This is a genomic window from Caulobacter sp. FWC2 (assembly GCF_002742625.1).
Taxonomy (GTDB): domain Bacteria; phylum Pseudomonadota; class Alphaproteobacteria; order Caulobacterales; family Caulobacteraceae; genus Caulobacter.
In genome coordinates, this window is the sequence record NZ_PEBF01000001.1 from 3,987,783 (window position 1) to 4,045,453 (window position 57,671).

40 protein-coding genes and 1 tRNA gene (2 of these 41 cut by a window edge) are annotated in these 57,671 nt (G+C 66.8%); 17 read left to right on the top strand and 24 right to left on the bottom strand.

What is annotated here, in order from left to right; all coding sequences use genetic code 11:
- The 6 genes from CSW62_RS18965 to CSW62_RS18990 all read right to left on the bottom strand — a co-directional run.
- Positions 1 to 1,014, bottom strand: the 5' portion of a protein-coding gene (locus CSW62_RS18965) for an acetyl-CoA C-acyltransferase (RefSeq protein ID WP_099580490.1). Its footprint begins 195 nt before the window's first position; the window shows 1,014 of its 1,209 coding nt (coding positions 1–1,014); it begins with the start codon at positions 1,012 to 1,014; its stop codon lies beyond the left edge, outside the window.
- Positions 1,015 to 1,111: 97 nt separating this feature from the next.
- Positions 1,112 to 1,996 carry an alpha/beta hydrolase gene (locus tag CSW62_RS18970; RefSeq protein WP_158235468.1) on the bottom strand — a complete coding sequence of 295 codons (885 nt, stop codon included), beginning with the start codon at positions 1,994 to 1,996 and terminating at the stop codon, positions 1,112 to 1,114.
- A 14-nt stretch (positions 1,997 to 2,010) separates the two neighbouring features.
- On the bottom strand, positions 2,011 to 2,763 hold the full coding sequence (locus tag CSW62_RS18975; RefSeq protein WP_099580494.1) for an SDR family NAD(P)-dependent oxidoreductase: 753 nt from the start codon (positions 2,761 to 2,763) through the stop codon (positions 2,011 to 2,013).
- A complete protein-coding gene (locus CSW62_RS18980; RefSeq protein WP_099580496.1) occupies positions 2,763 to 4,076 on the bottom strand; it encodes an MFS transporter in 1,314 nt (437 codons plus the stop codon). The genes CSW62_RS18975 and CSW62_RS18980 overlap by 1 nt, the downstream gene beginning before the upstream one ends.
- Entirely contained in the window at positions 4,073 to 6,235 is a 2,163-nt protein-coding gene (locus tag CSW62_RS18985; protein WP_099580498.1) for an alginate lyase family protein, read from the bottom strand. The genes CSW62_RS18980 and CSW62_RS18985 overlap by 4 nt, the downstream gene beginning before the upstream one ends.
- 5 nt (positions 6,236 to 6,240) lie before the next feature.
- Positions 6,241 to 8,427, bottom strand: coding sequence for a polysaccharide lyase 6 family protein (locus CSW62_RS18990; RefSeq protein WP_158235469.1), 2,187 nt, complete (start codon positions 8,425 to 8,427; stop codon positions 6,241 to 6,243).
- Between the two features lie 383 nt (positions 8,428 to 8,810).
- On the opposite strand from CSW62_RS18990, the gene CSW62_RS18995 reads away from it, so the two are divergent.
- The 5 genes from CSW62_RS18995 to CSW62_RS19015 all read left to right on the top strand — a co-directional run bounded on the left by CSW62_RS18995 (position 8,811) and on the right by CSW62_RS19015 (position 16,190).
- Positions 8,811 to 12,149: a TonB-dependent receptor domain-containing protein gene (locus tag CSW62_RS18995; RefSeq protein ID WP_099580503.1), complete on the top strand. Its 3,339-nt coding sequence runs from the start codon at positions 8,811 to 8,813 to the stop codon at positions 12,147 to 12,149.
- A gap of 127 nt (positions 12,150 to 12,276) precedes the next feature.
- A complete protein-coding gene (locus tag CSW62_RS19000; RefSeq protein WP_099580505.1) occupies positions 12,277 to 13,020 on the top strand; it encodes a FadR/GntR family transcriptional regulator in 744 nt (247 codons plus the stop codon).
- A 68-nt stretch (positions 13,021 to 13,088) separates the two neighbouring features.
- Positions 13,089 to 15,038 (top strand): sialate O-acetylesterase, encoded by a 1,950-nt coding sequence (locus CSW62_RS19005; protein ID WP_099580507.1) that lies wholly within the window; start codon positions 13,089 to 13,091, stop codon positions 15,036 to 15,038.
- A gap of 136 nt (positions 15,039 to 15,174) precedes the next feature.
- Positions 15,175 to 15,537 carry a CZB domain-containing protein gene (locus CSW62_RS19010; RefSeq protein ID WP_099580509.1) on the top strand — a complete coding sequence of 121 codons (363 nt, stop codon included), beginning with the start codon at positions 15,175 to 15,177 and terminating at the stop codon, positions 15,535 to 15,537.
- Positions 15,538 to 15,638: 101 nt separating this feature from the next.
- Entirely contained in the window at positions 15,639 to 16,190 is a 552-nt protein-coding gene (locus CSW62_RS19015) for a type 1 glutamine amidotransferase domain-containing protein (RefSeq protein WP_099580511.1), read from the top strand.
- Positions 16,191 to 16,331: 141 nt separating this feature from the next.
- On the opposite strand, the gene CSW62_RS19020 is transcribed toward CSW62_RS19015, so the two are convergent.
- A tRNA-Ser gene (locus CSW62_RS19020) sits at positions 16,332 to 16,421 on the bottom strand.
- Positions 16,422 to 16,574: 153 nt separating this feature from the next.
- Between CSW62_RS19020 and msrA the strand changes: the two genes are divergently transcribed.
- Positions 16,575 to 17,252: a peptide-methionine (S)-S-oxide reductase MsrA gene (msrA, locus tag CSW62_RS19025; RefSeq protein ID WP_099580512.1), complete on the top strand. Its 678-nt coding sequence runs from the start codon at positions 16,575 to 16,577 to the stop codon at positions 17,250 to 17,252.
- Entirely contained in the window at positions 17,252 to 17,602 is a 351-nt protein-coding gene (locus CSW62_RS19030; RefSeq protein WP_099580514.1) for an MmcQ/YjbR family DNA-binding protein, read from the top strand. The genes msrA and CSW62_RS19030 overlap by 1 nt, the downstream gene beginning before the upstream one ends.
- Here the strand turns inward: CSW62_RS19030 and CSW62_RS19035 are convergent.
- The gene (locus CSW62_RS19035) at positions 17,568 to 18,242 is read right to left on the bottom strand and encodes a TetR/AcrR family transcriptional regulator (protein WP_099580516.1); all 675 of its coding nucleotides are present in this window, start codon (positions 18,240 to 18,242) and stop codon (positions 17,568 to 17,570) included. The genes CSW62_RS19030 and CSW62_RS19035 overlap by 35 nt on opposite strands.
- Positions 18,243 to 18,610: 368 nt before the next feature.
- Between CSW62_RS19035 and CSW62_RS19045 the strand changes: the two genes are divergently transcribed.
- From CSW62_RS19045 to CSW62_RS19055, 3 genes are all read left to right on the top strand, one after another.
- A complete protein-coding gene (locus CSW62_RS19045) occupies positions 18,611 to 21,100 on the top strand; it encodes a TonB-dependent receptor (RefSeq protein ID WP_099580520.1) in 2,490 nt (829 codons plus the stop codon).
- A 158-nt stretch (positions 21,101 to 21,258) separates the two neighbouring features.
- On the top strand, positions 21,259 to 23,133 hold the full coding sequence (locus tag CSW62_RS19050; protein ID WP_099580522.1) for a glycoside hydrolase family 2 protein: 1,875 nt from the start codon (positions 21,259 to 21,261) through the stop codon (positions 23,131 to 23,133).
- A 185-nt stretch (positions 23,134 to 23,318) separates the two neighbouring features.
- Positions 23,319 to 23,900: an AraC family transcriptional regulator gene (locus tag CSW62_RS19055; protein WP_099580524.1), complete on the top strand. Its 582-nt coding sequence runs from the start codon at positions 23,319 to 23,321 to the stop codon at positions 23,898 to 23,900.
- Between the two features lie 236 nt (positions 23,901 to 24,136).
- On the opposite strand, the gene CSW62_RS19060 is transcribed toward CSW62_RS19055, so the two are convergent.
- Entirely contained in the window at positions 24,137 to 25,747 is a 1,611-nt protein-coding gene (locus tag CSW62_RS19060) for an ATP-binding protein (RefSeq protein ID WP_099580526.1), read from the bottom strand.
- Positions 25,748 to 25,809: 62 nt separating this feature from the next.
- Here CSW62_RS19060 and CSW62_RS19065 point away from each other — a divergent pair, with 62 nt between their 5' ends.
- Together CSW62_RS19065 and CSW62_RS19070 are read left to right on the top strand one after the other, a co-directional pair.
- Complete coding sequence (locus tag CSW62_RS19065; RefSeq protein WP_099580528.1) at positions 25,810 to 26,433, top strand: response regulator transcription factor; 624 nt, start codon at positions 25,810 to 25,812, stop codon at positions 26,431 to 26,433.
- 119 nt (positions 26,434 to 26,552) lie between these two features.
- Positions 26,553 to 26,960, top strand: coding sequence for a response regulator (locus CSW62_RS19070; protein WP_099580530.1), 408 nt, complete (start codon positions 26,553 to 26,555; stop codon positions 26,958 to 26,960).
- Here the strand turns inward: CSW62_RS19070 and CSW62_RS19075 are convergent.
- The 6 genes from CSW62_RS19075 to manD all read right to left on the bottom strand — a co-directional run bounded on the left by CSW62_RS19075 (position 26,938) and on the right by manD (position 33,569).
- On the bottom strand, positions 26,938 to 27,825 hold the full coding sequence (locus tag CSW62_RS19075) for a TauD/TfdA family dioxygenase (RefSeq protein WP_099580532.1): 888 nt from the start codon (positions 27,823 to 27,825) through the stop codon (positions 26,938 to 26,940). The two genes, CSW62_RS19070 and CSW62_RS19075, sit on opposite strands and share 23 nt — an antisense overlap.
- Positions 27,826 to 27,903: 78 nt before the next feature.
- On the bottom strand, positions 27,904 to 29,526 hold the full coding sequence (locus CSW62_RS19080) for a glycoside hydrolase family 43 protein (protein WP_099580534.1): 1,623 nt from the start codon (positions 29,524 to 29,526) through the stop codon (positions 27,904 to 27,906).
- Positions 29,523 to 30,737: an MFS transporter gene (locus tag CSW62_RS19085; protein WP_099582368.1), complete on the bottom strand. Its 1,215-nt coding sequence runs from the start codon at positions 30,735 to 30,737 to the stop codon at positions 29,523 to 29,525. The genes CSW62_RS19080 and CSW62_RS19085 overlap by 4 nt, the downstream gene beginning before the upstream one ends.
- Before the next feature lie 153 nt (positions 30,738 to 30,890).
- Positions 30,891 to 31,415 carry a low affinity iron permease family protein gene (locus tag CSW62_RS19090; RefSeq protein ID WP_099580536.1) on the bottom strand — a complete coding sequence of 175 codons (525 nt, stop codon included), beginning with the start codon at positions 31,413 to 31,415 and terminating at the stop codon, positions 30,891 to 30,893.
- 86 nt (positions 31,416 to 31,501) lie between these two features.
- Positions 31,502 to 31,759 (bottom strand): hypothetical protein, encoded by a 258-nt coding sequence (locus CSW62_RS19095; RefSeq protein ID WP_199170641.1) that lies wholly within the window; start codon positions 31,757 to 31,759, stop codon positions 31,502 to 31,504.
- Between the two features lie 598 nt (positions 31,760 to 32,357).
- Entirely contained in the window at positions 32,358 to 33,569 is a 1,212-nt protein-coding gene (gene manD, locus CSW62_RS19105) for a D-mannonate dehydratase ManD (protein ID WP_099580540.1), read from the bottom strand.
- 174 nt (positions 33,570 to 33,743) lie between these two features.
- Between manD and CSW62_RS19110 the strand changes: the two genes are divergently transcribed.
- On the top strand, positions 33,744 to 34,508 hold the full coding sequence (locus CSW62_RS19110) for a FadR/GntR family transcriptional regulator (RefSeq protein WP_099580542.1): 765 nt from the start codon (positions 33,744 to 33,746) through the stop codon (positions 34,506 to 34,508).
- 16 nt (positions 34,509 to 34,524) lie between these two features.
- Here the strand turns inward: CSW62_RS19110 and CSW62_RS19115 are convergent, their stop codons facing one another.
- Positions 34,525 to 35,802, bottom strand: a complete 1,278-nt coding sequence (locus CSW62_RS19115) for an alginate lyase family protein (RefSeq protein ID WP_099580544.1) — start codon at positions 35,800 to 35,802, stop codon at positions 34,525 to 34,527.
- A gap of 261 nt (positions 35,803 to 36,063) precedes the next feature.
- Between CSW62_RS19115 and CSW62_RS19120 the strand changes: the two genes are divergently transcribed.
- The 3 genes from CSW62_RS19120 (at position 36,064) to CSW62_RS19130 (ending at position 43,543) form a co-directional block, all read left to right on the top strand.
- The gene (locus tag CSW62_RS19120) at positions 36,064 to 37,227 is read left to right on the top strand and encodes a glycoside hydrolase family 105 protein (RefSeq protein WP_099580546.1); all 1,164 of its coding nucleotides are present in this window, start codon (positions 36,064 to 36,066) and stop codon (positions 37,225 to 37,227) included.
- Positions 37,228 to 37,678: 451 nt separating this feature from the next.
- Positions 37,679 to 40,522, top strand: coding sequence for a TonB-dependent receptor (locus CSW62_RS19125; protein WP_099580548.1), 2,844 nt, complete (start codon positions 37,679 to 37,681; stop codon positions 40,520 to 40,522).
- Between the two features lie 264 nt (positions 40,523 to 40,786).
- Positions 40,787 to 43,543 carry a M14 metallopeptidase family protein gene (locus CSW62_RS19130; RefSeq protein WP_099580550.1) on the top strand — a complete coding sequence of 919 codons (2,757 nt, stop codon included), beginning with the start codon at positions 40,787 to 40,789 and terminating at the stop codon, positions 43,541 to 43,543.
- Positions 43,544 to 43,765: 222 nt separating this feature from the next.
- On the opposite strand, the gene ggt is transcribed toward CSW62_RS19130, so the two are convergent.
- The 5 genes from ggt to CSW62_RS19155 all read right to left on the bottom strand — a co-directional run bounded on the left by ggt (position 43,766) and on the right by CSW62_RS19155 (position 52,271).
- On the bottom strand, positions 43,766 to 45,502 hold the full coding sequence (ggt, locus tag CSW62_RS19135; RefSeq protein WP_099580553.1) for a gamma-glutamyltransferase: 1,737 nt from the start codon (positions 45,500 to 45,502) through the stop codon (positions 43,766 to 43,768).
- Between the two features lie 73 nt (positions 45,503 to 45,575).
- Positions 45,576 to 48,833, bottom strand: a complete 3,258-nt coding sequence (locus tag CSW62_RS19140) for a TonB-dependent receptor (protein ID WP_099580555.1) — start codon at positions 48,831 to 48,833, stop codon at positions 45,576 to 45,578.
- Between the two features lie 118 nt (positions 48,834 to 48,951).
- Positions 48,952 to 49,962, bottom strand: coding sequence for a FecR family protein (locus CSW62_RS19145; RefSeq protein ID WP_099580557.1), 1,011 nt, complete (start codon positions 49,960 to 49,962; stop codon positions 48,952 to 48,954).
- Complete coding sequence (locus tag CSW62_RS19150) at positions 49,926 to 50,516, bottom strand: RNA polymerase sigma factor (RefSeq protein ID WP_099580559.1); 591 nt, start codon at positions 50,514 to 50,516, stop codon at positions 49,926 to 49,928. The genes CSW62_RS19145 and CSW62_RS19150 overlap by 37 nt, the downstream gene beginning before the upstream one ends.
- A gap of 90 nt (positions 50,517 to 50,606) precedes the next feature.
- The gene (locus CSW62_RS19155; RefSeq protein WP_099580561.1) at positions 50,607 to 52,271 is read right to left on the bottom strand and encodes an MFS transporter; all 1,665 of its coding nucleotides are present in this window, start codon (positions 52,269 to 52,271) and stop codon (positions 50,607 to 50,609) included.
- Between the two features lie 203 nt (positions 52,272 to 52,474).
- Between CSW62_RS19155 and CSW62_RS19160 the strand changes: the two genes are divergently transcribed.
- Positions 52,475 to 53,092: a peptidylprolyl isomerase gene (locus tag CSW62_RS19160; RefSeq protein WP_369827498.1), complete on the top strand. Its 618-nt coding sequence runs from the start codon at positions 52,475 to 52,477 to the stop codon at positions 53,090 to 53,092.
- Here CSW62_RS19160 and CSW62_RS19165 read toward each other — a convergent pair.
- The 3 genes from CSW62_RS19165 to CSW62_RS19175 all read right to left on the bottom strand — a co-directional run.
- Positions 53,089 to 54,639: a tryptophan halogenase family protein gene (locus tag CSW62_RS19165; protein ID WP_099580565.1), complete on the bottom strand. Its 1,551-nt coding sequence runs from the start codon at positions 54,637 to 54,639 to the stop codon at positions 53,089 to 53,091. The genes CSW62_RS19160 and CSW62_RS19165 overlap by 4 nt on opposite strands.
- Positions 54,640 to 54,649: 10 nt before the next feature.
- Positions 54,650 to 56,203 carry a tryptophan halogenase family protein gene (locus CSW62_RS19170; protein WP_099580567.1) on the bottom strand — a complete coding sequence of 518 codons (1,554 nt, stop codon included), beginning with the start codon at positions 56,201 to 56,203 and terminating at the stop codon, positions 54,650 to 54,652.
- Positions 56,204 to 56,319: 116 nt separating this feature from the next.
- A protein-coding gene (locus CSW62_RS19175) for a TonB-dependent receptor (protein ID WP_199170642.1) crosses the window boundary here: on the bottom strand, positions 56,320 to 57,671 show its 3' portion. It continues 1,765 nt past the right edge of the window; 1,352 of the gene's 3,117 nt are visible here — the last part of the coding sequence; its start codon lies off the right edge, out of view — the gene reads right to left on this strand; the stop codon is at positions 56,320 to 56,322.

Genomic DNA, 57,671 nt, shown 5'->3' on the forward strand with positions numbered 1-57,671 from the left:
GTCGCGCTCGAACAGCACCGGCACGGCAGCGAAGGCTTCCATATATTCGACGACCCCGACCTCGCCGAGCGCCATGCCCGCCCGTTCCAGCGCCTTGCCCATCGCCACCGGACCCGCCGTCAGCTGTAGGACGTGATCGGCGGCCGCCTCGCCCAGGGCGCGGATCCGGGCGACCGGCGTCAGGCCCAGCCGTCGCCCCGCCTCTTTCGAGCCCAGCAGCACCAGCGCCGCGCCGTCCGAGATCGGCGGGCAGTGGGCGATGGTGTGCAGATGCTCAACCTTCCCAAGCTCCGGGAAGCTCTCCAGCAGGATGTCGTCATAGCCTTCCGCGCCCGTGACGGCGAACACCGGGCCGAAGCGCTCTAGGGACTTGCCGTCGCCGAAGTCGCGGATGTTCTCGTCGCGATCCAGGGCCACCGTCTGGTCCGCGTTGAGGATCGGCACGACCCGATTGGCATAGCGGCCCTCGCGCCAGGCGGAGGCGGCGCGCTGGTGGGACTTGAGCACGGCGGCGTCCAGCGCGGCCCGCGTCAGGCCCTCGCGCGTCGCCAGCATATCCGCCGCCAGCCCGACCGGCGCCCAGGCCATCCGCCTGGCCAGAGCCATGTCGGTATAGAAGTCGGCCTGGTCGGCCAGGAACGGCGTCTGGGACATCGACTCCGCGCCCCCCGCCAGGGCCAGATCGACCTCGCCGGCAGCGATGCGCCGCGCCGCGTCCGCGATCGCCGACAGGCCCGAGACGCAGAAATTGTTGATCGTCAGGCTCGACACCGCGTCAGGCAGGCCGGCCTGGATCCGCGACGCCAGCGCCAGATGGCCGCCCTGCACGCCGAACTGCGTCACGCACCCCAGGGTGAAATGCGCGGCCGCATGGACCGCCTCGCGACCGTTCCTGACCTCCAGCGCTCGCACGAGCTGCGCGATCAGCCCCGCCGGCGTCACCCCAGCCAGCGAACCATCCGGACGCCCCTTGCCGCGCGGCGTGCGCACCGCGTCGAAGATGTAGACGTTCATCCAGCCCTCCCCGGAAGTGAGTATTCGTTTAAAAGTCTTTTTAACGAAGTGACCCAGATTCCGGAAGAAAGCAATCCTGCCGCGAGGGGACGTTGGCCTACCGCGCGCCGACCAGGCCGTTGGCGGCCAGGAACGCCAAGGCCTCGCGCTCGATCCTGTCCTGCTCCTCCTTGGGGAACTTGCCGTGCACGCCGCCCGGCACGGTGTGGAGGCGGTTCACAACGCCGGCCTTGTCCAGGTCGGCCTTCAGCGAGGTCGAGGCCTCGTAGGGCACGGTTGGGTCCGCATCGCCGTGGACGATGAACACCGGTGGCTGGCTCTTGCGGACATAGGTCGCCGGCGACATCGTCGTCCACAGCGCCTCCGACCCCGCGCCGATCCACCGCGCGGTCGACGGACTCTTGAACGCACCCGGAAGGTCGGCGCGCAGGTGGAAGGGTCCGTAGAAATCTAGGATGGCCGGCACGGTGGGCTGGTCGCGGCAGGCCAGCAGATCGATGTCGTTGGCCTTGGGCAGCATCCCCGCCATCAAGGCCAGGTGGCCGCCGGCCGAGGTGCCGTAGGGCACGACCCGCCTGGCGTCGAAGCCGTAGGTCTTGGCGTTGGCCTTCACCCACGACAGGGCGCAGCGGACGTCCTGCACCGCCGCCGGCGCCGTTGCGACATCGCTCAGCCGATACTCGACCGTGACCACCGAGAAGCCCGCCGCCAGATAGGCGCGAAAGCCGCCCCAGCCCGCCGGCTTCTCGCCCTTCCACCACGCGCCGCCGTGGATATAGACCAGCACCGGACGCGGTCCCTTGAAGGCGGTGTTGCGATAGACATCGAGATGCAGGTCCTTGCCGCTGGCCTGCAGGTAGACGACGTCCTTGGTCGTCTCCGGCGCCGGGACCGCGACCGGCGGAGCCGGATCGATAGGGGCCTGGGCGGCGACGGGCGCCGCGCTCAGCAGGACGATGGCGGCAAGCGCTTTGGCGATCATCGAGGCCTCTCCCATCAGCTCATCAACAGGCCGCCATTGATATCCAGGCAGACCCCCGTCAGGAAGCTGGACTCGTCGCTGGCCAGATAGGCCACCGCATCGGCGATCTCGGGCGCGCGGCCCTCGCGGCGCAAGGGTGTGCCGGCCGCGACGCGGGCGCGGACCTCGTCCTTGGAGAAGGTATCGTGGAAGGTGGTGCCGATCATGCCGGGGCACAGGGCGTTCACGCGGATGCCGTTGGGACCCAGTTCCTTGGCCATGGCCTTGGTGAAGGTCATGATCGCGCCCTTGGCCGTGGCGTAGGCCGTGGCGCCGGGACCGCCGCCGTCCTTACCGGCTTGCGAGGACAGGTTCACGATCGCCGAGCCGGCGGCCATGTGCGGTACGGCCGCCTTGGTGGTCAGGAACACCGAGTTCAGGTTCAGGTGCATGACATGGTCGAAGAAGGCCTCGTCCATCTCGTCGAGCGTCTTGCGGGCGACCATGCCGCCGGCGACGTTGACGAGCGCGCCGATCGGGCCGCCGAAGGTCGACAGGGCTGCATCTACCAGGGCCTGCACGTCGCTGGCCGAGGTCATGTCGCCCTTCAGGATCAGCGCGCGGCCGCCGGCGGCCTCGATCTGCGCCAAGGTCGCCTTGGCGCCCTCCTCGCTGCCGAAATAGTTGATCGCGACATTGGCCCCTTCGGCCGCCAGCTTCAGCGACACGGCCTTGCCGATATCGCGCGCGCCGCCGGTGACGATGACGGTCTTGTTGGTGAGGCGCATCAGGAATTCACTCCGTTGGTCGTGCGGGCCGCGAGGGCGGGATCGACGAGGCGTTCGCCTCGGCCGCCCAAGAGCCAGATGGAAAGGATGGAAAGGGGAACCAGGCTGGCGCCCATGACGAAGACCGGGGCGTAGCTGACCTTGGTGGCCACCGGGACGATCCAGGTGGTGATCAGGACCCCGGCCACGGCGGCGGTGCCGCTGATCCCAGCCAGGGAACCGACCGACCGGCCGGGCAGGTAGTCGCTGGGCAGGGTCTGGATGTTGTTGATGGCGATCTGGAAGCCGAACAGGATCACGGCGATCAGCAGCACCGCGTGCAGCGGCGTGGACGCGCCGATGGTCAGCAGCAGGGCCGGCAGCATGAAGACGCCGCCCAGGGTCATCGCCCACATGCGGGCCTTGACGGGACGCCAGCCGCGGCCGATCAGCCAGCCGGAGATCCAGCCGCCGAACAGGCTGCCCGCCGCCGCGCCCACATAGGGCACCCAGCCGAACAGGCCGATCTGCTTGATGTCGAAGCCGAAGCGCTCGGCCAGATAGATCGGCAGCCACGAGACGAACAGCCACCAGACCGGATCGATGAAGAAGCGGGCCAGGATCAGACCCCAGGCCTCGCGGTGGCGCAGCAGGCCCAGCCACGTCGGCCGGTAGTCGACCTCGGTCTCGCCCGAGGTCGGGCGCTGGCCGGTCAGGATATGCTCGCGCTCCTCGTCCGACAGCCACGGATGATCTTCAGGCGCGGCTCGGCAGATGATGGCCCACGGCACGACCCAGATCACGCCCAGCAACCCGATGACCAGGAAGGTCGCGCGCCAGCCAAAGCTCAGGAACAGCCAGGCGATCAGCGGCGCCGAGATGATCGCCCCGACCGAGGCGCCGGCGTTGAAAATGCCTTGGGCGAAGGCGCGCTCGCGCACCGGGAACCACTCGGCATTGGCCTTGGCCGCGCCGGGCCAGTTGCCGGCCTCGCTGACGCCGAGGGCCGCGCGCAGCACGCCCAGCGTCAGGATCGACCGCGCGACCGAGTGCAGGGCGATAGAGGCCGACCAGGCCAGGATCGACAGCATGAAGCCGACCCGCGTGCCCAGGGCGTCGAAGATCTTGCCGAAGATCGTCTGGCCGGCCGCGTAGGACAGCATGAAGCAGGTCAGGATGAGCGCGTACTCTTCCTTGCCGACGCCCATGTCCTTGGAGATCTGCGGCCACATCACGGCCAGCGCGTTGCGGTCGATATAGTTGATCACCGTGGCCAGGCCGACCATGCCAACGATCAGCCAGCGAAGGCCCTTGAACGTCCCCGAGCGGCTCATTGTGCAGGCTCCGCCAGACCGGAGAACCCGCTCCAGGCGTAGGCGCCGGCGGAGGTCGTGACCCGGTGCTGCTTGGTGGGATCGGCATCCCAGGAGACCCCGATCGCCAGCGTCTTGCCGGAGTTGAGGCGGATGAGGACGAGGTCGGCGCCGTTCTCCGACACGCGCTCGACCGCCTTGACCGAGGCGATGGTGTCGCGGGCGTATTCCTCGGCGGCGCTATAGGCGCCGTGCGGCTCCAGAACCCCCGCCACCGTGAAGCTGTCGCGATCATCGCCGCGCAGGATGAAGGCCCGCTCGTTGCGGAGATTGTAGTTGGGGTCGTTGGCGCCCAGTTCGGTCAGGACCACCTGATCGACATCGCCGGACGCGAAGACGTAGTCGTAGAACCGGCCCCGGTCGAACCAGGAGACGCGCGCCCCGTCCTTCACCGGCGCGCGGCCGCGATCCCACAGGTGCTGATAGCCGTCGGCCTTGCCCAGCGGCTTCAGCTCGCTGATCCCGCCCTGGACCTTCAGGCCGGAGTCGACGATCTGGCCATCATAGTGCAGCGGCAGGTCGAAGCGGTGCTTGCCCGCCCCCTCTGCGCGGACCAGATCCAGGACGATCGGGCGCCCGACCTCTTTCCGGTCGATCAGCGCCATGGCGCGGCGGTAGCGCACGCCGGGCCAGGCTTCATCAATGCTGGCGGCAGTCATCTGGACGCCGTCCTTGGCCTCGAAGGCCAGCAGCGTCGGCCAGTGGGCCTCGCCGGTATCAGTGTCGCCGCCGAACTGGCTCTTCTCGTCGACCACCAGGGTGTTGTGGGCGACCGTCTGCTGCGCCCAGCTGTCGTTTTCGGGCAGGTAGCGGCCGCCGGCCTTGGCCTCGACGTTGAGGAACCGCGCCGAGCCGTAGTCAGTCACGACCTCCTGGCCGGCGTCGTAGAACATCCAGGACAGCTTGTCGAAATGGCCGTGCCCCATGCCCTGGGACGTCGCCTTGAAGACCAGCGCCTGGTCCTTGGGCTTGGGACCCGAGCGCAGCACGACCAGCGCGCCCTTGTCGCCCTTGGCCCCGTCGCGCAGCTTGATCGAGGCGAAGGGGAACGGCTTGGCCTCGCCGCGCGCGATGGCGGCGGCGACCTCGCGGCCCTCGGGGCTCAGCACCACCGAACCCTGCTGGATGGCGATCGACAGCAGGGCCGGATCCTTGGTCGCGGCATAGGTCACCGCGACGCCGTGGACTAGCTCGGGGGTGTCGATCCCCTTGTCCTTGATGGCGTCGTTGATCGGGAACAGCAGACCGCCGTAGCTCTCCTGAAGAGTGGCGTAGACCGCCTTGCGCAGCACGCCGTCGCGATAGTCGAGGATCTTGCGCGACGGGTCGTGGCGCTGGATCGACTGGGCCAGCAGCAGGAACGGCGACAGGGCGTAGCGCTGATAGTACGGGCCTTCGGCATAGTAGCCGTCGGGCGAGAACAGCTCCTGCAGCTGCTTGTAGAAACCCGACTTGCCCGAACCGTCCAGGCCGTAAAGGGCCTGCTTGACCAGACCCTCATCGCCGATCGCGTAGCCGGTCATTCCGACCGCCGCCAGCGCCCAGGTGCCGTGATTGTGGATGCTGTCGAAGGTCTTGGCCGAGCCGGTCGACAGGAACGCCGCCATCGGCCGGAACACGCCCGCCTCGATGGTCGCCCGGTCGGCGGCCGGGATGGCGTCCATCACCGCCTCATAGCCCTGGATGGAATTGACCAGCCATACGCTGTCGTTCAGCACCTGCCAGAACAGCCTGCCCGCAACCTGGTTGGCGCGCTTGGGATGCAGCGGCAGGGACGGATAGAGCTTGGCGTAATCCAGCAGCACCCGCCGCACCAGGTCGGCATAGGCCTTGTCGCCGGTCTGCCGGTACAGCATCCCCGCCTCGTAGATCAGGCGGTAGTTGTCCTTGTGCCGCTCGTGGGTGTAGCCGCCGCCGGCGTCGGCTGGGACCGGCACGTCGATGGTCTTGCGCAGTTGCGGATCCACGAAGGCCTTGCTCTTGGCCAGGGTGGCGGCGAACAGCGGCGGGACCTGAGCCGAAGCGACGGGCGTGGGCTTGGCCGGCGCGGCGGCCTGGGCCGCTCCAGCCAGGGCCAGGGCCGCGAGGCCAGCGAAGAGATGGACGCGTAACTTGGACATCTGACCTACTTGCGCTGATCGACGATCTCGAGCGCCGCGCCGGTGTTGCCGGCCTCGCTGAGATCGGGCTTGCCGACGTGGAGGGTGACGCGAGCCGGAGCCGCGCGTTCGAAGAGATTGCCGTCGAGGCTCACGAGCTGCACGCCGTTCAGCTTCATCGACGGCTGGCCCGGCGCGACGTCGCGAAACGCCGAGCCCTTGACCCGGACGCGGGGACCGAAGGTGCTCTCGTCGGTCCCGCCCCGCAGGATGTCGAGCACGGGTCCGCCCAGGCGCGTGAATTGACTGCCGGTGATGTCGACCGTCTCGGCGCCGTAGAGGCCCGAACCGCCCGTCTCGCTGGAGAGGTCTAGCACCGTTCCGCTGATGTCCGAAAAGCGCGAACCGCTGATCGTCACATGGTCAGCGAAGGTGTTCTTCTCGCCCTTCAGCACGGCGAAACCCTTGCCGGTTTGCAGGTGCGAGACCTCGGTGTCGACCAGCTCGACCGCGTAATTGCTGAGCGGATAGCTGGCGCTCGCGCGGATCACCGCGGCGCCGATCGCATCCGGCGCGCTGGCGCCCGACAGCCGCAGGCCTTGCAGCTTCAGAGCGCCTCGGCCGACCAGGTTGAAAAGCGTTGCGCGCTCGAAGGTCACCACGGGTTCAGCGCCCTTCGCCGCGCGAAAGGTCAGGGGTCGGCTGATCTCGATAACGCGGCGCTCGGCATAGTCGCCGGTCGCCAGCTCGATAATGTCGCCCGTCTTGGCGCTGATCGCGGCGGCCGACAGCTGGTCCTGCCCGGGCTTGATCTTCAGGATGCGGCCGCTGTCGAACGCGACGGTCCGGTCGCCCTTCGGATACCAGGCCACGCCGGTCTCCTCGCGCGCCAGCAGTCTGACCGGCGCCTTCAGGCCCAGGGCCTTGCGCGCGGCGGCGTCGGGGTAGACGCGGCCGTCCGGCAGGGTCTGGCGACCGATCGCCTTGGCCTCGAAGCCCGAGGCGCCGGTCGGCGGCGCCACCCCGTCGACCCGGTTGTCGGCGAAAGTCAAACCGTCGATCGGCGCTGTGGCCTTGAAGATCGCCTCGCCGCCCGAACCGAGGAAGACGTTGCCGAAGAGCACGCTTCGCGCCGGCGGCAGGGTGCGCTCCTGGTCCGCGCCGGCCCCGAAGACCACCGCCCTCACGTCGACGAAGATGTTGTGCTCGATGCGCGCGTCGAGGACCTGATTGTAGCGATTGAGCGGTGAGTTCGGGACGCCGTTCATCAGCACCAGGGCTCCGGTGAAGCCATCGCCCCGCAGGCCCTGGAAGTAATTGTTACGCACCGTCTGGCCGGCGTTGATCACCCGCACCCCGCCGGTATGGGCCACGCCGCCGCCCAGGAAGACATTGTCCTCGACCAGGTTGCCGTCGCCGTGGCGCAAGACCAGCGAGCCCTGCGAACGAACGAAGACGTTGCGACGATAGATGTTGCCGCCGGACTTGTTCGAGACGATCTCGACCTCGCCGCTACAGCCTTCGAAATAGTTGTCCTCGACCACGGTCAGGGATTGGGTGCGCGAGAACTCGCTGGTCCCGACCCGGATGGTCTCGCCGCCATTGGACCCCAGCGGGGGACGCGGGCCGAAATAGTTGTGGTCGATGCGGTGATGATTTTGCTGGCTCTGGAGCGAGTTCAGCACCACCGCCAGGGTGACGCCGTTGTTCAGCTTGCCTTGCAGGTGATTGTGATCGACGCGGTTGTTCTGGCCGTACAGTCCGATCCAATAGTCCGAGGCGGCGCGGTCGGGCTTGTTGAACCCGTCGATCACCGTCTCGGTGACGCGGGAGTCGAACGCCAGCTCGCTGTCCTGGCGAAACGCGATGACTTCAGACGACGGACTGAAGCCGTCCTTGAAGGTCAGGCCCGAGACGACCAGGTGCCGGCCGGCGATACGCAGGTTCGACTTGCCGGAGATCACCACCTTGCCCGGCGTCTGGGCCCGCAGCGTGATCGGCTTGGCGGGCGCGCCTTGGCCGGTGAACACCATCTCGAAATCGCGCCAGACGCCGTTGGCCAGCACCACCGAGTCGCCGGGGGTCGACGCCCGCACCGCCGCCGTGAACGCTTCTGGGGTGCGCACCAGCCGCTCGGCCGCATAGGCGTGAACGGAACCGGCCAGGGCGCCAAGGCCCAGCAGAGCGGCAAGGCTCGAGCGCAGGTCTGCCAATCGATGTCCTCCCGCCCGAAGCTGTGATCGCTTCCTTCGTCCCGCCAAACCCTCGCCGCGCGAGGTGCGCTTGCAAGGCAACGGGACATCTCCAGCCGACCATCTGAGCGATAAGCTGTCAACCAATTTGTCGACCAATTATGGCACTCAGCCTGCGAGGCCGCCTAAAGACATGGATTTTCAGCTCGCGCGCCCTAGGCGGCGCAAGGGCTTGCGAGCCTTACAACGACGCTCTTCCGGCAGCGGCAAGCCACACCCCATTGGGGCTCAGCAAAGGGAGGCCTCAGGAAAACGGCGTCATGGGGAGTTGACATTCCCGCTCAGGGGGTCAACCAAATAGGTAAGCCAAATTTAGAAAATTGGTATTCGGGGAGGATGAGAACATGAACAGCCATCCAAGGCGCGCCGGTGTGCGCGCCATGCTGCTCGCATCGACGTGCCTGGTCATCGGCTCGGGCTTTGGCCAGGCCTTCGCACAGGAAGCGCCGCCACAGGACCAGAGCGCGGCCAAGGGCGCCGACGAGGTCGAGGCCGTGGTCGTCACCGGCTATCGCGCATCCCTGCAGAGCGCGCTGAACATCAAGCGCCAGTCGGACGTAATGGTCGACGCCATCAACGCCGAGGACATCGCTGACTTCCCCGACGCCAACCTAGCCGAGTCGCTGCAGCGTATCCCCGGCATCTCGATCGACCGCGACAATGGCGAAGGCCGCACGATCACCGTGCGCGGCCTTGGCGGCGACTTCACGCGGGTGCGCATCAACAACCTCGAGGCGCTGTCGACGGCGGGCACCAACGACACCAACTCCACCGCGATCAATTCCACCCGGACCTTCGACTTCAACGTCTTCGCCTCGGAGCTCTTCAACAGCCTGAAGGTCCGCAAGACCGCCTCGGCCGAGACCGACGAAGGCTCGCTGGGCGCCACGGTCGACCTGCAGACGGGTCGACCGTTCGACTATCGCAAGGACCGCTACGCGCTCTCGGTCGAGGACGCCTATTACCAGAACGGCAAGCACCACAATCCACGCCTGGCCGGCCTGTTCTCCAAGCGCTTCGCCGACGGCAAGATGGGCTTCCTGGCCTCCGCCGCCTATTCGGAGAAGGACTCCGAAACCGATCAGTACCGCCGTCAGATCGTGACCGGCGAATATGTCTATCGCTCGGCCACCTGGGCGACGCTTGAGAACCCGCGACGCGCTGGTTTCTCTGCGCCCGTCGGCACGCTGTTCACCAACCGCGTCTCGAACCCGACCGCGACGAATCCCGGCGGCACGGTGTCCGCCACGGCCGCCATCACCAACCCGGCCTATATCGACGCGGTGACCGGCTCGGACCCGACCGCCTACGCCCTGCTCCACCCGTCGCTGGATGGCTCGCAGATCATCTTCCCCGCCCTGGCCGGCCCCGAGCAACAGGACCTGCACCAGAAGCGCCTGGGCCTCACCGCGGCCTATCAGTGGGATATCTCGTCGCGGACGCGCCTCACGATCGATGGGCTGCATTCGAACCAGAAGAGCACCTCGACGCTGAACCAGCTGCTGCCGTTCGGCCTGAACCGCAACAACACCAACGCGACCTACGCCACGGCCAACGCCTCGACCGCGCTGGCCTCCAAGCGCGGGCTCTATCCGGGCACCTGCACCTACACGGCCGGCGGACCCTACGCCTCGCCGATCGATTGCGGCCAAGCCACCTATGGCGGCGCGCTCGTCGCCGGCACCAGCTTCTCGTACAACCCCAACAATCTCGACGTCTACGACTACTACAACGCGCCCGGCTCGCCCGGCTACGTCGCCTCTGCGGACGGCCTGGCCATGCGCGCCCAGCAGATCGGTCGCCCGGCGACGGACGTGCTGGCCGCCCATGTCACCAACGGGGTCGCCGACTATCTGCAGCTGCGAAACCTGGACTGGGCGGCGCGCGCCGATCAGGGCAGCTACAACACCACCTTCGACCAACTCTCGTTCAACCTGACCCACGAGTTCAGCGACCGGTTCAAGGCCGACTTCACCTACGGCGCCTCGCGCTCCAAGCTGAATTCCTACGGCAAGATGGCCGAGTGGGGTCAGTTCGACCAGCCCGCCACCTTCACCTATGACGAGCGCGGCGGCGGCGACATGCCGATGTTCGACGCCGGCTTCAACGCCGCCGATCCCAACCAGTGGACGATCCTCAAGGGGGTCTCCTTCCTCCGCTACCACAAGAAGGTCGTCGAAAACCGCTACAACTCTTGGAAGGCCGACTTCACCTGGGAGCTCAGCGACAACCTGACCCTGAAGTTCGGCGGCACCCAGCGCGACTATCGCTTCTCGACCTCCCAGACCGAGCGCCAGAACGTCCAGATCAACCCGACCGAAAAGGAAGCGGGCGTCTCGATCGCCAGTCTCGGCAAGGTCATCAACTTCGGCCAGGGCCTCGACGTGCCCGCCGGCACGACGACGTCGTGGTTCGGGCCGGACATCGAGAAGTTCGACGCCCTGTTCGGCTTCACCTGCGAGTGCATCAACAAGTGGGGCGACTGGCGCCTGACCCAGTTCCGCCAGCAGGGGCGCGAAACCTTCGCGGTGCAGGAGAAGACCGAGGGCGCCTACGGCCAGGTCAACTTCAACTACGATTTCCTGGACGGCTGGAACACCTTCGGCAATCTCGGCGTGCGCTACGCCAAGACCGACGTCGACTCGACCGGCCGCTCGACCGGCGGCCGGACCGTGCAGGGCGGCAATTCCTATTCCGACATCCTGCCGTCGTTCAACATCGCCATCCGGCCGCGCGACAATCTCTACTTCCGGTTCGGCGCGGCCCAGACCATGTCGCGCCCGACCCTGCAGCAGCTGGCTCCCACCATCACCCAGCTGACGATTCCGGAGGGCGGCATGACCTCCGGCGCCACCCTGACGATCGGCAATCCGAAGCTGTCGCCCTTCCGCGCCAACAATTTCGACGCCGCCGTGGAGTGGTACTACGCCGAGGGCGGCCTGATCTCGGTGGCGCTGTTCAAGAAGAAGATCGGCTCCTATCCGCAGACCGTTCGCTTCTCTGCGCCGCTGTCGACCTTCCTCGACGCCGAGGGGCTTGCGAGCCTGATCGAGCAGTTCGGCGCCAACAGCGACCAGGCGGCCTATATCCGCGGCGACTATGACGCCACCGCGCGCCAGTTCCGCGACGCCCCCGGCGGGGAGCTGAAGGGCTGGGAGATCAACTACCAGCAGGCCTTCACCTTCCTGCCTGGGCTGCTGAAGAACACGGGCATCCAGCTCAACGCCACCCACATCCAGTCCGAGCTCACCTACATTCTGGATCCGGGCACCGACACGACGCCGGCGACCCTGGGCAAGGCCCCCTGGCTCGGCGCGTCGCCCAATGCGCTGAACCTGACGCTCTATTACGAGGACAAGCGCATCAACACGCGCGTCTCCGTGGCCCAGCGCGACGGCTACTACACCACCTATCCGCTGGTGGCCGGCGCCTGCGCGCCCGGCGTCGTCGGCGGGGTGGCGTGCGATACGCCGCTGATCAACGACTTCGGCGGATCCAAGGACACGCTGAATGTCGACTTCTCGTTCAGCTACAAGCTGTCGGACCGCGCCTCGTTCTCGATTGAGGGCCTGAACATGACCAACCAGGCGACGAGCCGGTACTACTACGCCGACAACCCCGTGGCGGCGCTGTACGGCTCGCCCGGGCGGCAGTTCACGATCGGGTTCCGCTTCCGGAACTAGGCCTTGGTCTATCAGGGGTATACCGCTTTGGTTCACCCCTGATAGAACCTTCCCATGGCCTGTCAGCTTGGGCGCGACTCCGAGTCGTCTCGAGTGATCAGGACGTGCTGCAGCGGAGCATCGGCGGATGACCATGGACAGGCCCTACCAACAGGTCGCGAAGCAGATCATCGAGCTCATCGAGTCCGGTGAATTCGCCCCCGGCAGCCGACTGCCCGGCGAGCGCGAACTGGCCGAACGGCTCGGCGTATCGCGCGTCACCGTGCGGGAGGCCGAGATCGCCCTCGAGGCTCAGGGCTACATCGCCGTCAAGACGGGCTCGGGCGTCTATGTCCGCCAGCGCCAGCCGACCGACCTGTCTCCACTGACCGAGGTTGACGCGTTCGAGCTGACGACGGTCCGCGCGGTCGTCGAAGCAGAGTCCGCGGCGCTGGCGGCGCTGAACATGGGTCCCGAAGCGCTTGAGCTGCTGGAAGACACCATGCGGGTGATGGCGGGCAACGACGAGGCGGCCGAAGAGGCCGACGAGCGCTTCCACCTGCTGATCGCCGAGAACAGCGGCAGCCCGATCATCGAGCATTTCGTGCGCACCCTCTGGCGGATGCGCAACGAGGCCCCGCGCGTCGTCCAAGTCTACAGCAACGTCTGCAAGAGCGGGTTCGAGGACCGGATCGAGGAGCACCGAGCCGTCTACGACGCCATCCGCAATCGCGATCCGAACGCGGCGCGTCTGGCGATGCGCGAGCACTTCAGCCGCCTGTTCGAAGCCATGCTGGCGGCCGAGGAGACCGAGGCCATCGTGCAGCTGCGCCGCAAGGCCTTGCAGCATCGCGACCGCTTCAAGCTCTCGGTGCAGCACGGCGCCGCCTGACGCCCAACACCATACGGCCCACCGAGACCTGGCAAACGAACCAGGCCGGCGACGATCGAGGAAACGGAATGAAACGCTTTTCCGCTCTGGCCCTGGCCGGAACCCTGTGGTGCGGCCCGGCCTTGGCCGAGGCGCCGCGCTTCACCAATCTCTTCAGCGATCACGCCGTTCTGCAGCGGGGCGAACCGGTTCGGCTCAGCGGCCGAGCCGACCCCGGCGCCGCCCTGAGCATCGAGATCGCCGGCCAAAGCCTGGCGACGACCGCCGATGCGAGCGGGCGCTGGGCGGTGACGACCAAGCCCATGACCGCCGGCGGCCCCTATGCGCTTTCCGTCTCCGACGGGCGCGCGCGAAGCCAGCTCAACGACGTCATGGTCGGAGAGGTCTGGTTCTGCTCCGGCCAGTCGAACATGGGCCTGAAGCTGCAGGACGCGACCAACGGCGGCAACGAGGTCCGGGACTCTGAAAACCCGCTGCTGCGGTTCACCGACGTCGGCCGCGATATCGCCGCCCGTCCGCTGGAGGAGGCCAAGGCCGTCAGCGGCTGGACCCTGGCGGCGCCGGCGAGCATCGGTCCGGCCTCGGCCGCCTGCTACTTCATGGCCAAGGCGCTGCAGGCCCATTTCGGCGTGACCGTCGGCTTCATCACCTCCACCTGGGGCGGCACCCAGACCCAGGCTTGGATCGGCGAGAGCGGGCTGCGGCCGCTCAAGACCTATGACGACGCGCTCGATCGCCTGGCCCTCTACGCCAAGGACCGGCAGGTCGGCGAGGCGCGGCAGGCGCGCTATTTCGACGACTGGTGGGCGACCCACGAGCCGGACGCCAAGGCCAAGGCCGCCTGGGCCAAACCCGACTTCGACGACACAAGCTGGAAACCGGTCCATCCGACAAAGGTCTGGGAGCGCCTCGGCGACCCTGAACTGACCAGCTTCAACGGCGCGGTCTGGTATCGGACCGCCTTCACCCTGACCAAGGCGCAGGCCGAGGCCGCCACGCGCCTCGCCCTGGGCCTGATCGACGACAGCGACACCACCTTCGTCAACGGCGTGCGGGTCGGCGGGATCGAGGGTCGCACCACGCGCCGGGGATACGCCTTGCCCAAGGGCCTGCTGGTGGCGGGTCGCAACGTCGTCGCGGTGCGGGTGCTGGATTCGGGCGGCTCCGGCGGCCTCTACGACACCGACGACCAGCGCTTCCTGGCCCTGGCGGACGGATCGAAAGTCCCCCTGCCCGAGGCGTGGCGCTATCGCGTCTCGGCGCCCCTGGACGCCCTGGGCGATGTTCCGGTGACGCCGTGGGATCCGACCAAGGGCACCGGCAGCCTATACAATGCCATGGTCGCGCCCGTAACGGCCTACACCGTCAAAGGGGTCGCGTGGTACCAGGGCGAGTCCAATGTCTATGACCCGGCGGCCTTCGGTCGACTTCTGCCAGCGTTGATCCAGCAGTGGCGGACGGCTTTCGGCGTGGCCGATCTGCCCTTCGTGCTCGTGCAGCTTCCGAACTACGGCTCCGTCAGCGACCGCGCGGGCGCCTCGAGAACCGCCGAGGTCCGCGAGCGCCAGCGCCTAACCGCCCAGGCTCTGGACCGTGTCGGCCTGACCTCGATCATCGACATCGGCGACCGATACGACATCCACCCGGGCCAGAAGACCGTCGCGGGCGGCCGGATGGCCTTGACCGCCCGGCGCGTGGCCTATCGCGAGACGGTGGCGCAAAGCCCCTCCCCCATCGCCGCGACGCGCTCGGGCGACGACCTGATCGTGCGTTTCAAGGACACCGCCAGCGGCCTGCGCACCTATAGCAGCGACACCGCCATCGGCTTCGAGCTCTGCGACGCCGATCGACGCTGCCGCTACGCTTCGGCCGTGGCGTCGGGCGACCACGTGACCCTGGCCGGCGCCAACCGGCCCGAGATCCGCGCCATCCGCTATGCCTGGAGCGACTCTCCGTTCGTCAACCTGTTCAACAGCGAGGACCTACCGGTCGGCCCCTTCGAGATCACCGTCGACTAGGGCAGCGTCACGCCGCCCGAGGGGGTCAAAAATTGTGGAAAACGCCTCCCGCCCCGGGATGAACCGCCAGACGAAAACCGTTCGGAAACCATGCCACCGTACAATCGGGGGATGATTGAACCTGAGAGGTTTGGCCATGGATTTTCACGAACAGGCACAAGCACACACCCAGATCCGCGAAACGCTCAGCGCGGCGATCAGCGAGCAGACCCAGCTCGATCCGTCCACCTTCAAAGCCGATCGCCTTTGCCCGACCGGCTGCTGGCTGCATGGGGATGGCGCTCGCCGTTGGGCTGGCAACCACGCCTTCCTTGGCCTGCTGGAGGCCCATCGCGACTTCCACGCCAAGGCGGCGAGCGTGGCTGACCAGATCGCCCGCGCGCAATACGCGGAAGCTCAGCGCGCGCTGCGCAACGGCACGCCTTTCGCCCAGGCGCTGGCGGACCTCAACGCCGCCTTCCGGCGCATGAGAACCGCGGCGACAACGCTCGCGGCCTAGCGCTCATCGCGGCGTGGCGCCTGGGGTCAGTTCGGCGGACGACGGAACCGGCGCGCGCTGCCGCCGGTTTCTAGTCTCCCCGTTCCCCAGGAGGCTTCCTCATGTCCAATCAAACGCTCTCCGGCCGCAAGGTCGCCGTGCTCGCCACCGACGGCTTCGAGCAGTCGGAACTGGAAAAACCCGTCGAGGCCTTGAAGGCCGCCGGGGCCACCGTCGAGGTGGTGTCGCCCAAGGCCGGTGAAATCCAAGGCTGGGAGCACCAGGACAAGGGCCGCACCGTCGCGGTCGACCGCGAACTCTCCGCCGCCAACCCTCAGGACTACGATAGCCTCGTCCTGCCGGGCGGGGTGATCAATCCCGACGCCCTGCGGCTGGAGCACGAGGCCATCGACTTCATCAAGCACTTCGTGACGGCGAAAAAGCCGATCGCGGCGATCTGCCATGGGCCGTGGACCCTGATCAACGCCGGCGCCGTCGAGGGCAAGGAGATGACCTCCTGGCCATCGCTGGAAATCGACCTCAAGAACGCCGGCGCCAAGTGGGTGGACCGTGAGGTGGTCGTCGACGATGGCCTCGTCACCTCGCGCAAGCCCGATGACCTGCCGGCCTTCTGCGCCAAAATGATCGAGGAATTCGCCGAAGGTCGCCACTAGGCCCTTCGACGGATTGCGATCCGAGGCTGGAGAAGGCGGGGCTAGAGGGCTCAGCCTTCTCCAGCCGCCGGTCATCCAGCCTCTGGCGCGGACTCACCAGAGCGACACCTGCAAATAAGCTACTGATTTTATTCAGGGTAGTGGCGGTGAGAGAGGGATTCGAACCCTCGATAGAGTTTCCCCTATACACGCGTTCCAGGCGTGCGCCTTCAACCACTCGGCCACCTCACCAACGCACAACGAGTCGGGGGTGGTTGAGACCCCCGGCGCGGGAAGGCGCGCAATATACTCAGGGACCGGCCGGTAGCAAGCGCGTTCCCGGATGAAACTGGCGAGGCGAGCGTTTATATCGAGGTGCAAGGATTCCCGCCTCGAAAGGCCGCTATGCTGTCGTCGACCAAGACCCCAGAGAAGCTGAGTGAAATGCCCACCGTCGAGACCGCCCTGCCCGGTCGTCCGGAGCCCATTGCGACGGCGGAGACGCACTTCATCAACGGCCATCCGCTGAAGGGTCCCTATCCGGACGGCCTGGAGACGGCGATCCTGGCCATGGGCTGCTTCTGGGGCGTGGAGCGGGTGTTCTGGCAGGTCCCGGGCGTCCATGTGACCGCCGCCGGCTATGCGGCCGGGATCACGCCCAACCCGACCTATGAGGAGGTCTGCACCGGCCGCACCGGGCACACCGAGGTCGTGCTTGTCGTGTTCGACCCGAAGGTCGTGACCTATGAGGCCCTGCTGAAGGCCTTCTGGGAAAACCATGACCCGACACAGGGCATGCGTCAGGGCGGCGACATCGGCACGCAATACCGCTCGGGCCTCTACGTCACCAACGACGCGCAAGGCTCCGCCGCCGTGGCCTCCAGGGAAGCCTATCAGCAGGCCCTGTCCGCCAAGGGCCTGGGCGACATCACCACCGAGATCGCCACTGCCGGCCCGTTCTATTTCGCCGAGGCCTATCACCAGCAGTACCTGGCCAAGAACCCTGACGGCTATTGCGGCATCGGTGGCACGGGCGTGGTCTGCCCCATCGGCCTGGGTGTGGGCGCGAGCGTCGAGGCCTGATGACCCCCGAGGCGTTCGACGAGGCCTGCCTGGCCCTGCCGGGCGCCACGATGTCCGTTCAGTGGGGCGACGACCACGTCTTCAAGGTCTGCGGCAAGATGTTCGCCGTCCGCGGCGAGGGCGTCACCCTGGGCGGCGGAATCTCGTTCAAGGCTTCGGACGTTGCGTTCGAGGTGCTGACGGAGACCGGCCGCGCCAGGCCCGCGCCTTACCTGGCCCGCGCCCGATGGGTGCATTTCGCGGAATTGTCCGAACTGGACGCCGACGAGGTCGCCGACTGGGTCAGGAGCGCCCACGGCCTGGTCGCCGCCAAGCTCACCCGCAAGCTTCGGGCGGCGCTGGGGCTCTAGGGCCGGCCAAGCCCTTCATGGCCAGGGCTTCGATGGCGTCCAGCAGGCGCTGGTTGGTCAGGCCCGGGGTGCCTGGCGCCCACTTGGTCAGCCAGATCAGCATGCCGACCATCAACTGGACCACCAGGGCCGGCTCGCACGGCGCGATGGTGCCGTCGGCCATACCCTCTTCCAGAAATCGCTCCAGCCGCCGGGACAGCCGCGCGGTCCAGGCCTCGATCGCCTGCCGCTGGGCTTGATCGAGATAGGAGCTGTCGCCGAAATAGAGCTGCGGCCCGTTGTCGACGGCGTCATCCAGCAGGGCCTGAAGGAAACGCCGCAGCTTGCACGAACCCGTCCCGCCGTCGGCGTCGACCTTGATCAGGATGGCCTCGAACCGCTCCAGCGACTGCTGGTGGCCGGCATAGGCCAGGGCCTGCTTGTTGGGGAAATAGTAGTAGAGCGCAGCGTCCTTGAGATGGAGGGCGGCGGCGATGTCGGTCATCGTGGCCGCCGCGAAGCCCTTGGCGTTGATGATCTCGATGGCCGCGCGCAGGATCGCTTCGCGCTTCTTCACCGACTTCTGGCTCTGCGCCATCGGCCTGACATCCTCCCCCGGAATCCGGGGAGTCAGGACCAGAGGGTCTCCGCCCTTAGCCAAACGCTGTCTCTCCTCCGCCCGGCGCGCACGATTCTTCCGTCGCGCGATTACCGGTGCTCCTGAGCATCACCTGAACGCGTTCTGCTGCAAACCGAAAATTCTAACTTGCGCTAGAATATCGAGATCATATTAAAATCAGCGTCAGTTGCGGACGGATGCAAGCCGTTCGCGCTGGGGCGGAAACATGACGCAAAGCGTCTCTATCCAAGGCCAAGGGCTCACGACCGCTCTCTGCGGTTCGCGCGGTCGGCCAGGATCGCCCTTCCCTCACGTCAACACATCCGCTCTTCCCCAAAAGAAACCCGCGATTGCTCGAGGCGGGACGGGACGAGTTACGGAAAATAATAAAGAAAAACAGGGAGTTCGTTATGAGAAACGTCCATTTGCTGGGGGTCTCGGCCCTCGCGCTCGCCATCGCCGCGCCCGCCTATGCGCAAACCACCCAGGCTGACGGAAACTCGATCTCGGAAATCGTCGTCACCGCCACCAAGCGGGAACAGACCCTGCAGGACGTGCCGATCTCGGTCGCCGTCACGGGGCAACAGACCATCGAACGCGCCCAGGTCCGCGACCTGATCGACCTGCAGTCGGTCGTTCCGTCGCTGAAGGTCCAGCAGTTCAACGCCGCCGGCCAGACCAACTTCGTCATCCGCGGCTTCGGCAACGGCAACGGCAACGACGGCATCGAAAGCTCAGTCGGCATCTTCATCGACGGCGTCTATCGCTCGCGTTCAGCCGCCGCCCTCGACGACCTTCCGGAAATCGAGCGCGTCGAAGTGCTGCGCGGCCCGCAGTCGACCCTGTTCGGCAAGAACGTCTCGGCCGGCGCGATCAGCATCGTGACCAAGAAGCCGCAGTTCGACTTCGGCGGTAAGGTCGAAGGCACCTACGGCAACTACAACACCCGCCAGATCAAGGGCACGATTACCGGCCCGCTCAGCGAGACCCTGGCGGTGCGCCTGTCGGGCAGCCTGAACAAGCGCGACGGCTACTTCACCAACCTGACCACCGGCGCCGACGTCAACGACCGCGACCGCTGGTCGATCCGCGGCGACATGCTGTGGGAACCGACCGATAAAACCTCGTTCCGCGTCATCGCCGACTACAACAAGATCAACGAGACCTGCTGCGGCGTGACCTCGATCTTCAACGGTCCGGCCACCCTGGCTATCGGCGGCTTGCTGAGGAAGCCGATCAGCGACACCACCAAGATCTTCGACCGCGACGTCATCTTCAACACCGACCCTGAGAACAAGCTGTCGGGCAAGGGCGTCTCGGGCCAACTCGACCATGACCTCGGCTTCGCCAAGCTGACCGCGATCACGGCCTATCGGAACCAGAAGAACGCCTCGTTCCAGGATATCGACTTCACCGGCGCGGACATCTCCAACAACCGCACGGCCAACACCATCAAGACCTTCACCCAGGAAGTGCGCCTGGCGTCGAGCGGCGACGGCCCGTTCAACTGGCTGATCGGCGGCTTCTACCAGAATGAAAAGCTGGATACCGGCCGTACGGTCACCTACGGCGCCGACATCCGCGCGTTCGCCGACGCGCTGTCGGGCGTCGTCAACACGGCCACCCTGCCGGCCGCGATCCGCCCCGCCCTGACGGGCCGATCGAACATTTACACCCTGGAGTTCCTGCAGAGCCTGGTGACGCCGTCGATCAAGCCCGGCTTGACCTACTTCCAGCCCGGCCAAGGCATCAGCGACTACTACAAGATGAAGCAGGAGTCGTACTCGCTGTTCAGCCAGTTCGACTACAAGGTCACCGAGAAGCTGACCCTGACCGGCGGCCTCGCCTACATGAACGACACCAAGAAGGCCCGCTCGAACGTCGTTCTGAACGACCCGTTCTCTTCGCTGAACCTGCAAAACGTTCCGCAGTTCGGCGCTCTCGGCCTTCCGGTGAACGCCTTCGGCGCCCTGGGCGCCCTGCAGTTCTTCTATGGCAACGACCCGACCCACGGCCCGGTCAACTATCCGAACGCCACCGAGTCCGGTCAGCTGAAGGGCGACAAGGTCACCTACGCCGTTCGCGCGGCCTATGACTTCGGCGCGATCAACGCCTATGCCAGCTACTCCACGGGCTGGAAGGCCGGCGCCTTCAACCTGTCGTCGGACAGCCGTCCGCCGAACGCCAACGGCGTGGGCCGCACCGCCCAGCCGGAAAACGTCAACGTCTACGAACTGGGCGTGAAGGCCAGCTTCCCGGGCGGCTACGCCAACATCGCGGCGTTCAAGCAGTCGATCAAAGGCTTCCAGTCGAACGCCTTCACCGGCCTCGGCTACAGCCTGGTCAACGCGGGTGAGGAGTCGGTGAAAGGCTTCGAGGTCGACAGCGCCTGGCGTCCGGTCCAATGGCTGAACCTGGCCGCTTCGGTCACCTATCTCGATCCGAAGTACGACAGCTTCTCCGGCGCGGCCTGCGTGGCCTTCGACACCGTCCGCTGCCCGGTCGACCCTGCCACCGGCCGTCGTCCGAACTTCCGCAACCTGACGGGCGACACCCCGGCGGGCATCTCGAAGTGGTCGTTCTCGACCTCGGCGACGATCAACCACGACATCACCGAGAACTGGAACGGCTATGCGCGCGTGGAATATGACCACAGCAGCAAGGTCCAGCTGACGGAAACGGTGTCGCCGACCCTGGCCAGCTACGGCACCGACGTCGTCAACGCCAGCTTGGGTGTCATCAACACCACCCATCAGCTGGAAATCGGCCTGTGGGCCCGCAACCTGACCAACGACGAAAGCCTGATCTCGGCCTTCCCGACGGTGGCCCAGGACGGCAGCTACAGCGGCTATCCGAACGCGCCGCGCACCTACGGCCTGACGGTTCGCAAGAGCTTCTAAGCTGATCTAAAGAGGGGCGGCCGGGTCTCAGGACTTGGCCGCCCTTTTCTTAGACAAAGTGGCCTGACCACCTTTCCTTGCGCCCTGGCCACTGGCCGTGCTTCAACCTTCTCATAAGGCCGAACGGCCACCCGAATGGGTCAATGGGAGGATGGGCGATGGAAACGCGATTGAAGGCTCTGATCGGCGCGGCGTGCGCCCTGACCCTGCTGGCGCCGCTAGGCGCATCGGCCTCCTCCCCCACCCTGACCCGCGCCGACAATCGCGACGGCCAGGACCTCTCGGGGACCTGGCGCTATTCGGTCGATCCCTATCGCGACGGCCTGGCCGGCTTCCACCGGGGGCCGCCGGGCGAAGGCCACCGCCGCTATGACGACGTCGATGTCGACGCGGTGACCCGGGCCAAGCCCAACGCCCTCTATGAATACGACATGGACCGCTCGCCCACGGCCACCCTGCCCCAGGGCTGGGTCGGGCACGACCCGTCCTTGCGCTACTACCAGGGCCTGATGTGGTACGAGCGGCGCTTCGACGCCCCGGCGCTGAAGCCCGGCCAACGCGCCTTCCTGCGCTTCGAAGCGGTCAACTATACCGCCAAGGTGTTCCTGAACGGCAAGAGCGTCGGCGAACACGAGGGCGGCTTCACCCCCTTCTCGCTGGAAGTCACCGAGACCCTGAGGGCCAGTAACAACCAGATCACGGTCGGCGTCGATTCCACGCCCCAGGCCGACGGCGTGCCGCCGCCAGTGACCGACTGGGAGAACTACGGCGGCGTCACCCGGCCGATGCGCCTGGTCATCACGCCCGGCACCTTCGTCGATGAAGCCTGGGTGCGCCTGACCAAGGACGGCAAGATCGCCGCTACCGTCAAGCTGGACGGCGCGCAGGCCGCCAACCAGGAGGTGCATGTCCGCATCGCCGAATTGGGCCTGGACGTCTCCGGCAAGACCGACGCCGGCGGCGTCCTCAACGCCTCGATCGCTGCGCCCAAAAGCCTGGTCCGCTGGTCGCCCGAGAAGCCCAAGCTTTACGACGTCGTCGTCCAGGCCGGCGAGGACCGGCTGACCGACCGGGTCGGTCTGCGCACCATCGAGACCAGGGGCAGCCAGATCCTGCTCAACGGCAAGCCGATCTTCCTGCGCGGCATCTCGGTCCACGAGGAGGAGTTCGGCGACAACCCCGCCCGCACCATCACCGAGGCCGGAGCCCGCGCCCTGCTGGCCGAGGTCAAGGAGGGCCTGCACGGCAACTTCGTGCGCCTGGCCCACTATCCGCACAGCGAGATCACCACCCGCGTCGCCGACGAGATGGGCCTGCTGGTCTGGAGCGAGATCCCCGTCTACTGGCTGGTCGACTTTGGCAATCCGCGCACCCTTGAGCTGGCGCGCGGGATGCTGGCCGACAACATCCGCCGTGATCGCAACCGCGCCTCGATCATCATGTGGAGCGTCGCCAACGAGACGCCGATCACCGATCCGCGCAACACCTTCCTCTACCAGCTGGTCGACGACGTCCGGGCGCTGGACGACAGCCGCCTGGTCACCGCCGCCCTGCTGACGGCGCGCAAGACCAACAACGGTGTCGTCGAGATGGGCCTCAACGACCCGCTGGCCGACAAGCTCGATGTGCTGGCCGCCAACACCTACAACGGCTGGTATACCGACGACACGCTCGACAGCTTGCCGGCCATGACCTGGAAGGCCACGGACAAGCCGATGGTGTTCTCGGAATTCGGCGCCGACGCCCTGTCCGGCTTCAGCGACCCGGCGCTGATGCGCAAGTTCTCTGAGGACTTCCAGAAGAAGTACTACGAGAAGACCCTGGCCATGGCCGCCAAGGTCCCGACCCTGGCCGGCATGTCGCCCTGGATCCTCAAGGACTTCCGCAGCCCCCGGCGCCAGAACCCGATCTATCAGCAGGGTTGGAATCGCAAGGGCCTGGTTTCGCCGACGGGGCGGCGCAAGCCGGCGTTCTTCGTGCTGCAGGGCTTCTACAAGCAGAAGGAAGCCGGCCAAAAGGTCGACGGGAAATAGGGATCGCGGTCGCCGACTGCCCCAGCGTGGCGGCCGGCGACGCTAACCATACTCTCGTATAGGTGCGACAGACCAACGCAGGTCGCGGCCAAGCCTTCGTTGAATGGTCCCCGAAACGGGGATGGAGAACACTGATCGTCGAAACACTGAGCCCTCTCCCCCGGGGCACAACGGAGATCGACGCCATGTCCTACCAACCCGCCAACCGCGCTTTCGAGACTGCCTCCACCCGCTTCGACGGCGTCATCGCCGGTCAGGTCCTGGGCGACGAGGTCGGCGCCTTCGCGCCGGACCTGAAGGACATCCTGGCCCGCGCCGAACGCGCGATCGGCAACGACCTGGACGCCACCCGCGCCCTGCTGGCCGAGGCCAGCGCCATGGTCGCGCAAGCCGCCGAGACCCACGGCCGAGCCCGCGAGGTCAGCCTGGGCGGCCTCGCCCCCTGGCAGGCCAAGCGGGTCAGCGCCCATATCGACGCCAATCTGGGGGGCGCCATACCGGTCTCGTACCTGGCCGATCTGGTGACGCTAAGCGCCGGCCACTTCAGCCGCGCCTTCAAGCAGACCTTTGGCGACACCCCGCACGGACACGTGATGCGCCGACGGGTCGAGACCGCCAAGGCGATGATGTTGAGGAGCGCCGAGCCGCTGAGCCAGATCGCCTATCTGTGTGGCTTCGCCGACCAGGCCCACTTCTCGCGGACCTTCCGCAAACTGGCCGGCGAGACGCCCCTGGCCTGGCGTCGAGCCCACTACGCGGCGGCCTGAAACATTCGTGCAAACGACTGCGCCGGTTTGTCGCACCCCTAAGGTAACCTAGCCATTGCCATTTTTACGGGACTCGCCGAAAGTTCCCGGACTCGGCGCACCCCACCGCGTCCGACACCTTTCAAGAGCCGGCTGGCCCCGCCTCGTGCGGGACCAGCCGGCTTCATTTAAGGCATAGCGTTTGCCCTGCCCGTGGCGATGACGCCGGGATAGTGGACCTTCGTTGATCTAGGCTTCTAAGCGGCAGGCAGGACCACGCGGAACAAGGCGCCACCGCCCGGCGCGGTCTGCACCGAGATCCCGCCACCGTGAGCCTCCACGATCGACTTGCTGATCGACAGGCCCATGCCCATTCCCGTCGCCTTGGTCGAGTGGAACGCCTTGAACAGGTTCTGCACGTCCTCCGGAGCGACGCCTGGACCCGTGTCGGCCACCTCCAGCACGACATGCTCGCCGGCGCGCCGTGTGGAGAGGGTCAGGTCGCGCACCGTCGTCGCGCCGCCGCCCATCGCCTGGATCCCGTTCATGGCCAGGTTGATGACCACCTGCTGCAACTGCACCCGGTCGCCTCGGATCTCGCCGACGTCCGGCGACAAGGCCATGATCAGTCGAACGTCGTGCGCCGCCAGCTCGCGCTTCAGCAGCAGGGCGGCGTCCTCGATCGCCGCGTTCAGCGCCACCGGCGCGCGCTGCGGATCCTTGTTCGAGGCCAGAGCGCGGATGCGACTGATGATGTCCGAGGCCCGTTGTCCCTCGACGATCATCCGGCTCATGGCGGCGCGGGCCTCCTCAAGGTCGGGCTCGGCGCGATTGATCCAGCGCAGCCCGGCCTCACCGTTGGTGACGATGGCGGCCAGGGGCTGGTTGACCTCGTGGGCGATCGAAGCGGTCAGCTCGCCCAGGGTCGAGACCCGGGCGGCGTGGGCCAGATCGGCCTCGGCCTTGCGCAAGGCGTCCTGGGCCGCCAGCCGATCGCTGATGTCGACAATGCCGATCAGCACCGTGCCCCGCTTGACCCCGTCGCGGGGGTAGCAGGTGGTGAACAGGGCGTCGAACTCGGTCCCGTCGGACTTGTAGAACCGCGCCTCGGCCTCATAGCTATGCCGCCGTTCCAGCGCCGCGAAGACGCTCTCGGCGAACACGCCTTCGCTGGACCGGGGCCAGAACCGCGACACCGACCCCAGCAGCTCTTCGCGCGGCGCGCCGAACAGGGCGACGGACTTGTCGTTGACGTCGACCACCTGCGAGACATCGATCATCCGCCGGACGACCTCCGGATGGGCCGCGACGTGGGCGCGGAGATCGGTCACGCCTTGCCCTTGCAGCTCGGCCAGCATCTGGCTCAAACCGTTGAAGTCCAGCTCCCAGAACGACACCGCCATGGCGCGGAAGACGTTGCTGTAGCGGTACTCGCTGTATTTCAGCGCCAGCGCCGCCCGATGCGCGGCCGTGACGTCGCGACCGGTCTCCAGGACTTCCACCGGCGCGCCATCCGCGTCTCGGCGCAGAGTCCAGCGGCCGTCGATGACCACGGTCTCGCCGGCGGCCGTGGTCCGCGTCAGCTCGCCCTCCCAGTGGCCGGCCTCGATCAGCTGGGCCTTGATCGCCGCGATCTCGGCTGGATAGCGCGTCGCCAGCAGGACGTCGGGATCACGGCCCACGGCGTCCTCGCGCGCATAGCCGTACAGCGCCGACGCGCCGCGATTCCAGAAGGTGATCCGGCCCTCAAGATCGCTGACGAAGATGGCGTCGTGCGCCGCGTCCAGCATCTCGGCCAGGTCCTGGCGCCGGCGTTCGATATCTTCGGAGGCCGCCAAGGCGAACATCGCGGACGAACTGTCGATCATGCGGCCCTGTCTCCCACGGCCTTTATTGACGAGGCTGCGCGTCTGGTCCAGCTAACGAGACAATGACGCCCCAAACGGTCCATATCGTCGATGACGACGGCGCCCTACGCGAGGCGCTGGGCAGCCTGTTCCGGTCCGTGGGACTGGAGACCAGGGCGTTCGGCAACGCGCAGGAGTTCCTGCAATCGGGCCATGCCCACGATGCCGGCTGCCTCGTCCTCGACGTGCGCCTGCCGGGCCTGTCCGGCCTCGACTTCCAGGAGAAGCTGGCCGCCGCCGAGATCCGCATGCCGATCGTGCTGATGACCGGTCATGGCGACATCCCGATGAGCGTGCGCGGCATGAAGGCCGGGGCCGTGGACTTCCTGACCAAGCCCTTCCGCGACCAGGACATGCTGGACGCCGTCGCCGCCGCCCTGGAACGCGATCAGGCGGCGCGCGCCCAGCAGGGCGGTCTCGATGACCTGCGCACGCTCTATGAGACGCTGAGCATGCGCGAGAAGCAGGTCATGGCCCTGGTCGCCAGCGGCCTGATGAACAAGCAGGCCGCCCACCAGCTGGGTCTCTCCGAAATCACCGTGAAGATCCATCGCGGCAACCTGATGCGGAAGATGGAGGCCAAAAGCCTGGCCGACCTGGTCCGCATGGCCGAGACCCTCAAGCTGCGGCCTGAAGACCCTTCGTGACGGGGCGTCTTGGACGATCCTGACGCAAGGCCACACAAACCTCCGTATAATTTCCGCGACCGCGGTTATCGGGCACTGATCATCACGCGGCCCGCCGTCGCGCGTTCAAGGATTCTGTCTTGCCCTCCTCCCCGCTCATCTGTGTCGTCGACGACGACGACTCGGTCCGCGTCTCGCTGGAAGGGCTGCTGCGATCGCTGGGCCACCGCGTCCAGGCGTTCGACAGCGCCACGGCCTTCATGGCCTCGGCCGCTCGGGGCCAGGCCGACTGCGTGATCAGCGACCTTCAGATGCCCGGCATGACGGGCGTCGAGATGAAGGAGGCGATGATCGCGGCGGGCGAGAAGACCCCGGTGATCCTGATCACGGCCTTCGCCGACGACATCCAGAAGCTCCGCGCCGAGAAGGCGGGCGTGACCTGCTTCCTGCCCAAACCGTTCAATGGCGAGAAGCTGATCGACTGCTTGAACCAGGCGCTGCTCCCCCGCGATGCTGGGGAGGATCCTAAAACGGCTTGTCGCCCTTGATCGTCACGCGCTCGACAATCCGCTCCTGGGGCCAGTAGTCGAGGATCGCGTAATGCTGGGTGGCCCGGTTGTCCCAGAAGACGATGGCGTTCGGCGTCCAGCGGAAGCGGACCTGGTATTCGGGCACCTTCACGCGGTCCAGCAGGTCGGCCAGCAGCGCCTTGGCCTCGTCCTCGGGCAAACCGAGGATCCGGGTGGTGAAGACCTTGTTGACGAACAGGTGCTTGTCGCCGGTCTCCGGATGGGTGCGGACCACCGGATGGATCATCGGCGGATAGGCGGCGCGCAGTTCCTGGCGCTTGGCCTCGTCGACGCGATAGCCATAGCTCTGGATGATGTCGTGCTCGGCCGTGAGTGTCGCCAGCTTGTCCTTCAGGGCCTGCGGCAGGTCAGCATAGATCGCGGCGGTGTCGGCGAACAAGGTGTCGCCGCCCAGCGGCGGCATGTGCCGCATCCGCAGCACCCCGCCCATCGACGGCGCCTCGCGGAAGGTGACGTCGGTGTGCCACTTGTTGGCCGCGCGGACGAGCGGGACGATCTCTTCGCGCAGCTTCATGCCGTCGGCCGCCTCGATGTGCAGGATTTCCGGGAAGCCCGGCACGTGGGCGGTTACCGGATGCCCCTCCAGCTCGCCGAAGTATCGGCCAAAGCGGACGTGGTCCTCGTAGGAAATGTCCTGGTCGCGGAAGAACACCACCTTGTGGCGCAACAGCGCCGCGCGTATCGCCGCGACGATCTCGGGTGTGAGCGGCTGGGTCAGGTCGAGACCGGAGATCTCGGCCCCCAGCACTGTGCTGACGGGCGTGACGGTCAAGCCGGCATAGGGGGCGGCGTCGTGTTCGGAGATCGAGACCGGAGCGTTCATGGCGTCCTCCCTGGACTTTCCAGAACCCTACGACCGAACGCCGATCGCTCAATTCACAATTTCTGGGGCCGGCCCCAGTTAGCGAGAATAGTCCCGTTCCTCGTAGTCGAACCAGTCAAAGTCGGCCGGCGCCGCGGTTCCGGACGTGTCCTGGCACGCCATGCCGACGAAGGCGCCGGTGAAGTTCGGCGCGCCGGGCGCGGTGGCCTCGTCCGACAGGATCGAGGCGTCGAACGACTCCGGCAGCCAGGTCCACTCGCCCTGTCCCTGACGGTAGCCGAACCGCAGGCGCTCGAAATCGACCTCGACCCGCAGTTCGATCGGGCCGGCGTCCAGCGGGATCGGGGTCGTGAAACTGTCGGACTGCGGGCTGTCGGGACTGCAGCTCATCACCCTCAGGTGCTTGCCGATCGCCTCATCGTGGCTGACGTGCAGATAGTGCAGCTTGGAGCCGTTGTAGTAGCAGATCAGCCCCGCGGCCTGCTGGAAGTGCTCGGGCTCGAAGTCCAGCACCGTGGCGGCCGAATAGCACTGCGCCTGCTGGCGGCGGGCGACCAGGGCCTGGCGGAAGACGCTGCCCACGCTCTCGCGGCCGTAGAGGCGCAGAGAACCCGGCTTGGCGGTCAGGCTGAACAGCTCTTCCGGATAGGGCGTCCGCAGCCACTGGAAGTCGATCGGCAGGTCGGGACCGTCGAAGTCGGCGCGGACCGGCGTGGCGGGCCAGGGCTGTTCCGGCAGATCCGGCGCGGGCGTTTCCAGCGTCGGGTCGCCGGAGCCGTCCAGGGTGCGCGGCCAGCCGTCCTCGCCCCAGACCAGCTTCTGGATCGCCGTCTCGCGCCCCAGCGGGCAGCGGCCGCGATTGGGCAGGGGGCGGCCCACCAGATAGACGGCGTAGGTCTCACCGTCGGCGGTCTCGACCAGGTCGCCGTGACCGGCGCGCTGGAGGGCCACGTGCGGACGGTCGCGCGACGTCAGGAGATAGGTATCGGGGTGCAGGTCGTAGGGACCATCGAGGCTCCGCGACCGGGCCAGGGTCATGGTGTGCCCCCAACCGGTGCCGCCCTCGGCGGTGACCAGGTAGTACCAGCCGTCGCGCTTATAGAGGTGCGGCGCCTCGGTCAGGCCGATCGACGTGCCTTCGAAGATCACCTTGCGCGGACCGACCAGCCTCCCCCCGGCGACCGAAAATCGCTGCAGCACGATACCGGCGAAGCGGGTCTTGCCGGGCCGGTGGTCCCACAGCTGGTTGACCAGCCACTTGCGGCCATCGTCGTCGTGGAACAGCGACGGGTCGAAGCCGGAGCTGTTCAGATAGATCGGATCCGACCATGGGCCATCGATGCTGTCGGCCGTGACCAGGTAGTTGTGGAAGTCGCGCAGGCTCGCCCCCGACGCGCCGCCGACGGTCGTCCGGCCGTAGCGCTTCACGTCGGTGAAGATCAGCCAGAACTTGCCGTCGGCATGGGTCAGGCAGGGCGCCCAGACGCCGCAGCTGTCGGGATCGCCCCGCATGTCCAGTTGGCTGGCGCGAGTCAGCGGTCGGCTCAGCAGCCGCCAGTTCTTCAGGTCCCGCGAATGGTGGATCTGGACGCCCGGGAACCACTCGAAGGTCGAGGTGGCGACATAGTAGTCCTCGCCCACCCGCACGATCGACGGGTCCGGGTTGAAGCCGCGAAGGATCGGGTTCTGGATCACGCTCATACTTTTACCTCAGGTGCGGCGCGGTCCTTGACCAGCGTCCACAGCAGAACCGCCCCGGCGATGTCGAGCACGCCCAGCGCCACGAAGAACGGGTCGTAGCCGATCGTCGTCACCAGCCCGCCGATCATCAGGGAGAAGATCAGCAAGCCCAGATTGCCCATCATCCCGGCCAGCCCCGCCACGGTGGCGACCTCGTCGCGACGGAACAGATCCGAGGCCATGGTGATGACGGTGACCGACAGGGTCTGGTGGGCGAAGCCGCCCAGGCACAGCAGGGCGATGGCGGCGTAGGCGCTCTCGACCTTGCCGACGAAGATCATGCCGGTCATCAGGACCGCGCCCAGGGTGAAGGCGATGCGGCGGGCGTTGATCAGCGACACCCCGCGCTTCTGCAGGAAATGCGCGATCACTGGCCCGGCAAGGCACCCCAGGTCGGCGGCGACGAACGGCATCCAGGCGAACAGGGCGATCTGCTTGAGATCGAAGCCGCGCGTCTGCGACAGATACAGCGGCACCCAGAACGACAGCGTTCCCCAGGTCGGGTCTGCCAGAAAGCGCGGCAAGGCGATGCCCCAGAACTGGCCCTGCTTGAGGATCGAGAGGATCGACGGTTTGGTCCCGGCGGCGGCAAGGTGCGTCTCCTGGCCGGCGGCGATCTGGGCGCGCTCCTCGTCGGTCATCGACGGGTGCTGCTCGGGCGAGCGGTAGAAGGTCAGCCACAGCACCACCCAGACCAGGCCAAAGGCGCCGGTCAGCACGAAGGCCGCCCGCCAGTTCCAGGCCAGCACGGCCCAGACCACCAGCGGCGGCGCCAGGACCGAACCGATCGAGGCCCCGATGTTGAACACCCCGCCCGCGAAGCCGCGCTCCTTGGCCGGGAACCAGGTCGCCACCGTCTTCATGCCCGCCGGCTGGGCCGAACCCTCGGCCAGCCCCAGGAAGGCGCGCAGGACGGCGAAGCCCTGCCAGTTGTGGACCAGCCCGTGGGCCATGGCGATCAGCGACCACGCGGCCGCGAAGACCGCGAAGCCGGTGCGCAAGCCCAGGGTGTCGAGCACATAGCCGCAGAACGGCTGCAGCATGATCCCCAGCTGGAAGGCGCCGGTGATCCAGGAATACTCCTTCACGGAGATATCCAGGTCCTTCATCACCGTTGGGGCGGCGATGCCCATGGTCGAGCGCGTCAGGTAGTTGACGATCGCGCCCAGCATGACCAGGCCGATGATCCACCAGCGCAGGGCCCTGAGCTTTGGAAAAGAGACTTTCGGCAAGGCGGCTCTCCCCGTCGGGCGCCCTAGACCGGCCCGTTCGATGGTACCGCTATCGTCGTTGAGGTCTGACGTCCACCCTGCCGTGGTCTGATATCACCCGGCCTTCTTGGGCGCGGCGTGACCGGCCGCCGGGGCCTTGGCGTGGCTACGGGCGCGAGCGCTGGCGGACGGGGCCTTCTTGGCGGGCTTTGCGGACGCCTTGCCCTTGGAGCGGGCCTTGATTCGGGCGTCCTTCTCGGCGGCCACCTTCTGGAAGGCCTGCATATGCTTGTCCGCCCGCTGTTTGCAGTGGGCGTGCATGGTCTCGAGTTCCTTGTCGGTCAGCTTTTCGATGCCGATGAACTCGTCCTCAGCCGCGGTGGTGGCGCGGATCAGCTCGTCCAGCTTGGTCTGCAGGGCGACGCCGTCGCGGTTCTGGGTGTTCTGGATCAGGAACACCATCAGAAAGGTGATGATCGTGGTGCCGGTGTTGATCACCAACTGCCAGGTCTCGGAGAACTTGAAGATCGGCCCCGTCACCGCCCACAGCACGACGAAGGCGACGCAGATCAGAAACGCGGGCGGACTGCCCGTGGCGCGGGCCGTGACATTGGCGAACTTGGCGAACAGCTTGTCCACGCGGCGACCTCCGAAGCCTTTCCGCGGAAAGGCGCCATCCTCTGGGGTTCGAGCGCGCTACGCGCTCGCGATCGCCCCGGTAACGCCTAGACGGGCGCGGAAGCTCCGCGTTCCGGCATCGGTCGATGCAGGACCTGGGCGCCGCGTCGCTCGACCTCGCCGACGAAGCGATCCTTGCCGTCGGCGGCAGTAGCCGGTTCCCAGACGAAGACACCTACGCAGTCATGCGCCGCCGCGACGTCGACCGCCAACTGGAGCGCTTCGAGGTCATTCTGGGCGGCATTGGCGATGAAGGTCAGGGACACGCCATCGGCCCGTCGCGGGTAGAAGAGGTACGTAGGCACGACATGGACTCCTGCCTTTCGAGCGGGAGTGAAGCCTAGGCTTCGTCTCTCAGTCACCAGCGCTCGAAAAGGCTGTGCTGGTGATGACTACAGATTAACACTCCGATTTGGGGAGCGCGAATAAATATGGCCAAGTCAGGCCATAATTGTTTGTCGTAAACCCGACATTCACGGGCACGTAAGTGTTATAAACCCTCGTACTACAACATGAATGCGAGGCATTCGCTGCGCAAAGACGACGGGCCGATTGCCGCGTGATCTGTAAATGAGGCCGCCGCGTCAGCTTTCGCTGGGAAGATGGGCTCGTTGTAGATGAGCGTCCAGCTGACCGTGTATGGGCCAGCGACGCAAGCAGCGCCCGTGCAACGGGTCAGGGCCGTCATCGCGCCGGCGGGGCTGCGATAGGCCTTGCCGTCGGCCAGGCCGCATGCCGAGCAGGTCATGCCCTCGACCTTGAAGCGATTGAGGTCTTTGCGGCCGATATGGCCGGCAGCGGTCGCGCGCGCCCCGCCCGTCCAACCGACCTAGGCGACGGCGGACGCGACAAACGCGACCGCTGCCCCGCGTCAGCAAGGCCGGCTTGCGCCGGAAACTGGTCTTACCAGTTGAACATGGTCCCGTCCTGCAGGCGGTTCACCGGCAGGTAGGCGCGCTTGTATTCGTACTTTCCGGCCAGTTCCTCGTCGATGTCGACACCCAGGCCCGGCTTGTCGCCCGGGTGCAGCATGCCGTCGTTGAAGGTGTAGGCGTGCGGGAACACGGCGTCCGTTTCCGGCGTGTGGCGCATATATTCCTGCAGGCCGAAGTTCGGGATCGACATGTCGAAATGCAGGGCCGCCGCCATGGTGATCGGCGATAGGTCCGTGGCGCCGTGGCAGCCGGTCTTGACGTGGTGCAGGTCGGCGAAGGCCGCGATCTTCTTGAGGTTGCTGATGCCGCCCGCGTGCAGCACGGTGGCGCGCAGGTAGTCGATCAGCTGTTCCTCGATCAGCTGCTTGGCGTCCCAGACGTGGGCGAAGATCTCGCCGACGGCCAGCGGCGTGGTGGTGTGCTGACGGATCAGGCGGAACCCGGCCTGGTTCTCGGCGGGGACCGAGTCCTCCAGCCAGAACAGGCGATAGGGCTCGAGATCCTTGCCCAGGCGCGCGGCCTCGATCGGGGTCAGGCGATGGTGGACGTCGTGCAGCAGGTGGACGTCCCAGCCCAGGACCTCACGCGCCTTCTCGAACAGTTTGGGTGCGTGCTTCAGATAGGCGGCCGTCGACCAGACGTTCTCGGTGGGCAGGTTCCCGTCGGCCGGCTCGTAGAACATCTTGTCGCCCGAGACGCCGTAGGTGCTGGCCAGGCCCGGCACGCCGGTCTGCAGGCGGATGGCCTTGTAGCCCATGGCCTTGTACTTCACCGCCTCGGCGATGGTGTCGTCGATGGTCTCCCCATTGGCGTGGCCGTAGACGGTGACGCCGGTGCGGCAGGCGCCGCCCAGCAGTTGGTAGACGGGCAGGCCCGCGACCTTGCCCTTGATGTCCCACAGCGCCATGTCGACGGCGGCCAGGGCGGTCATGGCCACGGGGCCGCCGCGCCAGTACGAGCCGCGATAGAAGAACTGCCAGATGTCCTCGATCTGATGGGCGTCACGGCCGATCAGGCTGGGGACCATGTGGTCCTGCAGGAAGCTCACGACCGACAGTTCGCGGCCGTTCAGGGTGGCGTCGCCGACGCCGGTGATCCCGTCCTCGGTCGTGATCTTGAGCGTCACGAAGTTGCGGCCGGGGCAGGTGACGATGACCTTGGCGTCGATGATCTTCAGCATGGACCTGGAGTAGCTAAGGGCGGAACCGTAAAGTGGCCTGACCACTTCTAGCGAGTTATCCGACAAGAAGCTAGTGGTCTTGCCAGTCCGTCGAGCGCGGGCCTGTAGCGCGCCGATCACTCCTACAATAGGGTGCTTCGACCCCGGCGCAGGGTCGGTTGGATTGACGAGACGATGACCACTTCGACGGCCGAAACCCGCAAGCTCTACCAACAGGTGGCCAATTCGATCGCTGATTCGATTCGCGACGGCACACACCGGCCTGGCCAGCGCCTGCCCTCGGAGCGGGACCTCGCGGAAGACTACAAGGTCAGCCGCCCGACGGTGCGCGAGGCGATGATCGCCCTGGAGATCCGCGGCCTGGTCGAGGCCCGTCACGGCTCGGGCGTCTATGTCACCGAAGCGCCCCGCGCCGAAGTCGCCGCCCCCGAACTGGACATCGGCGCCTTCGAGCTGACCGAAGCCCGCCGACTGATCGAGGGCGAGGTCGCGGCGCTGGCCGCCGCCACTATCACCGACGAGGAACTCGCCGAGCTGGCGACGATCATGGACGACATGGTCGTGGAGAACGACAGCGACCCGCGCGGCGGCGAGCGCGCCGACCGCCGCTTCCACGTCACCATCGCCCAGGCCAGCCGCAATAGCGCCTTCGTCACGGTCGTCGAGAACCTCTGGGACCTGCGCTACAAGTCGCCCCTCTGCCGCGCCATGCTGGAGCGCGCCCGCCAGGTCGGCGTGCGCCCCCTGATCGACGACCACCAGGAGATCCTGCTGGCCCTCAAGGAACGCGACCCCACCGCCGCGCGCAATGCGATGCGCGAGCACCTGGGCCGGGTGATCGACAACCTGCTGACGGCGACGGAGATCGACGCCCTGGAGCGCGCCCGCAACGAGGTCGCCGCGCGACGGACCGAACTGGCGCGCCGTTCGGCGATTTAGCGGGGACGCTGACCGCCTAGTTTCGATAGGCCCCGATCACCAGCCGGCTCGGCGCCGCCGGGTCCTTCCTGGCGATGATGTCGGCCTTCGCAGCGAAGCCCGCATCGCCATAGGCCCAGGACGCCAGGTCGTAGAGCGGCAGAGCTTCGTCCGTGGCGTCTTCCGGCTTCAGCTCCTTGAACGGGAAGGCCGCCTCGTTGCCGACATAGGGCGCCAGATAGTCGAGGGCGGCGCGGATGCCCTGCCCCTTCGAGCCCTTATAGCCCCAAAGGTCGACGCCGACGCAGGGTCCCAGTTCGGCCATGCCGATCAGCGGCTCAAGGGCGAAATAGCTGTAGTGCAGGCCCCGGGTGCGGGCGAGCTCCTTGGGCATCTTGCCGTCAGGCTCGATCTGCGGGTCGATGCGGCTCTTGCCGGCCTCGGCTATCACGGTCCTGGCGAGATCCGCCCGGCGCGCGAACAGCGAGAAGGTCGCCAGCTGATAGTCGTACCAGATGCCGTGGTTGTTCTGGGCGGCGCGTTCTTCCTTCGCCGTCGGCCCGGTCTGGAGCCAGGCGACGTAGCCGCCGAACCAGGCCTCTAGCCCCTTCTGCTCCGCCGGCGCGACCGCCTTGGAGGGGGCCAGCAGGCCGATCGACTCGACCACCCGCAGCAGGCGATAGGTGTCCAGCACGCCCTCGGCGCGGCCCAGGGTGCGGCCCGGCACGCCCTGAGCGTACGTCATGGACGGGTTCATGCGCGTGGTCGGATCCAGGAACCACACGCGCAGCAACTGAGCGGCCTTGGACGCATATCGGGCGTCTTCGGTGAAATAGTAGGCCAGGGACAGGGCCTCGACGGCGCTGGCCATGCTGTCCATGCGCACGGCGTCGAAGGCGTTGGTCGAGCGCTCCGGATTGAACTCGCCGTCCTTGCGGATATAGGGCTCGCCGTTCGGCTTGCTGGGATCCGGCCACCAGTACGGCCCCATCGAGATGTAGTCGTGCTTGTCGCCGCTGGGCGGCGTGCGGGTCTTGTCGGTGACGGCGTAGTCCGGGCCGGCCAGCGCCTTGTCGGCGCGGGCGATCAAGGCCTTGTACGCCGGCGCGACGGACGGGTCGGCGAGGGTGGCCTTGGCGGCCTTCAGCCCCTGCGGCTTCCAGCGAAAGGTGCGGCGGCCGTCGAAGTCCGCGACGTAGCCGTCGGCGGCCTTGCAGACCGGACCAGCGCCAGCCGCCAGGGCCGGCGCGGCGATCGCCAGCGCGCCGGCGGCGACCGCGCAAAGGGCCAGGGATCGGATCGTAAGTCGGATCATCAGGTCTCTCCTCCTCATGCCGCCCGCCGCGTCGAGGCCGCGAGCCGCGCCGGCGTCGCTCCGTTCGCGAGACAGAGGAAACCGGTGTCAGGCCCAACCTAAGCCGAGATTGGGCGACCAGACAAGGAACTGGCATGACAGAGCTGCGTCGGGCGATGCGATTGCCTGAAAGCGATGGCATCGCGTAAAAACAACTTCCAGCGGAGCCACTACGCGCCGCGACGCAGCGTCCGACAGAGACGCGCCCACGGGGAGATTGCGATGCGCGCACGGTTCGCGACGGCCTTGGCCTGCCTGGCCTTGAGCGCCCTTCCCGTCGCCGCGCAACCGCCAAAACGGATCGAGCCCGCCACGGCTTCCGCCGATCTCTCCGCCTCCGGCCTGACCCTGGGCCGCGCCGTCGCCGACTGGCAACTGCGCCACATGGACGGCCAGTTCGCCTATGTGAAGACCCAGCACGCCAAGACCCAGAACCCGCGCGGCTGGATCCAGGGCGCCTTCTATGCCGGCTTGACCGCCTTCGCAGGACGGACCGGCGACCAGGGCTACGCCCAGGCCGTGCGCATCCACGGCGCCCAGGAGGCGTGGGGCCTGGGACCGCGCGCCCTGCACGCCGACGACCACGTCATCGCCCAGACCTGGATCTGGGCGTATGGCCGCGACCACGACCCAGCCCAGATCGCGCCGGTGAAGGCCCGCTTCGACGCCATCCTGGCCGATCCGCCCGAGGCGGACCTGACCTTCATCGACGGCACGGAAGATCAGCCCTGCCAAGCCCGGTGGTGCTGGAGCGACGCCCTGTTCATGGCCCCGCCGACCTGGATCGCCCTGTCGGCCGCCACCAACGACCCCCGCTACGCCGCCTATGGCGACAAGGAGTTCTGGGCGGCTACCGACTGGCTGCTCGACAAGCAGGAAAATCTCTATTTCCGCGACAGCCGCTACTTCGACCGCAAGGACGATCAGGGCCGCAAGATCTTCTGGAGCCGCGGCAACGGCTGGGCCTATGCGGGCGTCGTCAACATCCTCAAGACCTTGCCGGCCGACCACCCGTCGCGCCCGCGCTACTTGGCGCTGTTCAAGCGGATGTCAGCCAGGCTGGCGGCGCTGCAGAAGCCCGACGGCTACTGGTCGGTATCGCTGCTGGCGCCCGAGCACAGCCCGCCCGAGAGCAGCGGAACTGGTTTCTTCGTCTACGGCCTGGCCTGGGGCGTGAACAACGGCCTTTTGAAGGACGCGAAGTACAAAACCGCCGCCCGCCTGGGCTGGCGCGCCCTGACCAAGGCCGTGCAGCCGGACGGCAAGCTCGGCTGGGTGCAGCAAGTGGGCTACGCGCCCGATCACGTCGAGGCTGGCGACACCCAACTTTACGGCGCCGGGGCGTTCCTGCTGGCGGCCTCGGAAGTCTCGCGCGGCCGCTTCTAGCGCCCACCCTACCCTTTCGAACTCAGCCCTGAACCCGACGATCTCGCGGACACAAGCTCGCGTACAGCCCCACGCGACGACGCGCGAAGCTGAATATCGATATTCAACGAACGCCTCGATTATTACCTACACTAAAAACGCTACATAGAGTTCGGCGTTCTGCGAACGATGAGATTTCCCCATTGTTCCCCTAATGGATCTATAAATTTCCGTAATGTTTCGGCGACGATATGGCCTCGTCTCATTCCCGCCCCAATTGGCCAAAGTCGTGCCCTTAAAGATACAGCTTCACGACAATTCGATTACACGAATTGCCTCACGATTGACCACCTGGTTCGGAAGCGCCTAAGGCGCCGACAACCGCCGGATCGCGACGGGAAACACATCTTTGCATCGGGCTGTAAGGACGTCGGCGCTCGCGCTGGCGAGGGCGGCCCGGAAGGATAAAGTCATGAAGTATCAGATTACCCGGGGCCGTTTGCTCGCGACCTCCATGATCGTTGGCGTGGCCACGCTGGCCGGCTTCGCCGCGAACGCCCAGACCGCCCCCGCCGCCCAAGCGGCTCCCGAGGACAACTCGGTCGAGGCCGTCGTCGTCACCGGTTCGCTCCTGCGCCGCACCGACACCGCCACCCCCTCGCCAGTCACGGTCCAGACGACCGAACAGCTGAAGGCCCAGGGCATCACGACCGTGTCGGACGCCATCCGCAGCCTGTCGGCCGACAATTCGGGCTCGATTCCGGCCGCGTTCGGCAACGGCTTCGCCGCCGGCTCGACCGGCGTGTCGCTCCGCGGCCTGTCGGTCAATTCGACCCTGGTCATGATCGACGGCCTGCGTAACGCCAACTATCCGCTGGCCGACGACGGCCAGAAGGCGTTCGTCGACCTGAACTCGATCCCGTTCAACGCGGTCGAGCGCATCGAGACGCTGAAGGACGGCGCCTCGTCGCTGTACGGCGCCGACGCCATCGGCGGCGTCGTCAACATCATCATGAAGTCGAACTACCAGGGCATGAGCGCTGACACCTCGTTCGGCACGTCTCAGCACGGCGGCGGCGACCAGTATCGCTTCAACGGCGACATCGGCTACGGCGACCTGGATACCGACAAGTACAATCTGTATTTCGACGTCGAGTATCAGCTGGACAAGCGCATTCGCGGCAACCAGCGCGGCTTCCCGTACAACACCAATGACCTGTCCTCGATCCCCGGCGGTTCGAACGACAACCCGCAGACTGGCGGCAGCACCTTCTACGGCAACGTCAAGCGCGCCACCCTGGGCACGCCGGGCAACCTGGCCACCGGCATCGCCATCGACAGCCCGGCCAACGTCTGGCAGCCGCTGCGCACCTGCGCCGCCGACGCTCCGCTGACCTCGCAGTACGACGAAGACGGCGTCCTGATGGGCACGTACTGCGCCCAGAACGTCGCCAACTTCGGCGACATCCAGCCCAAGCAGTCGCGCGTCGGCACCTATGGTCGCTTCACGATCAAGCCGAACGACAACCTTGAAGCCTACATCTCGGGCAGCTTCATCCAGTCGAAGACCTCGGTGAACGGCACCCCGGTCAGCGTCTCGTCGAGCACGCCGAACAACCTGACCAACCTGGTTCTGCCGGTCTACATCTGCTCGGCCGGCGTCTCATGCGCCACCGCCGTCGATCGCAAGCTGAACCCGAACAACCCGTTCGCCTCGACCGGCGACTACGCGCTGATCAAGTATCGCTTCAGCGACCTGCCGGCCTCGGCCCGCTACACCAACCGGATGTTCCGTCTGGTCGGCGGCGTGAAGGGCGAGGCCCGGGACTGGAACTACCAGGCCAATGTCGTCATCGCGCACGACACCCTGGAAAGCGCCCAGACCGGCTTCCTCAGCTACAAGCAGCTGATGAGCGACATCAACACGGGCGCTTACAACTTCGTCGATCCGTCGAAGAACAGCCAAGCCGTTCGTGACGCCCTGTCGCCGGTCCTGGCCAAGACCTCGACCACCGACATGGACTCGGTGAACTTCCAGGCCTCGCACGCCCTGTTCAGCCTGCCGGGCGGCGACGCCCAGCTGGGGATCGGCGGCGAGTTCCGCTACGAGGCCACCAACGACCCGGCCCTGAACCCGGTCAACGACGCGCAAGGCCTGGGCAACGCCCGCACCGAGGGCAACCGCACCGTCGCCTCGGCCTTCGCCGAAGTCGGCCTGCCGGTCACCACCCAGATCGAAGTCAACGTGTCGGGTCGCTACGACCACTACTCGGACTTCGGCGGCAACTTCTCGCCGAAGATCGGCGTCAAGTTCACGCCCATCAAGACGGTCGCCCTGCGCGGCACGATCTCGAAGGGCTTCCGCGCGCCGTCGTTCTCGGAAGCCGGCAACTCGGCCAGCCAGGGCTTCACGACGTTCTCGTTCAAGGGCGACACCTACGCCGCCTTCCGCGACGCCCACGGCAACAACGAGTACACCAAGGCCTACTCGCTCTCGTCGATCACCACGGCCAATCCGGACCTGAAGCCGGAGAAGTCGACCAGCTACACCCTCGGCGCCGTGTGGGCTCCCACGCGCAGCTTCAGCGTCTCGCTGGACTACTACCACATCAAGAAGAACAACGTGATCGCGCAAGCCAGCGCGGGCACGGCCCTGGCCGCCTACTACTCGGGCCAGGCCATCCCGGCCGGCTATACCGTGGTCGCCGACGCGATCGATCCGGAACACCCGACGGCCCTGCCACGCGTGCTGTCGGTCGCCTCGCCCTACATCAACGCCGACTCGCTGGTGACCAGCGGTCTGGACCTCAACGTCCAGGCCACGTTCTACCTGCCGGCCGACGTGAAGTGGACGAGCAACCTCGATGCCACGACCATCTTCGACTACAAGTACACCCAAGACGGCACGACCTATAACTACGTGGGCAAGGAAGCCCCGTACGTGCTGTCGTCGGGCGCGGGTACGCCGAAGAACCGCCTGTCGTGGATGAACACCTTCGAGCGCGGTCCCATCCACGTGACGGGCACCATGAGCTACACCAGCGGCATGCGTGAAGTGGACGACAGCTACACCGAGGGCTGCCTCTACGGCGACTCCAGCTTCAACTGCCGCGTGAAGTCGTTCACGACCGTCGACCTGACGGGCGCCTACGACGTCACCGAGAAGGCGACGGTCTATGCCGACGTCATGAACCTGTTCGACACCGGCCCGATGTTCAACCCGGCCAACTACGCCGGCGTGAACTGGAACCCGACCTACTCGCAGTCGGGCATCGTGGGCCGCTACTTCCGCGTCGGCATGCGCCTGAAGTACTAGTCGTCCAAGCGTGATAGCCGAAAGTGGTCGCCGGTTTCGGCGGCCATCATGCGCCACGCCAAAGCGATCTCGCGTACGGACCGCGTGAGTAGGGTCCGATGAGATGGAAGGGGTCGTCCGCGAGGGCGGCCCCTTTCCTTTTATGGCCCCCTAAAAAATGGGCTGGGCCGGCCGTTGCCGCGGGTGCGGAAACGCTCTCCACTTACGTCAGTCTAAAGAGGGGCCGACGCACCGTTGCGTCCGCCGAGGGCAACGGGGTTGGAAATGACGCGAAGCGGAGCAATGGCCGGGGCGGCCCTCGGCGTGGTGCTGGCTTTCACGGGGATGAGCGGCGCGATCGCCGCCGACATCACCCCGCCTGACAAGGCCTTCGCCCAACCGGTCGGCAGCGACTACTTCCTGGCCGACTACACCGCCTACGAGGCGTATCTGAAAACCCTGGCCGGCCAGTCGGACCGCATGAAGCTGGTCGACATCGGCAAGACCGAGGAAGGCCGCACCATGTGGGTGGCGATCGTCTCCTCGCCCGCCAATTTGGCCAAGCTGGACCGCTACAAGGAGATCTCCCGCAAGCTGGCCAAGGCCGAGGGCGTCAAGGAAGACGAGGCCCGCAAGCTGGCCGCCGAGGGCAAGGCCGTGGTCTGGATCGACGCCGGCCTGCACGCCAGCGAGACCATCACCTCGCAAGGCCAGATCCAGGTCCTGTACAGGATGCTGACCCAGACCGATCCCGAAACGCTGCGCCTGCTGGATGACACCGTCATCCTGTTCGGCCAGGACAATCCGGACGGGATGGAGATGGTCTCGGACTGGTACATGCGTAACCAGGATCCGAAAAAGCGCGAGTTCGGCTCGCTGCCGCGCCTCTATCAGAAGTACGTCGGCCACGATAACAACCGCGATAGCTTCATGTCGGCCATGGCCGAGACGACCAACGTCAACAAGCAGCTGTTCCGCGAGTGGTACCCGCAGATCATCTACAACCAGCACCAGACCGGCCCGAACGGCATGGTGGTGTTCGTGCCGCCGTTCCGCGACCCGTTCAACTTCAACTACGACCCGCTGGTCATGACCGAGCTGCAGGAAGTCGGCATGGCCATGCACAGCCGCCTGGTGGCCGAGGACAAGCCGGGCTCGGGCGCGCGCAGCGCCGCCCCCTACTCCACCTGGCACAACGGCATGGAGCGGTCGGTCGCCTATTTCCACAATTCAATCGGCCTGCTGACCGAGATCATCGGCGGCCCGACCCCGACGACGGTCAACCTGGTGCCGGAACTGCAACTGCCGGGCAACGACCGCCCGGCCCCCATCGCGCCGCGCGAATGGCGCCTGCAGGACTCGCTGGACTACCAGTGGACCATGAACATGGCGGTGATCGACTACGCCGCCCGGAACAAAGAACGCCTGCTCTTCAACATCTGGAAGATGGGCGACAACAGCATCAAGCGCGGCAATAAGGACAGCTGGACGATCACCCCGACCCGGGTCGAGGAGTTGCAAGCCGCCGGCAAGGGCAAGCCCGGCCCCTACGGCGCGGCGGTGGATCCGAGCCTCTACAAGACCGTGCTGCAGACCCCCGAAGAGCGTGACCCGCGCGGCTATGTCATCCCCGCCGACCAGGCCGACATGCCCACGGTCGTGGCTTTCCTGAACGCCCTGATCAAGACCGGCGTCGACGTGGACAAGGCCACCAAGCCCTTCACGATCGCCGGCAAGGCCTATCCAGCCGGCTCCTATGTCGTGCGCTCGGCCCAGGCCTATCGCCCGCATATCATGGACATGTTCGAGCCCCAGGATCACCCGCACGACCTGGAATATCCCGGCGGTCCGCCCAAGGCGCCCTATGACGTCACCGGCTACACCCTGGCCTATCAGATGGGCATCAAGTTCGACCGCATCCTGGAGGGCTTCGAGGCCCCCACGACCCGCGTGCCGGACCTGATCACAGTGACGCCTGGCGCGGTGAAGGGTTCGGGCGGCGCGGGCTGGCTGGTCAGCCACGAGACCAACGCCAGCTTCACCCTGACCAACCGCCTGCTGAAGGCTGGGGCCAAGGTCTATTGGCTCAAAGACGGCGCCAAGGCCGGTAAGGTCGCGTTCGGCGCCGGCGCGATCTTCGTCCCCGCCTCGCCCGCCGCCAAGGCGGTGATCGACAAGGGCGTCAAGGACCTGGGCATCGACGCCTATGCCGTCGGCGGCAAGCCCTCGGGCGCGACCATCGCCCTGAAGCCGATCCGCGTCGGCCTGGTCGACGTTTATGGCGGCTCGATGCCGTCAGGCTGGAACCGCTGGATGTTCGAGAAGTTCGAGGCGCCCTTCCAGGTCGTCTATCCGCAGCGCCTGGACGCCGGCGACATCGCCAAGGACTATGACGTGCTGGTCTTCCCGGACGGCGTCGTCCCCGCGCCCGCCGACGGCCCGTTCAAGGCCGGCCGCGGCGGCCAGCAGCCCAAGCCCGAGGACATCCCCGCCGAGTACCGTCCGTGGCTGGGCCGGGTGACCGACGAGAAGACCCTGCCCAAGATCGCCGACTTCGTGAAGGGCGGCGGCACGGTGGTCGCCATCGGCGCCTCGACGCGTCTGGCCACGGCCCTGGGCGCGCCGGTCGAGGTCGCCACCGCCAAGATGGAGAACGGCCAGCTGAAGGCGCTGACCAACCGCGAGCTCTACATCCCGGGCTCGGTGCTGCGCGCCAAGGTCGATCCGAAACAGCCGCTGGCCTATGGGGCTTCGGACCAGGTCGACGTGTTCTTCGACCGCAGCCCGGCCTTCTCCGTGAAGCCCGACGTGAAGGGCGTGTCGCGCGTGGCCTGGTTCGACGCCGACAAGCCGCTCCGCAGCGGCTGGGCCGTCGGCCAGGAGAAGCTGAAGGGCTCGACCGCCATGCTCGACATCGACATCGGCAAGGGCAAGGTCTTCGCCTTCGGCCCCGAGATCACCCAGCGCGCTCAGTCGTACGGGACGTTCAAGTTCCTGTTCAACGGCCTGCTGTACGGGCCGGCGGTGTCGGCAGGTAAGTAATGCCGATAGATCCTCCCCCCGCGCTGCGGGGGAGGTGGCCCAGAGGGCCGGAGGGGGCTAATGCGGCTACATCCAGCTCCCCCTCTCAGTCGCTCCGCGACAGCTCCCCCGCATCGCGGGGGAGCATCTGTTCCCCCACAAACGAAAATCGGCGCCGGGAGGGCAGTCCCGGCGCCGATGGATCGCGTCCCAAGAGGTCTCTCAGGTGGGGGGAGTTGACCCCTAGGGGGCGATCGCCTCGGCTCCTGGGCGGCGCGGATCCGCGCCGCCCAGGAAGAGACCCTTGTCGATCATGATCGACTGGGCGGAGCCCATGGTCTCGTCCGAGGTCAGGGGGTGGCCCATCGCCTTGAGGGCGGCCACCGTGTCGGGATTGAAGTTCGGCTCGACGCGCAGGCTGTCGCTGGCGTCCTGGAAGATGCGCGGCTGGTGGGTGGCCTCGGCCACGTTCAGCTTGAAGTCGACGACATTGACGATGACCTGCAGCACCGTGTCGATGATCGTGCTGCCACCCGGCGTGCCGGTGATCAGCCACGGCTTGCCGTCCTTGAAGATCATGGTCGGCATCATGGTCGACAGCACGCGCTTGCCCGGCTGCAGGGCGTTGGGCGGCAAGGGCTTGCCGGTCTTCTGGGCCCGCCACGCGGCGGCGTGCGCGTAGTTGTTCATCTGGTTGTTCAGCACGAAGCCCGCGCCGGCCACCATCACGCCCGAGCCGAAGTCCGCGCCCAGGGTGAAGGTGTTGGAGACGGCGTTGCCGTCCGCGTCGGCCACCGAGAAGTGGGTGGTGTTGTGGCTCTCGAACGCCCAGGGATCGCCCGCGCCCAGTTCCTTGGCGCTCTTGGCCCTGTCCGGGTCGATCAGCTTGGCGCGCTCGACACCGTAGGCCTTGGAGGTGAAGCCGGTCAGCGGCACCTTGACGAAGTCGGTGTCCCCTAAGAACCGCGAACGGTCGGCGTAGCCCAGCTTCATGGCCTCGGCCATCAGGTGCAGCGACTTGGCCGAGCCCGGACCCGAAGCCTTCAGGTCGAACTGCTCCAGGATGTTCAGCATCTCCAGCAAGGTCGCGCCGCCGGCGCTGGCGGGCGGCGAGGTCCTGACCGTAAGGCCGCGATAGGTGCCCTCCAGCGGCTGGCGGACCACGGCCTTGTAGGACGCCAGGTCCTCGGCGGTGATCAGGCCGCCGTGGGCCTTCATGTCGGCGGCGAAGCGCTGGGCGATCTCGCCACGATAGAAGGCGTCAGCGCCCTTGTCGGCGATCTGGCGCAGCGACCACGCCAGGTCCGGCTGCTTCAGGTTCTCGCCCGCGCGATAGAGCTCGCCGCCGGCCTTGTAGAACGCCGCCTTGCCGGCCGCGCTCTCGGACAGGCGCTCCTTGCCCCAGCTGAACACGAAGGCCTCGTCGGGCGACAGGGCCACCCCGTCGCTGGCCAGCTTGAAGGCCGGCTCGACGACCTGTTTCCACGGCAGCTTGCCGTACTTCTGGTGGGCCAGGTAGAGACCCGCCACCGTGCCCGGCACGGTCGGGGCGCGGTAGCCGCGCGAAGAGACGTCGTCCATCTCCTTGCCGTTCTCGTCGACGAAGGTCTCGAGCTTGGCGGCCTTGGGGGCGATGCCCCGATAGTCGATGAAGACCGTTTCCTGGGTCTTGGCCATGTAGACCATCATGAAGCCGTCGCCGCCGATATTGCCGGCGCGCGGCAGGGTCACGGCCAGGGCGAAGGCGGTGGCGACCGCGGCGTCCACGGCGTTGCCGCCCTGCCGCAGGATCTCCACGCCGACCTTGGTGGCGATGGCGTTCTGGCTGACCACCATCCCCTTCTCGCCCACCACTGGCGAGTGAATGCTGGGATACTCCAGCAGCTGCTTCTTCTGGGCCAGGGCCCCGCTCGAAGCGATCGGCGTGAGGGCGAGCGCCAGGGCCGAGGCGGCCGTCGCGAACAGGCGGAAGGGTTTCAAGGTCGAGCCTCGCAGGACGATACGCGCGAAGAGAAACGGGGCGGCCCCGGAGAGCCGCCCCGTCGTGGGATGCCTAGAACTTCTTGGACAGGTTCATGTACCAGTAGCGGCCCGTGGCGTTGTGCAGGGCGCCCGAGTAGCCGAAGTTGGACGCCGAGATCGGCGGGTCCTTGTCGAACACGTTGCGCGCGCCGATGCGGACCGAGGAACCGCCGAACATGCCGTCCTTGAAGGCGTACTGGCCGTACAGGCTGAGCGTGGTCCAGTCCTTGATCGGGAAGTACTCGCCGTTCACCTGCGCCGGGCCGGTGTCGTAGGCTTCGCCGACATACTGCACGAACGCGCCGGCGCCCCAGCCCTTGTAGCGCCAGGTGAAGCTGGCGGTGCCGCGGAACTCGGGGAAGCCGTCCATCTTGATCTGGTTGCCGGCCGACGAGATCGTCAGGCCCGGCAGTTCGCCAGAGGCGACGGCGCTCTGCAGAAGCGACTCCAGCGGGCTGGCCGACTGGTCGTACTTCAGCAGCTTGGCGACGTTGACCGACAGGCCGAAATCGCCCCAGGGGGTGTCGTCCAGGTCGTAGTCGACGCTGAAGTCGGCGCCCTGGACCATACGCGGCTGCAGGTTCTGATAGGTGTCGTTGATGTAGGCGATGTTGCCGACCGTGGCCGCGCCCACAGGAGCGTCGCGGACGACGTTCGGGTTCGAGGAGCCGTGCAGGCGCAGATAGTAGTCATAGGCGATGGCGTTGTAGCCGCCCACGACGCCGATGACGCCCTTCTCGCGGATCGACCAGAAGTCGGCCGTCAGGGTCAGCTTGCCGAAGTCGCTCGGGATGAAGGTCGGCTGGTAGACGACGCCGACCGTGGCGTTGTCGGCCTCTTCCGGCTTCAGGTTCTTGTTGCCGCTACGCGACTCGATCGTGCTGACGCTGGTGCAGGTCGTGCCGTTGATGCGGCAGGAGCCGTAGTCGATGCGGCTATTCGAGACCGTCGCGCCGTCGCTGTAGAACTGCGGCAGGTTCGGGGCGCGGAAGCTCTGCGAGACCGAACCGCGGAAGGCCAGGCCTTGGCCCACCTTCCAGTAGATCGCGCCCTTGGGCTTATAGACGCTGCCGAAGTCCGAGTAGTCCTCGCCGCGCGCGGCGATCTGCAGGCTGATCTCCTCCACGAACGGGATGTTCATCTCGGGCGAGATGACCGGCACCGCCAGTTCGAAGAAGGCCGACTTCACCGAACGGCTGCCGTGCACGTCCGGCGAGCCCGAGGCCCCCAGGACGTCGGTGTTGTAGGTCACGCCGGTGACGCTGTTGGTGTACTTGATCGTGCCGTCCAGGCGGTTGTCACGGTCGTCGTCATAGGTCTCGCGGCGCCACTCGACACCGGCCGCGAAGCCGACATCGCCGCCCGGCAGGCGGAACAGGTCCTTCTTCGACACCTTGAAGTCGGCCAAGGCCAGCGAGGTCTCGCTGATCCGGTAGACGTTGATCAGGAACGAGTTGATCGTGTCGCGATTGCTCGGCGAGGTGTCGCCCAGCGAATAGTTGTCGAGGTTGCCGCCGTTGAACGGGTTATAGGCCGACGCATCGGTGCGGTTGATCGCCTGCTGGAACAGCGTGTTGCTGATCGCATTGTGCGTCATGTCCTTGGTGCGGGCCTTGGAATACAGCGCCGCCGAATCCCACTTCCACCCGTTCCACGAGCCCTTCAGCCCGCCCAGCAGACGGTAGCTGTCGTCCGTCACCGTGTAGGTGCGCGGGCCGGTGTCGACCACGCGATAGGTGGTGATGTTCATCGCCGCGCCGCCGGTCGGCACGCCGGTCAGGTTGGCCAGGCGGTTGACGCTGCCCACGGGACCGAAGGGGTTCCAGTAGGCGTTGGCCGCGATGGTGATCGGGGCCGTGCTCAGCGGGGCCGACTGCTCGCGGCTGCCGGTGAACAGGGCGTGGTAGTAGCCCGCCTCGCCATAGGCCGTGATGTCGCCGAAGTCGTGCTCGACGGTCGAGAACAGGTTGGTGCGCTCGACACCGCCCTTCAGGGTGCGGTCGGGGTTTTCGTCATAGCGCAGCACGCGGTCCGTCGTGCCCGTGATGGTCCCCGACTTGATGCAGATGCCGCCCGTCAGGACATTGCTGGAGCAGCCGGCCGCCGTGTTGCTGACGGGCTCGATGTGGAAGACGCCCGAGGTCGTCAGGGCGGTCGTTCCCTGGCGCACCGCCGTGGTCGCCGGGATCAGGGTGAACGAACCCCAGGGACTTGAGGTCGAGCGGCTGTCGAAGGTGGTGTTGTCGACCCACGGGGTGTCGGCGACCTGAGCGCGGTGATCTTCGGTAGCGGAATAGTCGCGCTCGCTGGCGTTCAGGCGGCTGCGGCCGGTGTAGTTGCCGAAGAAGGTCAGGCGCGTGCCGTCTTCCAGGCGCGTACCGGCCTTCACGTTGAACGAGCCTTCGCGGTAGCTGGTGCCTTCCGAGCCGCCGTACTGGGCTTCCATCTTCAGGCCGCGGAACTTGGTGTCGAGCACCGTATTGACGACGCCGGCCACGGCGTCGGTGCCGTAGATGGCGGCGGCGCCGTCGCGCAGGACTTCCACCCGCTTGACGCCCGCGACCGGGAACGAGTTGGTGTTGACGGTTTGGACCGGCACCAGGTTCTCGGTCTGGCTGCCCGGCGCCAGCACGGCGCGGCGGCCGTTCAGCAGGGCCAGCGTGTTGCCGGTGCCGAGGCTGCGAAGGTTCAGCGACGAAACGTCGCCGCGCGCGTCGTTCAGGTTGCCCGTGGTGCGGGCTTCCTGGAACGTCACGTCGCCGGCCTGCGGGATGGCGCGGAACAGTTCGTCGCCCGAGACCGCGCCCGTGGCGATGATCTCGTTCTCGCCGACCACCGTCACCGGCAGGGCCGCGTTGGTGCGGGCGCCTTCGATCTGCGAGCCGACGACCACGATCGCTTCGACCGTCTGGGCCTCTTCACTCGCCGCGCCGGCCCGTGCGCTGAAGGACTGGGGGCCTTGGGCCTGCGCCTGGCGCAGGGTGATGGTCTTGCCGTCGTCGGAGGCGACGACCAGGCCGGCAGCCTTGGTCAGGCGCGCCAGGGCGTCGGCGTCGGCGACGTCGCCGGTCACCGCCGGCGTGGTCTTGCCGGAGGCGGCCTCGAACGGGAACAGCACCTGCTTGCCCGATTGCTTGGCGAAGGTCTGCAGCGCGTTGACCGCGTCGCCGGCCGGAATGTTGAAGCTGTGCCGGGCCTCTTGCGCCAGGGCCGGACCGGCCAGGACGAGAACGGCGGCGGACGCCATCAGGAAGCCGCGGACCGTGCGGCGGCGAGTGTCGATCGACATTTTTCTTGGTAACCCCTCGGGGCGTCATCCATCCCCATGGGAAGACGCCTTCAACCTGACCGACGCGAGGGCTCATCGTTTCCGCCACTCGGCCGGAAACTTTTTCAGCCACCTTTTTTCAGCCCGCCTTTTCGGCGACCGCGCGACGCGACAGGCGAATGGCGCCATCGGCGCCCGCGCCGGCGCGCACCGGGAAGGCGCTGGTCACCGCGCTGACGAAGCTGTTGGGCTCGGTGGTCTGGAAATAGCCGGCGAGGCGCAGACCTGAGATCGACGGATCGGCGATACGGATCTGCTGCTTGTTGTAGCGGTTGAACTCGGCCACCGCCTGTTCCAGCGACTGGCCGTTCAGGGCGATCGCGCCCTGTCGCCAGGCCAAGGCCCGGTCGATCTCGCTGTCCGACACCGCATGGGAACGGCTGCCGGCCGAGCTGTAGATGGCGGTGACGCCAGCCTTCAGCCGCAGGTCGTCCTTGCGCTCGGCCGGGGCGGCGTCGAGGTCGACCGCGCCACGCTTGACCGTCACGGCCGCGCCGTCCGAGCGCAGGCGCACGGCCATCTCGGTGGAGCCGTCGGCCTGCATGACCGCATCGGCGGCCTTGATCACGAAGGGGCGGACGTCGCCCTTGGCGGCCTCGAACACCGCCTCGCCCCGGACCAGCTTCACCTCGCGCACGCCCTTGCGATAGCGGACGATGACCTTGCTGTCGGTGTTCAGTTCTATGCGGCTGTTGTCGCTGAGGACAACTACCCGGCGCTCGCCGATGGCGGTGGCGTAGGCCGTGCCGCCGTCGAAGGTCATCGTGCCGGCCACGACCAGGGCGATGGCGGCTGCGGCGGCCATGCCTCGGGCCCACGGCGCGCGCGCCAAGGGCAGAGCCGGGCGGCGCTCGGCCAGCAGGTCGCGATCCGGACGCTCCATGCCCGGACGCATCGCGCGCAGGCGCTCCAGCCGCGACCAGGCGACGGCCTCACGCTCATAGGCGGCTTCATGCTCGTGACTGTCGTCGCGCCAGGCCTCAAAGGCGGCGCGATCGGCGGCCGAGCACGAAGGGTCATCAAGCCTGACCACCCAGAGGGCGGCCGCCTGCCTCACCGCTTCGCGTCGTGATCCCGTTTCGCGCTCCATGAGCGTCCTTCGTCGACCTTACTCTTGCGTCCGATACGACGTCCCAGCTTGTCGGAACAGTACCGAAGGCCCTTCACCAGATGCTTCTCAACAGTAGAGACGGATAGCCCGAGCCGAACCGCTATATCCTCAGGCGAGAGACTGTAAACTTTTCTCAACGTGAAGACGCGTCGGCATTGAGTCGGAAGTTCGGCGATCGCGTCGGCCAGCAGCCGCAACTCCTCGCGTGATTCGAGCATCATTTGCGCGGTGGGCGCTTCATCGATCGGTTCGATGCGGTCGAAGTCGGCGACGGCGGTGATGGTCAGCACCTTGCGGCGACGCAGCGCATCAAGCGCGCAGTTGCGCAGGATGCGGGTGGCGAAAGCGCCCGGATTTCCGATCTCGCGCCAGGTCTTGCAGGCGATAACGCGGGCGAAGGTGTCGTGGACCAGGTCCTCGGGATCGGTCTGGCCGTCGCGGCAGAACCGACGCGCATAGGCCAGCAGGTCCGGCTCCAGCGGCAGGATTTCGCGCCTGAACCAGGCGCGACGGTCTTCGTCTTCTTGCGCCATCGACGCTCCCCTCGACGTCCAGCCAAGCGGATTAAAGGCGCGATGGCAACCCGGCGGCGACACGACCGCCGGGTTGCCAGGTTCCGCTGCCTAATCGTCGATCACGTTGTGGCGCGTGTCCTTCAGGAACAGGCCGCCGATAACCGCGGTCACCGAGGCGATGATCACCGGGTACCAGAGCCCCGAATAGACGTCGCCCGTCGCCGCCACGATCGCGAACGAGGTCGTGGGCAGGAAACCGCCGAACCAGCCGTTGCCCAGGTGGTAGGGCAGCGACATGGCGGTGTAGCGGATCCGCGTCGGGAACAGCTCGACCAGCATGGCCGCGATCGGGCCGTAGACCATGGTCACGTAGAGCACCAGCAGGGCCAGCAGGCCGATGACCTTGGGCTTGTCGACCAGGGCGCTGTCGGCCTTGGCCGGATAGCCGGCGACCTTCAGCTGGTCGCCCAGATCAGCCTCCCAGGCCTTGCGCGCGGTGGCGAAGGCCTTGCCGGTCGCCCCCTTGGCGTCGAAGCCCGACAGCGTCACGCCGCCGACCTGAACGGTGGTCGGCGCGCCCGGGCTGGCCTCTCGCACCGAATAGGTGACGCCGGCCTTGGCCAGATAGGCCTTGGCCACGTCGCAGGGGGTGTTGAACTTGGCCTTGCCGACGGGATCGAACTGGAAGGCGCAGGTGGCCGGATCGGCCGAGACCGTCACCGGCGCCGAGGCTTCCGCCTGGGCCAGCAGCGGGTTGGCGTAGGTGGTGAGCGCCTTGAAGATCGGGAAATAGGTCGCCGCCGCCAGCACGCAGCCGGCGATGATGATCCACTTGCGGCCGATCTTGTCCGACAGCCAGCCGAAGAACACGAAGAACGGCGTACCGATCAGCAGGCCGCTGGCGATCAGCAGGTTGGCCAGGGCCCCGTCCACCTTCAGGGTCTTTTCCAGGAAGAACTGGGCGTAGAACTGGCCGCAGTACCAGACCACCGCCTGGCCCATGGTCAGGCCGAACAGGGCCAGCAGCACGACCTTGAGGTTCTTCCACTGGCCAAAGGCCTCGGCCAGCGGCTTCTTGGTCCCCTTCCCTTCGGCGATCATCTTCTGGAAGGTCGGGCTCTCGTGCAGCTTCAGGCGGATCCACAGCGACACGCCTAGCAGCAGAAGCGAGACCAGGAACGGCACGCGCCAGCCCCAGGCCTTGAACGCCTCCTCGCCCAGCTGGGTGCGGACGACCAGGATGACCAGCAGCGACAGGAACAGGCCCACGGTCGCCGTGGTCTGGATCCAGCTGGTGTAGAAGCCGCGCCGTCCCGGCGGCGCGTGCTCGGCGACGTAGGTCGCGGCCCCGCCATATTCGCCGCCCAGGGCCAGGCCCTGGACCAGGCGCATGACGACCAGGGCGATCGGCGCGGCGATGCCGATCTGCTCGTAGGACGGCAGCAGGCCGACCACGAAGGTCGAGACGCCCATCAGCAGCATGGTGATCAGGAAGGTGTTCTTGCGCCCCCAGATGTCGCCCAGCCGTCCGAAGATCACCGCCCCCAGCGGCCGGATCGCGAAGCCCGCGGCGAAGGCCAGCAGGGCCAGGATGAAGCCGGTCGTCTCGTTGACGCCCGAGAAGAAGTGGCCGGTGATGATCACCGCCAGCGAGCCGTAGAGATAGAAATCGTACCACTCGAACACGGTGCCGAGCGACGACGCCCCGATCACCAGCACGTCGCGCCCCTTGCCCTGCTTCGACGCGGGCGCGGCTTGGCTGTCAGCCCCCATAAGCTTGTCCCTTCCCTCGATCGCGCCGCGTGTCCCCCGCGGTCGCCCCAAAACCTAACGCCAGGAGAGCCTAGCTCAGAGAACGGGATTCTTAGATCAAGCTTTTTCGGTAGCGCTACCATCTATTTGCCTGACTTGGTCCCCCGGTCGACTTCGGCGCACGCCATCGGCTAGGGTCCGCGCGAACCTTTGATGGGATTCCGATGAACCAGATCGTCCGCCGCGCCGTGATCGGCGCCGCCCTCGCCGTGCTGGCCTCGACCTCGGGACTTGTCACGTCTGCTTGGGGCGCCGCCGGCAAGCCGCGCGTGGCGATCGAGACCGACAAGGGGACCATCGTCGTTGAGCTGGAAGACAAGAAGGCCCCGATCACGGCCGCCAACTTCCTGAGCTATGTCGATCGCCACCGCTTCGACGGCGGCCAGTTCTTCCGCGCCAACCGGGCCAAGGGCGCGCCCGGCGCCGGCTCGATCCAGGGCCAGCCCAAGCCCTACTCCCGCCGCGCCCCGCCGATCGCCCACGAGAGCACGCTGAAGACCGGCCTGAAGCACACGGCCGGCGCCATCTCGATGGGCCGCGACGCGCCTGGCTCAGCCACCGCCGACTTCTTCATCTGCGCCAGCGCCCAGCCCTATCTCGACGCCAAGCCGGGCAAGTCCGACGCCGCCCAGGGCTACGCCGTGTTCGGCAAGGTCGTGCAGGGCATGGACGTCGTGAAGAAGATCCTGGCCGGCCGCACCGACGGCGCCACCGACGTGCCGTCGATGAAGGGCCAGATCCTGAACCCGCCGGTGAAGATCATCTCGATGAAGCGGCTCTAAGCCACCGTCTTGAACGGCGCGGCCACGGGTTCCGGGGGTGGCGCGGGGCAGTTCGCGGCCAGGAATTCGCCATGGCTGGGCAGGCCCGCGACCTGGGCGGCCAGCATCGGCTTCGACTGGTCCAGGGTCTGGGTGATGACCTCGTAGGGCGCGGTATCGGCCAGTTGCTGGTAACGCTGGGGCCGCACGCCCATGCCCTCCATGACCGACTGCCAGGACGGATTGCGGAACATCTCGTCGACGCCCTCGCGCAGCACGCCGTGAGCCTTGAACAGCGCCATGCGGGCCTTGAGGGTTTCGGAGATCGGCGCCTGGCGGACATCGCGCCAGAACGGCGTGTCGTCGCGCTGGGTCGTGCAGTAGTGCAGCACAATGAAGTCGCGGATCTCCTCGTAGTCGGCTGTCATGCGCCGGTTGTACTCGGCCGCCAGGGCCGGGCTGAAGTCGCGGTCGGGGAAGAACCGCAGCAGGAAGTCCATGCCGCGATAGATCAGGTGCAGGGCGGTCGATTCCAGCGGTTCGATGAAGCCGCCGGCGAGGCCAACGGCCACCACGTTCTTGTCCCACAGGCGCTGGCGCATGCCGGTCTTGAAGGCGATGAACATCGGATTCATCAGCATCGGACCCTGGACGTTGCGCACCAGGGTGGCGCGCGCCTCGTCGTCGCTGAGATGCCTGGAGCTGAACACATAGCCGTTGCCGGCTCGATGCTGCAGCGGGATGCGCCAGCGCCAGCCGGCGTCTTCGGCCTTGGACAGGGTGTAGGGGTGCGGTTCGCCGATATTCTGCGTCTGCACCACCACCGCGCGGTCGCACAGCAGCATGTCCGACCAGTCGTTGAACGGCACGTCCAGGGTCTTGCCGATCAGCAGGGCGCGGAAGCCCGAGCAGTCGATGAAGAGGTCGCCCTCGACCTCCTGGCCGTTCTTCATGACCACCTTGGCCACCGAGCCATCCGAGTGGGTGACCACGTCGGTGACGATGCCCTCGGTGCGCTTGACGCCCCGCGTCTCGGCGAAGTCGCGCAGGAACTTGGCGATCAGCCGCGCGTCGATGTGCAGGGCGTAGCTGGCCCCGGCGATCAGCGACCGCTGGGCCTTGAACGGCAGCATGAACTTTCCCTGGTCGGCCATCACCGTGCCGGGCGCGAAGTCCTGCAGTTCCGACGGATGGCCGTTGGCCTTGGCGCGCAGCCAGCACTGATAGAACTCGTGCGGACCGATCGGGCCGCCGATGGCGCCGAACGGGTGGTAATAGTGCTGGCCCTTCCGCTTCCAGTCCTCGAACCGGATGCCCAGCTTGAAGCTGGCCTGGGTGGCCTGGATGAACTCCCGCTCGTCGATGCCGAGGCTGGCGATCAGCTGCAGGAACGGCGGGATGGTCGACTCGCCGACGCCGATCGTGCCGATCTCCTCTGACTCGATCAGCTCGACTGCGCAGCCCCCATCCTTGAAGTAGTGGGCCAGCATCGCCGCCGAGATCCAGCCGGCCGAGCCGCCGCCGACGATAACGATCTTCCTGATGGCGTTGGGATGGGTGTTGGTCATCGGTGTGATCCTACTCAGCCGCTACCTCCGAGCGCGCTTGCGCGCTCGGCGGAGATGGGGGCGCGGGTCGGCAATACTGATCGAGGAAGGCTGCGTGCGGCGGGGCGTTGGCCACCACCTCGCGCACGGCCTTGCGCATCTCGGCGAGCGGGGCGCTGAGGGTCTTGGGGTCTATACCGTCCAGCGACGGGTCCACCGCCTCTGGCAAGAGCTCGAAGCCGGCATAGATCGCCATCCAGCTGGGCGGGGCGAACATCTCCCAGCGGTAGCGAACGAAGTGGCCGCGCTGGGTGAAGAGGTCGATCTTGCGCCGCAGGGGCTCGGGCAGCACGATCTGGTTGCAGTCGCGCCAGAAGGCTGTGTCGCCGCGCTTGTTGGCCCAGTAGTGCAGGATGATGAAGTCGCGCACGCGCTCCATCTCGCGCCGGGACCAGTCGTTGAACTCGTCGACGACCTCGGGCGCGAAGTCCTTGTCCGGGAACAGCGTCTTGATCTTCTCGATGCCCGTTTCGATCAGGGCGATCGAGGTGCTTTCCAGCGGCTCCAGGAAGCCCGAGGCCAGGCCCAGGGCGATGACGTTCTTGTTCCAGACCTGCTTGCGGCGGCCGGGATTGAAGCGGATCAGGCGCGGTTCGTGCAGCAGGGGATCGGGGATCGCCGCCTTCAGCTCGGCCAGGGCGTCCTCGTCGCTGATGTGGCGCGAGGAATAGACATAGCCGTTGCCGTAGCGATGCTGCAGCGGGATGCGCCAGCGCCAGCCGGCGCTGTGGGCGGTGACGTCCGTGTACGGCATGGGATCGCCCATACCTTCGCTCTGCACCGCCCAGGCGCGGTCGCAGAACAGCACGTCGTTCCAATGCTCGTAGCCGGTCTGGAGGGCTTCCTCGATCAGCAGGCCACGGAAGCCCGAACAGTCGATGAAGAAGTCGCCCTCGATGGTCTCGCCGGTGTGCAGGTCCAGCGAGGCGACGAAGCTGTCTCCGGGCCGCAGATTGACCTTGGTGACCTTGGCGTCGATGCGGCGCACGCCGTTCTCCTCGGCTACCCGGCGCATCAGCTGGGCGAACAGGCCGGCGTCGAAGTGCAGGGCCCAGTCGAAGATCGACAGGGTCGAGGTGGGGTTGCGGCTGGGGGCCATGAACTTGCCCGCTTCGGCCAGCGACGCGCCCAGCGAATAGTCGGCGATGTCGGTCGGCTCGCCCGCCTGAGCGAGCTTGCGCCAATAGTGGTAGAACGAGACGCCGCGCAGGTCCTGGCCGAAGTGGCCGAACGGATGGATGAACGACTGGCCCTCGCGGACCCAGCCGTTGAAGCGGATGCCCAGCTTGCAGGTCGCCCCCGTGGCCCGCATCACCTCGATGTCGGTCAGGCCCAGCTGGTTGTAGAAGGCGCGGATGGTGGGGATGGTCGCCTCGCCCACCCCGATCGTGCCGATCTCGGCGCTTTCGACCAAGGTGATCTCGAGCGGGCCGCCCTGGAAGTGCCGCCGCAGCGCGGCCGCCGCCATCCAGCCGGCCGTGCCGCCGCCGACGATCACGAGCTTGCGGATTCGATTGTCCTGCATCGTTCTGCTCCCGACTCCGGCGTCTTTGTCCGGTTGTCTTCAGGCTATCGGCTCGCCCCTCAAAAAGGTAGCCGCCGTGGAGAACCACGGCGGCCGCAGGAGGTCAGAGGGATCTTTTACCAGCGGGCGCGGATACCCAGCGTGTAGCGGGGCTCGAACTCGTTCTGGTTGGCGTACTGGGTCTTCCCCTTGGCGAAGCGGAGGTAGTAGTCCTCGATCTCGCCGGTCACGTTGGACCCGTTGAAGTAGACCGTGACATTGTCGCGGACGTTGTAGCTGACGTTCACATCCACATAGCCGGTGGCCTTCTGCATGATCGGGATCACGCGGTCGCCGCCGCCGCCCATCGTGCCGGACAGGCGCGCGGTGCGGTAGTTGTAGGCGACCCGGGCCTGCAGCTTGTCGTCCTGGTACCAGCCAACCAGGTTGTACTGGTGCTTGGAGTTGTCGAAGAACGGGATCTCGTCGCCCGCGAGGTCCAGACGGCTCTCGTGGCTGGGCGAGTAGGTGTAGTTCGTATCGACGCCGAAGTTCGACAGCAGGCCCATGTCCGGCAGGATGTCGCTGAAGGCCAGCTTGGCGCCGACTTCCAGACCCTTCACCGAGCCGCCATCGCCCTGGATGGGCAGGCTGACATTGACCGTGCGGCGGATGACGCCGTCCTGGTCGGGGAACTGGCCGGTCGTCTGGCCGCCGGTCACGAAGCTGTCGATCTTCAGCTTGAAGGCCGAGATGTTCAGCATCGAGGCGCGACCGAAGTAGTATTCCACCGCGCCGTCGATGTTCGACGAACGCCACGGATCCAGGTTCGGGTTGCCCGAGGCGCTGGCGCCAGTGACGCAGCGGACGTTCGGCAGGCTGGCGCCGCAGTCGGCCGTGAAGATCGACAGACCGCCGCCGTAGTTGCCCAGGTCCAGCGGCTGCATTGTCTTGGCGTAGGCCGCGCGCAGCTTGATGTGCTCGTTCAGATCATAGACCGCGTTCAGCGACGGCAGCCAGTCAGTGTACTTGCGCTTCGTGACCTGGTCGCCCGCGTCGGCATTGGTGTCGCCGTAGTTGCGGGTGTCGCCTGTCAGGTTCTGCTTCACGTCCAGTTTGGTCTGGATGACGTGGACGCCGAAATTACCGCTCAGGGCGCCGATCGCGAAGTCGAAGGCGCCGAAGGCGCTCTCTTCCTTCAAGGTCACGTCATAGGTCTGGCCCGGCACCTGCACGCGGATGGCGCCGCCGAACACCTTCTTGTGGAAGGCCTCGACATTGTCGAAGTCGCGCGGATCAATGGTCCAGAAGCCGGGCATGCCCGAGGTGACGCCGCCCAGATCGTCGACCCATATGGCGTTGTTGTAGGTCGACAGCTTGGTCGGCTTATTGACCGTATAGCCCTGGAACACCGGCTTGCCCGTGACCGGATCGGGCACGAACTCGCCCGCCTGGCACTGGTTCTGGTTCATGACGACGTCGATGGCCT

Bases quoted from the DNA above. Each gene is read 5' to 3' on its own strand.
- CSW62_RS18970 (WP_158235468.1), bottom strand. From the start codon at position 1,996: ATGATCGCCAAAGCGCTTGCCGCCATCGTCCTGCTGAGCGCGGCGCCC.
- CSW62_RS18975 (WP_099580494.1), bottom strand. From the start codon at position 2,763: ATGCGCCTCACCAACAAGACCGTCATCGTCACCGGCGGCGCGCGCGAT.
- CSW62_RS18980 (WP_099580496.1), bottom strand. From the start codon at position 4,076: ATGAGCCGCTCGGGGACGTTCAAGGGCCTTCGCTGGCTGATCGTTGGC.
- CSW62_RS18985 (WP_099580498.1), bottom strand. From the start codon at position 6,235: ATGTCCAAGTTACGCGTCCATCTCTTCGCTGGCCTCGCGGCCCTGGCC.
- CSW62_RS18995 (WP_099580503.1), top strand. From the start codon at position 8,811: ATGAACAGCCATCCAAGGCGCGCCGGTGTGCGCGCCATGCTGCTCGCA.
- CSW62_RS19000 (WP_099580505.1), top strand. From the start codon at position 12,277: ATGACCATGGACAGGCCCTACCAACAGGTCGCGAAGCAGATCATCGAG.
- CSW62_RS19005 (WP_099580507.1), top strand. From the start codon at position 13,089: ATGAAACGCTTTTCCGCTCTGGCCCTGGCCGGAACCCTGTGGTGCGGC.
- CSW62_RS19010 (WP_099580509.1), top strand. From the start codon at position 15,175: ATGGATTTTCACGAACAGGCACAAGCACACACCCAGATCCGCGAAACG.
- CSW62_RS19015 (WP_099580511.1), top strand. From the start codon at position 15,639: ATGTCCAATCAAACGCTCTCCGGCCGCAAGGTCGCCGTGCTCGCCACC.
- msrA (WP_099580512.1), top strand. From the start codon at position 16,575: ATGCTGTCGTCGACCAAGACCCCAGAGAAGCTGAGTGAAATGCCCACC.
- CSW62_RS19030 (WP_099580514.1), top strand. From the start codon at position 17,252: ATGACCCCCGAGGCGTTCGACGAGGCCTGCCTGGCCCTGCCGGGCGCC.
- CSW62_RS19045 (WP_099580520.1), top strand. From the start codon at position 18,611: ATGAGAAACGTCCATTTGCTGGGGGTCTCGGCCCTCGCGCTCGCCATC.
- CSW62_RS19050 (WP_099580522.1), top strand. From the start codon at position 21,259: ATGGAAACGCGATTGAAGGCTCTGATCGGCGCGGCGTGCGCCCTGACC.
- CSW62_RS19055 (WP_099580524.1), top strand. From the start codon at position 23,319: ATGTCCTACCAACCCGCCAACCGCGCTTTCGAGACTGCCTCCACCCGC.
- CSW62_RS19060 (WP_099580526.1), bottom strand. From the start codon at position 25,747: ATGATCGACAGTTCGTCCGCGATGTTCGCCTTGGCGGCCTCCGAAGAT.
- CSW62_RS19065 (WP_099580528.1), top strand. From the start codon at position 25,810: ATGACGCCCCAAACGGTCCATATCGTCGATGACGACGGCGCCCTACGC.
- CSW62_RS19075 (WP_099580532.1), bottom strand. From the start codon at position 27,825: ATGAACGCTCCGGTCTCGATCTCCGAACACGACGCCGCCCCCTATGCC.
- CSW62_RS19080 (WP_099580534.1), bottom strand. From the start codon at position 29,526: ATGAGCGTGATCCAGAACCCGATCCTTCGCGGCTTCAACCCGGACCCG.
- CSW62_RS19085 (WP_099582368.1), bottom strand. From the start codon at position 30,737: ATGCTGGGCGCGATCGTCAACTACCTGACGCGCTCGACCATGGGCATC.
- manD (WP_099580540.1), bottom strand. From the start codon at position 33,569: ATGCTGAAGATCATCGACGCCAAGGTCATCGTCACCTGCCCCGGCCGC.
- CSW62_RS19110 (WP_099580542.1), top strand. From the start codon at position 33,744: ATGACCACTTCGACGGCCGAAACCCGCAAGCTCTACCAACAGGTGGCC.
- CSW62_RS19115 (WP_099580544.1), bottom strand. From the start codon at position 35,802: ATGATCCGACTTACGATCCGATCCCTGGCCCTTTGCGCGGTCGCCGCC.
- CSW62_RS19120 (WP_099580546.1), top strand. From the start codon at position 36,064: ATGCGCGCACGGTTCGCGACGGCCTTGGCCTGCCTGGCCTTGAGCGCC.
- CSW62_RS19125 (WP_099580548.1), top strand. From the start codon at position 37,679: ATGAAGTATCAGATTACCCGGGGCCGTTTGCTCGCGACCTCCATGATC.
- CSW62_RS19130 (WP_099580550.1), top strand. From the start codon at position 40,787: ATGACGCGAAGCGGAGCAATGGCCGGGGCGGCCCTCGGCGTGGTGCTG.
- CSW62_RS19140 (WP_099580555.1), bottom strand. From the start codon at position 48,833: ATGTCGATCGACACTCGCCGCCGCACGGTCCGCGGCTTCCTGATGGCG.
- CSW62_RS19145 (WP_099580557.1), bottom strand. From the start codon at position 49,962: ATGGAGCGCGAAACGGGATCACGACGCGAAGCGGTGAGGCAGGCGGCC.
- CSW62_RS19150 (WP_099580559.1), bottom strand. From the start codon at position 50,516: ATGGCGCAAGAAGACGAAGACCGTCGCGCCTGGTTCAGGCGCGAAATC.
- CSW62_RS19155 (WP_099580561.1), bottom strand. From the start codon at position 52,271: ATGGGGGCTGACAGCCAAGCCGCGCCCGCGTCGAAGCAGGGCAAGGGG.
- CSW62_RS19160 (WP_369827498.1), top strand. From the start codon at position 52,475: ATGAACCAGATCGTCCGCCGCGCCGTGATCGGCGCCGCCCTCGCCGTG.
- CSW62_RS19165 (WP_099580565.1), bottom strand. From the start codon at position 54,639: ATGACCAACACCCATCCCAACGCCATCAGGAAGATCGTTATCGTCGGC.
- CSW62_RS19170 (WP_099580567.1), bottom strand. From the start codon at position 56,203: ATGCAGGACAATCGAATCCGCAAGCTCGTGATCGTCGGCGGCGGCACG.